The organism is Ruegeria sp. H3 (assembly GCF_056533095.1).
Map to the genome: position 1 here is coordinate 56,722 of NZ_JBQFOD010000011.1, position 53,796 is coordinate 110,517.

A 53,796-nucleotide genomic window follows, 5' to 3' on the forward strand; every position below is an offset into this window, starting at 1 on the left:
CGTCTCGACCCGTTTATAGCCGAAGGTCGACGAGTTCGCGATGTTGTCGGAAATCGTCGCCAGCCTGTTGGCATTTGCCTTCAGCGCGGCGACACCGGCATTTAGCGAAGAGGAAATTGTCATCGGCACGCCCTTCTGTTGCGTCAATCAGTGATGCAACAGCTAATGCACTGCCCCTTAACAGCGCGCTAACAGGTAAAATGCGTTCTATCCTTTAGGGGTCACGCAGAAAAATCACCTCGATCCTGTTGTTACGAGGGGCCATCGGGTCATCGCTGTGCAATTTGCGGTCGGCATGGCCCGTTACCCGATCCAGCCGGGGTGGCGAAACGCCCTTATCCTGCAGCATTTGGCGCATGGACTGGGCGCGCGATGTCGACACATCCCAGGCTGGGTCATGGGCCAGAACCACCGGAGAGGCGCTGACGTGGCCTTCTACGGCTATTGGGTTGGTGACCAGATCTGATGCCCGTGCGATCAGCAAGGCCAGCGCCCGCATCACCGGTGTAGGCTTGTTGGTACCCGATTCGAACAAGGGCTGATCTTCGGTATCGAACAGCTCGACGATCAGGCCCTCATCCGTCACTCGCGTGACGATGTGTTTCAACAGCTTATCCGACACCACGCTTTCGCCGGTGCGACCCAAGAGCTGCGCCTCTAGCGTCGAGAAATCCTGTTTAGCCCCCTTGCCATCGGCGTCTAAACCAGTGGTCCCGCGGGCTTTGCGCGCATCGGTCGGAAACCGCGCGGTGGCCCCTTTGCCATCCATCACCAGAGTTTCTTCTGAAAATACACTGTTGCCGCCAAACGCCCCGTCACCCCCGCCTGAATCGGGGCTGATCGGGATAGCAGGCGAAAAGTAATCCGCCAGCCCCTTGCGTTGTGTTTCGGTCGTTGCGTTCAGCAGCCACATCAACATGAAGAAGGCCATCATGGCCGTGACGAAGTCAGCATACGCGACCTTCCACGCGCCACCGTGATGGCCATCGCCACCCGACACACGCTTCTTCTTGATGATGATTGGCGCCGCATTGGTTTGCGCACCCATCTCCACCACCTTTTTTATCACCCGAATAAAGGCTTAGCAGCGCAGGTCTTAATGCCCGTTTAATACTTAAAACTGTTTGGATTTCGCCTTACATCGGCAAGCTGGTTGAGGCGCGGCGCAGAATCAGGGATAGGCGATTGAAGCTGTTTTCAATCCCTTCAGGATCGGCTTTCCCCAGGAAGTCATCCAACTCCTGATGCACTTTGACGGCTTGATCCAGAACCGGATCAGCACCTTCGGTATAAAGCCCTGCTTTGATCATCACTTCGGATTGTTCGTAGCTGCCGATCAGCTTGCGGGTTTCGGTGATCATCTGATTCTGGGCCTCGGTCGCCGCCGCTGGAAGGGATCGAGATACCGACCGGCTGAGATCAATCGCGGGAAAGCGACCACGTTCAGCGATGTCACGACTGAGCACGATGTGTCCGTCCAACACCCCGCGCAGAATGTCGGCGACGGGTTCGTCCATGTCTGATCCGGCGACTAGAACGCTGAAAACGGCGGTGATGTCGCCTTGCTCGGGCGTGCCGGGCCCGGCGCGTTCGCAGAGTTTTGAGATCAGGGGTGTAACCGAAGGAGGGAAACCGCGCAGCGAAGGAGCTTCACCCATCGCGACGGCAATCTCACGATGGGCCTCGGCAAAGCGAGTGACCGAATCGGCCAGCAACAATACGCTCAACCCTTGATCGCGCAAATATTCGGCCACCGACATGGCCGACCAGGCGCACCGCCGCCGCGCCAAGGCAGATTGATCTGACGTAGCTGCAATTACAACCGACCGTTTCATCGCCTCAGGGCCAAGGGCATGGGTGACAAACTCATTCACCTCGCGCCCGCGCTCACCCACCAAAGCAACCACGACCACATCGGCTTGCATCGACCGGGCCAAGGTGGCCAGCAGGGTCGATTTCCCGACGCCCGAACCCGCGAACAGACCAATGCGCTGCCCGCGTACGATGGGCAGCATGGTGTTGAGCGCGGCAAGACCGGTCGCCATCCGGTCCCCCAATGGCTTGCGGTCAACAGCGGGGGGTGGGGGGTGCATGATGTCGCGTTCCTGTGTACCACGCAACAGCGGTTTGCCGTCCAGCGGTTTACCGAACGGGTCGATCACACGACCCAGCCAATGCATCCCGGGCGCAAAACTCGGCGATGGGTTCAGAATCACCCTGTCCCCCAGGCTCACCCCATCGGCTGCGCCACCGGGCATCATATGAATGTGGTCTGCGCCCACGTGCAGTACCTCGCCACCCAAATCGGGCCCGGATCGGCGGTGCAAGGTCAGCAGATCGCCGATGCGCGCCTGATGGTTCAACCCACTGATTTCTATGGCACCTTTTGCCACACCAGATACCAGTCCGACATGACTTACCGTGGTCATCCGGTCGAATTCGCATTTCAGAAGCATCGGGTCAAGATCTGACATCGTGGGTTCTCCAACTGAGTTCTGAAAACTGTTTCTAAAGGAATCGGGGTTAAGCCTTGATTGAAATCGATCGAGGGAGAAGCCCCGATGTTCTATGACCTGAACGTCTTTAAGACAGCGCACGCTATGGCAACCCATGCCGGGCAACGGCAGGCTGTCATCGCGCGCAACATGGCCAATGCAGATACGCCGGGTTACCAGCCTCGCGATATCGAGGCCTTTAAATCAGCCTTCGAAAATACCGGTCTGCAAACTCAGATGATGGCCACACGGCAGGGGCATCTGAATGGCGGCGGACTGGCAGGGCACAGCTGGGCCGAGTTCGCAGCCGACCCAAGTGGTGATCCGAACGGTAACGGCGTGTCACTGGAAGAAGAGATGCTGAAAGCCGTCGACGTCAAGCGGCAGCACGATCGCGCGCTGGCAATCTATAAGTCCTCGATGAACATTCTGCGCACCAGTTTGGGCCGCGGATAAGAGGGGGGTGAGATGAGCGATTTTTCCCACTCCCTCTCCGCCTCGGCCAGCGCCTTACGAGCACAGGCGGCCCGACTGCGTCATGTGTCCGAGAATATCTCGAACGCGGATACGCCTGGGTACCGGCGCAAGACAGTGCCGTTTGAAACCGTACAGCAGGACGGCAAAGCCATGGTGCAGGCCGGACGCGTACAACTGGATCGCCGAGATCTGCAACGTGTGCACGACCCAAGCCATCCGATGGCGGATGAAAGCGGTCACTATCTGGGCTCGAATGTCGATCTGATGATTGAGATCGCTGACGCGCGCGAAGCGCAGCGCAGCTATGAGGCCAACCTCAAGATGTTCGATCAGACGCGCAAGATGTCGTCGTCGCTAATGGAATTACTCCGGAAATAAAGGAACGCCAGAATGGATATCCGATCCCTGACCGCCGCGCAGAACTATGCCGGTGCACGCCCCGCCACGCAGGCTGACCCCGATCACGGCGCGATGGCGCAGGGGATGCGCACGTCCTTTCAGGACTTTGCAGCCACGCTGAAACATAGTGAGCAGATGTCTCAGGCCGCAATGACAGGACAAGCGGACCCACATGCGCTGGTGCAGGCACTGGCGCAAACCGAACTGGCCGTCGAAACCGCCGTTATCGTGCGCAACAAGGTGGTTGAAGCTTATCAGGAAATCCTGCGGATGCCGGTCTGAGCGATGCTGAGCGAAGGTCTGTTCTATGACATCGTGCGTCAGGCGTTGTGGATCGCGGTGATCACCTCAATCCCCATTTTGGCCGTGGCGCTGGTGTCGGGTCTGGTCATTGGTCTGTTCCAAGCGCTTACCTCGGTTCAGGAAATGACCCTGACCTTTGTGCCCAAACTGATCGCCATTGTCGTCGTGTTCTGGATTTCCATGGGCTTCATGACCCAGACACTTGTCACCTTTTTTACGGGCACTCTGGTGCCGCTGATCGCCGGAGGTCGCTGATGGATACCGCCTATGTCACCTTATCCCGTCAATCCGGGCTGATGAATGAAATGCGGTTGGTGGCGAACAACATCGCCAATGCGAATACCACCGGCTACCGCCAGCAGGGGCTGGTGTTCTCGGAATTCATCCGCGATATGCCCAACGCGCCATCCCTGTCCATGAGCCGGGCCGAGGCGCGCAATACCTCCTTGCAGCAAGGGGTGTTGACCGAAACCGGAGGGCAGTTTGATTTCGCCATCGAGGGTGAGGGATTCTTCATGCTCGAAACGCCTGAAGGCAATCGCCTGACGCGGGCGGGCAGTTTCACACCAAATGCCCAAGGTGATCTGGTGGCCGCGGATGGTTCAGCCGTTTTGGACAGCAATGGATCACCAGTTTTCGTCCCGCCGGATGCGGCGACCATCGATGTCGGCGCGGATGGAACGCTCAGCGTGAATGGGCAGTTGCTGGGGCAGATCGGTATCTATCGGGTGGCCGATCCCACGACTTTGGTTCGTGAGGGCAACACGCGTTTTCGGCCTCAGGGCGATGTCGACCCCGTCGATGAGCCCGTTGTCCTGAATCGCTTTCTGGAAGGGTCCAACGTGAATGCGATCGAACAGGTCACGCGCATGATCGAGATTCAGCGCGCCTATGAGCTGGGCCAAAGCTTTCTGGAAACCGAGGATGCGCGCGTGCGCGGAGCCCTCGACGCGCTGATGCGCTGACCTGAACAAGGAGAAATTGATATGCGTGCTTTGAAAATCGCAGCCACAGGCATGACGGCGCAGCAGATGCGGGTCGAAACGATCTCGAACAACCTCGCCAACATGAACACCACCGGCTACAACGCCCGCCGCGCGGAATTTGCCGATCTGCACTATCAGCAGATGGCGCGCGCTGGCGCGGTCAATGCATCGGACGGAACGGTTCTGCCGACTGGCATTCAGTTGGGTTTGGGCGTCAGACCCGCTGCTGTCTCGGTGCAACTGGAGCAAGGCGCGATTTCGGCCACAGGCAGCGATCTGGACGTTGCTATCGAAGGGCGCGGCTATCTTGAAGTGACGCTGCCAAATGGGCAATCCGCCTTTACCCGCGACGGCAGCCTGAAGCGATCCGCCGAAGGGCTGATCGTCACGTCTGACGGGTTTGCCGTGGCGCCCGAGATCACGATCCCCGACGATGCGCGGTCGATCTCGATCAACGCATCCGGTGAAGTCTACGCCTATTTCGACGACACGCCCGAAGGGCAGCTGCTGGGCGAGTTTTCACTCGCCAGTTTCTCCAATGCCAAAGGGCTTGAGGCAATCGGAAGCAACCTGTTCAAGGAAACCGAAGCCTCGGGTGCACCAATCCAGGGTGTGCCTGGCGAGGATGGGCTTGGCACCTTGCGGCAGGGTTATCTGGAAGACAGCTCGGTCGATGCCGTGCGTGAGGTCACTGAACTGATCGAAGCGCAACGCGGGTATGAGATGAACGCCAAGGTCATCACCGCCGTCGATCAGATGATGAGCGCCACAACACAGGTGCGCTGATGAGGGGTCTTGGTCTGATCTTCCTGATCGCGGCGCCGATAACTGCACTTGCGGATATCGTGGTTCCGACCCGCACAATACGCGCGAAAGAGATCATCTCGGCCGCCGATCTGGAGTTGAAACACACTGACATGCCCGGCGCTGTAAGCGACCCTGCGGAGCTGATCGGGTTTGAAGCACGGGTCGCCCTGTATCCGGGCCGACCGGTGCGCGCAGCAGATGTCGGCCCACCGGCCATCGTGGATCGGAATGATCTGGTGGTCTTGGTCTTTAATCGGCAACCCCTGTCGATCAGCACTGAGGGGCGGGCCCTTGGGCGCGGCGCCGTGGGTGAGCGTATCCGGGTCATGAACCTGTCGTCCCGCACAACGGTCACTGGTCTGATCCGGCCCGATGGTCAAATCGAGGTGAAGTAATGTCTGGACTGTCTAAACCCCTTCTGCTGACGATTTTCGCGCTTTCGGCCTGTAGCCGTTTTGATCACTTGGGCAAACCGCCCAGCTTTACACCCAAAGACGACTCACCCGAGCAGGTGGCGATGCTGTGGCCTGGATTGCCTTTGCACACTCAAACCCAGCGCGCGGTGGATAGGTCGTCGCTCTGGAGTGGTGGTCAGCAATCCCTTCTGGGTGATCAAAGGGCGATCAAGAAAGGTGATATTCTGACGGTCGTCATTGAGCTGGACGAAGAGGCGGAATTCTCGAACAATACCAGCCGCTCGCGTTCGGGTTCGGAATCCCTTGAGGTTCCTAACCTGTTCGGCCTGCCTCAGCGCGCAGAAGACCACTTGCCCGAAGGGGTAACGTTGGAAGACGCGGTTGGGATTGAATCCGATTCCGCCAGTTCCGGCCGCGGATCGGTCCGGCGAAACGAGAAGCTGACCTTGCGGGTCGCCGCGACCGTGCTGGATGTGTTGCCAAACGGTGTTTTGTCGATATCGGGATCGCAGGAATTGCGCGTCAACTTTGAATTGCGAGAGCTTTTGGTGGCCGGCTATGTCCGCCCCCAAGATATCTCGCGCAAGAATGAGATCACCTATGACAAAATCGCGTCCGCGCGCGTGTCTTACGGTGGGCGTGGCCAGATCACCGATGTTCAACAACCGCGCCTGGGTCAGCAAGTGCTCGACTCGCTCTTGCCCTTCTGAGGATCGCAGATGATGAAGATCTTGCTTCCAGTCGTGTTTCTTGTCCTGGGTCTGGGCGCCGGAATTGGCGCCGGCGTGTTCTTGATGCCTGAAAAAGCACCCGAGGCGGTTTCCGAGGATAAAGAGGCTAAGGAAACGCCAGATAAAGGCCACAAGGCAGACAAAAACGATAAGAAAGAAGCGTCGAAAAAACCGTCGAAGGATGGTGACCCGGGTGGTTTTGAGTATCTAAAGCTGCCCAAACAGTTTGTTGTTCCTGTGGTCAAGGATGACCAGATCACGGCGATGGTAACGATGTCTCTCAGCATTGAGGCTGATCCGGCTATCACCGAAACATTTTATGCCATGGAGCCCAAGCTGAGGGACAGGTTTTTGCAGGTGCTTTTTGATCATGCCAATACCGGCGGCTTTGATGGGATATTCACCGAGTCAGACAATCTGACCGTTTTGCGCAAAGCGCTGCTCGAGGTCGCGCGCAAGGATTTGGGGTCGGATGTTTTTCAGGTGTTGATCATGAGCGTGAACCGGCAAGATAGTTGAACTCGCTACGGCCTGACCGGTTGCAGTCAGGCTATCAAGGACTCGAATGCGTCTTATCTTTTGCTTTTTGCTGCGCATTTCGCATGGTCTTGGATACAGACGCGATGGCCTGCTGGCGCCCAAAGGCAGTTCGAAGCTGTTCCATAGCGGCCTGTTTCTGAGCACGCACGCGTGCCAGCTCCATGTTTAACTGGCGTCGCGTCGCAGATTCCCAGGCGTTCCAAAGGATATCTGTTCCCGTAACACGGTAGCCTTCGGTCCCTGCGCTGTCCTGTCGTGTCTGTGCCACCTGATGGTCCAACCAAACCAACTGCTTCTGTACCTGTGCTTCTGCTTCGATCACCGGGCGCAGAGCCTGATGTTGCTTCTGGAACATCGCATCGGTTGCCATTTGCAGGGCCGAGAGTTTTTTCAGTTTCACCGGATCTGACCTTTCGCCCGTTTGCGCATTGCTTCGGCAAATCGGATCGCAGCCGCGACGGGGCGGTAGTGTTCCTCTGGAATTTCCTGGCCGATCTCCACCGTTGCATGCAGGGCACGGGCTGTCGGTGGATCTGAATGTATGGGAACGCCTGTCTCACTGGCGGCGGATCTGATTGCAGCTGCAACCTCATCCACGCCTTTGGCCACGCAAACGGGCGCGGAACCCGGTATGCGCGACCATTTGAGGGCCACGGCGAAATGTGTCGGGTTGACAATGATGACATCTGCTGAGGGCACGTCGGACATCATCTGGTTGGTTGCAATTTCCTGAGCACGCTGACGCCGCTGCTGTTTCACATGCGGATCACCTTCGGCGTCTTTGGTTTCGTCTTGAATCTCTTTGCGGGACATCCGGTTTTTGCGCATATGCTCGGCATATTGCCAAATGTAGTCGATGACGCCGATGGCCAGCGCGATGGCGATCACGATGAATAGAAACCGAAACAGTAGGTTCATCATCAACAGGATCGATGATTTCGCAGGCGCTGCGCTGGCGGAAACAATCTCGGTCAGGTTCGCCTTCAGGAACAAGGCCAGGCAGGTGCCGTAGATCAGCAGTTTTGAGAAGCTTTTGGCAAATTCGAACAACCCGCCGCGCCCGAACTTGTTCTTTGCATTCGAAACGATCGAAATGCGCGAAATCTTAGGTTTCAGCTTGGTCGGCGCAAAGATCAGTGCGCGCTGGGCGATCAGGCATAGCAGGACAGCTGCCGCAGGGATCGCAAAATGCAGGGATACAGGAACTAATGCGCCTCGCAATAGTCCGGCGACCGGTGCGGTGGCTGGCCCGGTCGTCAACAGCTGAGCCAGCGTGTCCGATTGATCAATCATCACCATAAACAACGTGCCCAGATGCTGGGCCGTGTACTGGCCGGCGGCCAACAGCGCGATGATCAGGCCTGTATAGCCTGCGACCACGGAGAGGTCGCTGGATTTTGCCACCTCTCCTTTTTCGCGTGCTTTTTGCAGCTTCTGCGGGGTGGGCTCAAATGACTTGTCGCTGTCATCATCTGATGCGCTCATGGTGCACCCCCCGCCGGGTTGATCAGAAAACCGTTCAAGGCGTTAGACCAGACGGACAGGATCAGCGGCGCACCGGCAAAGAGCAGAAACAGGCCCGCGAATGTGATCGCAGGCGCCCCGACAAAGGCGACCATAAGCTGCGGCATCGCGCGGTTGATAACGCCCAGAGCCAGGTTGTAGATCAACGAGGCGATCACGAATGGGGCCGCCAAGGCAAAGGCCAGACTGAAACTGGACGAGATCTGAGCGACCCCCCATCGCGACAGGTCCGAAGGGGCGGGAAGACTGCCCATCGGGAACATGGCGTAGCTTTGGATCAAGAACTGGGCAGCGCGGATATGCAGCCCCAGAATGACCGCCAGGGTCAGCCCGGCCAGCATCAGAAAGTACCCCATCGCTGGAAGAGGGTCAGCCGCGCCACCCAGCAATTGCGACAGCGATGTGGATTGCGCGGCGATGGCTCCTGCGGTTTGTAAGGCCAGAACAAACAGGCGCAGCCCGATACCGAGGACCATTCCGACCAGAACCTCCGTCCCCACAAGGCGCACCATGGGCAGAAAACCGGGTGCAAGGTCTGGTGGCCGAACGGCGGGTAAGATGATCAGTGTGAAGGCAATCGAAATGCCCAGCTTCACACGCACTGGAATGCTGCGTTCTCCGAAAGCGGGCAGCAGAGATACAAAGGCAGAAACCCGCAGAAAGACTGCAAACAAATGCCATAGATTTTGGCCGATCTGCCCTAACAGCTCTGGTGGTAAGGCGATCATGCAGGAATGGTTCCGACCAGGGACGGGCGTGCCTCCAGCCCGATCTCTTCAAACGACAGAACCGGGTTTGCGATGCCCCGCGCCTGCACGATCGTGCGCAGTAACCGGCGGCGCCGGGTCGAGGTTACGACAGCCGGAAACAGCCCGCTATCTGCGGATTTTGCTACGCTGCTGACCACGCCATCGGCCAGTTTGTTGAACAGATTGGGGGGTAGCGCCACGTCTAGCGCGGCATTGGGTGCGTCGATCTGATAGCTGGCGAACGTATCCTCCCACTCCGGCGCAAGCTGGATCAGGGGGATCGATCCGTCTTCGCGCTTCATTTCGGCGACCAGCTGGAAGCCAAGCCGCTGGCGGACAATCTCGCAAATCCCCTCGGGTTGGGTGGTGGTCAGCCGTGCCTCGGCCACGCTTTCCAGGATCAGGGCCATGTTGCGGATCGAGACGCGTTCGTCCAGCAACAGGCGCAGCACAGCGTGCAGCGTGTCGATCGGCACCTTGTCCGGGATCAGTTCGTCCAGCAGTTTCTTATTGGCCTCGGCCCGAACCGGATCGCTCAGCCGGGTCATTTCAGAGAGCAGACGCCGCAGCGATTTCAGCGTCAACAGGCGCGAGAAGTTCTGTTTGATGATCTCCAGCAGATGGGTCGCCAGAATCTCGGGCGGTGAGACGATGGTGGCGCCACTTAGCGCGGCGTCCTCCTGATCTTTGGGCAGAATCCAACGCGCAGGTGCGCCATAGACAGGTTCGGTCACGTCATTGCCGTCGGGCAGCAGGTCAAACCCGTCCTGTACCAGCGCCAGAACCAGATCGGGGTTCAACACGCCACGGGCCTGTTCTACGCCCTGCACCTTGATCACATAAGTACCCTTAGGCAACTCGGCGCGGTCGGTCAGGCGAATTTCGGGTAGGATCAAGCCAAAGGTCGAGGCAACATAGGTTCGCATATTGGCGATCCGTGCATCCAACCCAGTGCCTTGGTTCAGCACCATGCTGACAAGATCGGGCGCAAATTCCAGATGGACATCGTCGAGGTCCAGAATATCCCCGATGGCTTGCGATACCGGTGCGTCTGCCTCGTTTGATTGAGGTTCTGGCACAAGTGCCGCTGCCTTCTGGCTGCGATGCACGTGATACGCAGTATAGCCCAGCACGCCCGCGCCCAGGATAAACGGCAAAAACGGCAGGCCCGGCACCAGGGCAAACAGAACCATCAGCACTGCCACGGTAGCGAGTGCTGCGGGATGCTTGCCCAGTTGTGAGAAAATCGCGTTGTCGGTGGCCCCTTGGGTGCCCCCGCGTGCTAACAAAAGGGCAGAGGCGATTGAGATGATCACAGCCGGGATTTGCGATACCAGACCGTCGCCCACGGTCAAAATGGCGTAGGTCTCGAATGCCGAAGCGACCGGCATTCCATGCACGATCACGCCCATCACCAGCCCCATGACAAGGTTGAGAAGCGTGATCAGAAGCCCGGCAACCGCATCCCCTTTGACGAATTTTGAGGCTCCATCAAGCGAGCCGAAAAAGGTGGTTTCCTGCTGCTCGCGCTCACGCCTTTCTTTGGCTTGCTGGTGATCGATGGCCCCAGCGGACATATCGCTGTCGATGGCCAGCTGTTTGCCGGGCATCCCATCCAGCGCAAAGCGGGCCCCAACCTCGGCCATGCGGGCGGCGCCCTTGGTGATGACCATGAAATTCACGATCAGCAGGACGCCGAACACCACGAGGCCCAGAAAGATGCTACCGCCCATCACGAAATTGGCAAAGCCTTCTATCACGCCCCCGGCGGCGTTGGGCCCGGTATGGCCCTGACCGATGATCAGCTTAGTCGAGGACACGTTCAACGACAGTCGCAGCATCAATGAGGCTAGCAGGATCGTCGGGAAGGACGAAAAATCCAGCGGGCGTTCAATGAACAGGGTCAGCGTAAAGATCAGAATGGCCAGCGCGAAAGACGCAGCCAGCCCCACATCCAGCACCCAGGCGGGCATGGGCAGGATCATCATCACAATGATGGTCATCAGCGCCAGCGCCAGCAAAACGGTGGGCGAGAACAGGGATCGGGCGTCGATCTTGGGCAAGCTGAACTCCTAGTTGAAGGCGATGAAGGCTGTGGCGGATGTGCCGCTGGGAACCAGTGATCCCAGCATTCCTTGCCCGGATTGTGCGGGTTGAAGCGGGATCAGCGGGGCGGCAGCGCCCGTGAATGGATCACGTGACATCGCTGTAGTTCGTGATGCGGCTGCGGTATCCAGCTGAGCCAACACGGTCTGGAACCGGTCTTTATAGGCACGGGCCAGTTCGGGTGTGCGCGAATGATACGCCCCTGCAGCGGCAGGCCAGGAGCCCAGCTCGGCATACAGCTCCTTCAGAAATCGTGCGGCATAAAGGGCGTTTTCATCCGGGTCGAACATCGCGTCGATGGAGCGGAAAGCGGTGCCGTGCCAACGATAGTTGAGCTGGAAACACCCGACGTCAAAGCTGCGTTTGCCTGCTTTGAATACGCTAAACACATAAGATTTGGCTTCGATCTCGGTGTCGAACCAAACCCCTTGCCCCTCGACATTGATGGTCCAGGGCCAAGGGGTGTAGTGGCCGCCAAAGCTGCGACCGGTTTCAACTCGCGTGATCGCGCGCAGCACCTCCAGCGGCACATCTTCAGTCACTGACGCCCTACGTGCCGCCTGATCGCAGATATCGCCGGTGCGCGCATCGGGCAGGGCAAAACCCGCCTGTGCGGTCAGCACCTGCGAGAATAGAAGGGAAAACAAAAACAAGCGCGTTGGCATTCTGCCGGTCCGGGATTCTGATCTGTCCCGGCCAAGCTAGCCAATCATTGGTTTACAGGCGGTTATCGGCAATTCATTTCCGGTCAATGCGCCGACCGAACACCACGCTTGTATTGGTGCGCAACACGCCGGGGATTTTGGCCAGATCATCGACCAGAATATCCAGATCTTCGATTCGGGGGGCTTCGGCCGACAGCAGCAGGTCGAACTCGCCATTGATGGACAGGCAGCGCTTGACCTCGGGGTAGGTTTCCAACCGTTTGATGATACGAGTGGTTTCCTTTTGCTGCACCTCAAGCAGCACGACCACCTGCACCCGAGGCGCGTCATCGGCGGTGTTCAATACAACGGAATAGCCCGCAATCACGCCGCGTTCTTCCATGCGTTTAATCCGCTCGTGCACTGTGGTGCGGGCTAAGCCCAGCTTTGCTGCGATGGTCGTGGTTGTGTCACGGGCGTTGTGTTGAAGGGCCGCGATGATGCGGCGGTCAATCTGATCCATGAGATCTCCGGCATGGGGTCGCATTGGTGTAAAGCAAGTTGGCACCGTGGCTCAAGGCTTCTGCATCGTCTGGGGGCGTTCGGAGCGTGGCCAGATCCATAGGGCGGTGACCAGGCCAAGACTGGCAGCGCTGGCCATGCCAGCCAGAGCGATTGTTGCCCCAAACCGAGTCATCAGCCAACCAGCTAGCGGGTACAGAACCAGCCAACAGGCGTGCGATAGCGTGAATTGGGCGGCGAAGGCGGCGGGGCGATCCTCGGGACTGGCCGAACGGGTCAGCAAGCGGCCTGAGGGGGTCATGGACATGGAATACCCTAAGCCAGACAACACCCAAAGCCCGGTCAACATGGGCAGCGTCACGATTGTGGAGCTTGATACAAAAGCTGCGAGCAGCATCGTGGTCGTGCCAATTGTGGCGCCAGTCAACATGACCCGTCGATCCGGCACCCGATCCAACAAGGGTGGTAACAGAAACGCTGCGATCATCGATCCTCCGCCGAATCCTGCTAGCGCAATGGCCACGGCACTTTCCGACAGGCCCAGATCGGATCGCACCAGGACCACCGTATTCACGATGACCATCGAACTGATCGCCGCAGCGCACCAACTGAGCGCCAGCAGACCGCGCAGGCGGGGTGTCGCCAGATAGAGGCGGATACCGCGTGAGGTCCGATCATAAATGCCTTTGTGCCCCGATGGTTTGGGTGATGGCAGGATAACCGAGACCACCAGAAGGGCCGAGGCGATAAAGCCAAGGCTTGTGCCCAGAAACAGAGTGTTGAAGCTGACAAACAGCAGCAATAGCGCTGCCAAAATCGGGCTCAGCAGGCTTTCAAGGTCATAAGCCAAGCGCGACAGAGACAGAGCACGGGTATAGTCGTGCTCATCCGTCAGGACATCGGGGATTGTGGCCTGAAAAGCCGGGGTGAATCCTGCCGAGGCCGATTGCAGCACAAAGATCAGGACAAAGACCTGCCAGATATCCGTGACAAAGGGCAGGCAGAGGGCAACAGCTGCGCGAACAAGGTCGAGAACCACCAGCAGTTTGCGCCGATCAAGCTGTTCGGCAAAGGCTGCCGCAAGCGGGGCGATGGTCACATAAGCGATCATCTTGATGGTCAGCGCCGTGCCCAGCACAAGCCCCGCGGCCTCGCCCGCCAGATCATAGGCCAGAAGGCCAAGCGCTATTGTTGCCAACCCCGTTCCCGTCAGGGCAACGACCTGCGCCGCCAGCAGATGGCGATAGGTCCGGTTGTGCAGGACGCTGAGCATAGGTCAGACATGCTCCGTAAGGAATGCGAGCGTCAATGGCCACTATCGTGTTCGGACAGGATACGACCACCGGGGATATTGGCTATTATGTGCCACTATCCAACAATTTAGGCGGATAACAAGACGCTTTGACCTTACAAGCCGGACGGCGTTGAGTTTGACGACCAAACCGCCTATCTCGGGGTGCGAGACCGCACAAAGGACAAATCCGTGGCGAACCATCTGTACAACAACGACCTGCCAGACGGGCTGGACCTGGGGCCTGTCGTGGCCATCGACTGTGAAACCATGGGGCTGAACCCGCATCGGGACCGCCTATGCGTGATTCAGATGTCCGGAGGGGACGGCAACAGCCACATCATTCAAGTTGAAAAGGGGCAGACCGAGGCTCCGAACCTGTGCGCCATGCTGGAGAATCCTAATGTGTTGAAACTGTTCCACTTTGGCCGGTTCGATATCGCGGCGATGTATCATGCGTTTGGGGCGCTGGCGGCTCCGGTCTACTGCACCAAAATCGCCAGCCGTCTGGTGCGCACCTATACCGACCGTCATGGGCTCAAGAACCTCTGTCAGGAGCTGATCGGCGTAGACATCTCGAAACAACAGCAGATGAGCGATTGGGGCGCGGAAACCCTGACCGAGGCGCAGTTGGATTATGCCGCGTCCGACGTTCTGTATCTGCATCAACTGCGCGACGCTTTGGACGGGCGTCTGGCCCGCGAAGGTCGGACCGAGATGGCGCAGGCCTGTTTTGATTTCCTGCCCATGCGTGCGAAACTTGACCTCGCAGGCTGGCCCGAAACGGATATTTTTGCGCACTCATGACCGATACCGAAGCATTCCTGAAGACAGCCCGCCAGGTTGTCACCGACGAGGCCCGCGCACTGGATGTGCTGGCCGACAGTCTGGACGCGCATTTTGCCGAAGCGATCCAGATGATCCTAAAGGCCACGGGCCGTCTGATTGTCAGCGGGATCGGTAAATCCGGACATATCGGTCACAAGATCGCAGCAACTCTGGCCAGCACGGGCACGCCTGCCTATTTCGTGCATCCAGCTGAGGCGAGCCATGGCGATCTGGGCATGGTGTCGAAAGGCGATGTGGTTCTGGCGATCTCCAACTCTGGCGAAGCGCCGGAATTGGCCAACCTGTTGGCCTTTACCCGTCGGTTTGGCATTCCACTGATTGGTCTGTCCAGCAAGCCTGAGAGCTCATTGATGAAACAGGCGGATGTGCATTTGCTGATCCCGTCAATGGGTGAGGCCTGCGGGTTCGGTATGGTGCCTTCGATCTCGACGACATTGACCCTGGCCATGGGCGATGCGCTGGCGATTGCGTTGATGAAGTACCGGGATTTCAAGCCCGAGAACTTTCGCGACTTTCATCCCGGCGGCAAGCTGGGCGCGCAGCTGAGCAAGGTGCGGGACCTAATGCATACGGATATGCCGGTTGTGACCTCAGATACTCCGATGAGTGATGCCCTGCTTGTCATGAGCCAAAAAAGCTTTGGTGTTGTGGGGGTCACTGACGAGGCTGGCCGCCTGTTGGGCATCGTCACGGATGGTGACTTGCGTCGGAACATGGATGGTTTGCTGGAAAAATCCACCCAAGAGGTGATGACCCGCGACCCGATGACGATCGCGCCCAATGCCTTGGCTGAAGAAGCGGTGGCCATCATGAATGAACGCAAAATCACCTCACTTTTCGTGGTTGATCCTGACGCAGATGGGCAGGCGCAGGGGCTGCTGCATATTCACGACTGTCTGCGCGTCGGTCTGGGTTAAGGAGAGGCTGAGGTGGACCGCTATTCCCGCATGGTACAGTTCCTGAAGGTTCTGTTGCCGCTTGCGGCGATTTTGATGCTGTCCACCGTATTCCTTCTGTCGCGCAGCATCGAAACCAATGTCTCGGGTCCGTTTACGCAGCAGGACATCGATGCGCGTCTGGCCGAACAAGTGGTCACGCAACCAGATTATCGCGGTACTACCCGCAAGGGCGAAGACGTGCAGATCGGCGCTACAAAGGCAACGCAAGGCACCGAAGGGTCAGTGCCGACAGCCTCAGAGTTTCGTGGCCGGTTTGGGTTGTTAAGCGGCGGCGCAATCACGCTGGATTCGAATTCAGGAATGATCCGCCCCGACAAAGGCACAGCGACCTTTGTGGGGGATGTGGTGATCAGGACGGCAGATGGGATCGAAGTCACCACCGATTTGCTAAACACCGCATTGGATGAAATCCGGGGCGATACGCCCGGTCAGGTCAATGGAACTGGCCCCATAGGTGATTTTTCGGCGGGTCGTATGACCTTCGGTGCGGAAAAAAAGGACGGCCCGGTCCATATTCTTTTTACAGACGGCGTGAAGCTGGTGTATGAGCCTCAGAAAGCAGAAAGATAACCTGTGTTTGATTTTCGTTTCGTCCTTTTAAGTTTTGCGCTTGTAACAGGTGCTGTTTCTGCAACTGCGCAGCAGGCGCAGGTGGCTTTTGGGGCGACGCGCGCGGACCCGACCCTGCCGGTCGAGGTGACCTCGGAAACTCTGAATGTGAATCAACAGGACGGCTCGGCCGAGTTTGTCGGCAATGTGGTTGTCGTGCAGGGTGAAATGCGGCTGACGGCCGAGCGTGTTCTGGTGATCTACAACCAGGAACGATCCGCCATTGATCGTCTGGAAGCGACCGAGAACGTGGTTCTTGTCAGCCCACCCGACGCTGCCGAAGGCGATTGGGCCGAATACACCATCGACAGCGGTGTGATCGTAATGCGGGGCAATGTGCTGCTGACCCAGGGCCCCAGCGTGATCAGCGGCGATCAGATGAATGCAAACCTGACCACAGGCACCGCAACCATGACCGGCCGGGTCAAAACGATCCTGCAGCAGGGGAACAACTGATGGCGCGTCCCCAACTGTCGGTCGCCGAAGGCAATTCCGGGCTTCGGATTGAAAAGCTGCGTAAATCCTACCGGAAAAAAACCGTTATCCGCGATGTGTCGATGACGCTTGACCGGTCCGAAGTTGTCGCGTTGTTGGGCCCAAATGGGTCAGGCAAAACCACGACATTCTATTCTGTGGCCGGGCTGGTCTTTCCCGAAGCAGGCACAGTGACGATTGACGGTCAGAATGTGACCACATTGCCGATGTATCGTCGTGCCCGTATGGGGATCGGATATCTGCCGCAAGAGATGTCGATTTTCCGCGGCATGAGTGTCGAGGACAACATCGCCTCGGTTCTCGATATCACTGTCAACCATGCGCACCGCCGCAAAGAGCGGCTGGAAGAACTGCTTTCAGATTTTTCCATCGAACATCTGCGCCGTGCGCCAGCGCTGGCCTTGTCCGGCGGCGAGCGGCGCCGGGTTGAGATCGCGCGCTGTCTGGCGGCTGATCCGAAGTATCTGCTGTTGGACGAACCCTTTGCAGGTGTGGACCCGATCAGTGTGGGCGATATTCGCCATCTGGTCGCGGATTTGAAAAAGCGAGGGATTGGGGTTTTGATCACCGATCACAACGTCCGTGAAACACTGGAAATCGTTGATCGCGCCTATATCCTGCATGACGGTCAGGTTCTGATGTCCGGCACGCCGGGTGAAGTGGTGGAAAACGAAAACGTGCGCCGCGTCTATCTGGGCGAAAACTTCCGAATTTCATAGGCTTGCGCGGAAATGCGCCGGGCGCATGGCGGAAATCGCGTATATACGCTCTTGTTTTGATTGACTCTTCCGCCGCCTCTTGGCTCAATTGGGCCATGGCATTTATTCGGTTCCAGACTGGATCTCGATGTCCCTTCCCCGAAGGGTCGGGTCAACAGCAACCGATCAGAATGTCGATACCCCCCACCCGATAAAAACAAGTACGTTGCGCGACGCAACGTCAAAATGGGTGTGAATTGTGAAGGAGATCACATGCGTTACCAAATCAGCGGAAAACAGATCGACATCGGCGCGGCCCTGCAAAACCACGTGCAGACCGAGCTGGGCGAGGTCGTTGGCAAATATGCCCAGCGTCCAACTGACGCCAACGTCGTCTTTTCCCGTTCAGCGCATGAATATGTTTGCGAAACCACTGTCCACTTGTCGACGGGCCTGACGGCGCAGGCCAAAGCCCATGCGACCGAGATCTACGCAGCGTTCGAGGGGTGCTGCGACAAGATGGAAACACAATTGCGCCGTTATAAGCGCCGTCTGAAAGACCATCACAAAGATCGGTCCGAGCCGGTTGAACTCTTTGGAGCGTCCTCTTATATCCTCGCCTCTGACGAATCGGACACGGCAGATGAACCCGAATCGCTGCAGCCCATGATTGTGGCTGAGATGGAAACAAAGATCCCATCGCTCAGCGTCGGTGAGGCCGTTATGCAAATGGAACTTGCTGGCGCCCCGGTGCTGGTGTTCAGAAATGAAAACAAGGATGGATTGAATGTCGTGTATCGTCGGGACGACGGTAACATCGGCTGGATCGATCCTTAACAGGCAAGATTGAAAAGGCGGGGCCCCGCATTTGCCGGGCCCGCTACGGAGCATGATCATGGAGCTTTCGAGCATTCTGAAGCCCGAAGCAGTACGTGTTTTGTCAGCAGCTTCCAGCAAGAAGCGGCTGTTTCAGGAAATCGGTGAGGTCGCCTCGGCAACGCTGGGTCTTGAGGCCCAGTCAATCGTTGATTGCCTGCTGGAGCGTGAAAGCCTTGGCCCAACAGGTGTTGGCCATGGCGTGGCTTTGCCGCATGCGCGCCTGCCCGATATAGCTGGCGTATCCGGCGTATTTGTAATGCTGGAAAAACCAATCGATTTTGGATCGGTTGATCGTCAACCGGTGGACATCGCCTTTTCCTTGTTCGCCCCCGAAGAGGCGGGCGCAGATCATCTGAAGGCGTTGGCCCTTGTGTCGCGTACGCTGCGTGACAGTTCGGTCTGTGCAAAGCTGCGCGCCAACCCTGATCCGGTCAAGCTTTATGCTATTTTGACCGAAGCACAGTCGATGCAAGCTGCTTAAAGACCTGATGAAAATATGAAGCCCCCGAAATTCGGGGGCTTTTCTTGTTTATGGTATTCGCGGATCAGCCGCCGGTACCCATTTCCAGCGTCCACCAGATTTTCCCGCCATTTTCCTGATGCCAGGCAAAACCCATCTGGGTCGCCTTGGGGTCCATGATCACCGCGCGTGGGCCGGATTCCTGCATCCAGGCAGCAAGGGTTTCGGTTTCGGTTTCGTAGGTTTCCGAGATCGCTTCGCCCAGGAACGTCCCGAAATATCCAACCCGAGCGGCGCGGTCGATGGGTGATGAGCCATCCGACCCAAAGTGCCAAGGGCGATTCTGCCGAGCCATATCCTTAGAGTGGGTCGCCGCAGCCGCATTCAGCTGTGCGTTCAGCTGAACGGCCTGTAACCCTTGAGCCTGGCGCAGCGCGTTGACCGAATCCAGCATCCGGAATTGCAGCTTTTCGGGGTTGCCGCGAATTTTATACACCGTGGGCAAGGGGCGGCCATCGGCACCCAGAGTTGTGGACTGTGGGGTGGTACATGCCGCCAGCGCGACAAAGCAAAGCAAGAGTAGAGAAACGATACGCGTCATGATCGACCTGATGTTTGTGTCGTTAACGGGCATATCGTGCCAGACGGTGCGGGGCAAACGCCCAATGTCACAGGGCTGCATGATTCTGCCGGTTTGATTTGCGACTGAAGCATTCTGGCAATAGAATGCCCAAAATTTCAGAACTCGCCCTCGCAAAGGACCGCACTCATGGTCAAGAAACGCATTTCCCCTCAGACCCGCCGGGGTTTCCTGTCTGGCGCGGCTGCCATGGTGGCAAGCCCGGCGCTGGCGCAATACATCCCTGGCGATCCGTTGCGCCCTGCGCCCGAGCCCGAAGCCGCGGTGCGCCGCAATGTTTCGGGATTCCGTGCGCTGGACTGGCAGCCTTACTTCTCGAACACCAGAAACGGGGCCATTCTGGTCGATACTGTGTCGCGAGCGCTGCATTATTGGTCAGATGACCAAACTGTGTACAAACTCTACCCGTCATCGGTGCCTTTGACCGAAGAAATGACCCGCCGTGGCCGTACCAGCGTCATTCGCAAGGTCGAGGGTCCAAGCTGGGCACCGACCCCTTCGATGAAGAAGCGGAATCCTGAATGGCCTGACTATATCCCGCCCGGACCAGATAACCCATTGGGAACACATGCTTTATATCTGGGGTGGAAGTACTATCGCATCCACGGAACGCATGACACGCGCAAAATTGGCCGAAAATCGTCGAACGGCTGCATCGGTCTGTTCAACGAAGACATTGCCGAACTGTTTTCGATGGCCAAGGTCGGCACGCAAGTGTTGCTAATTTGACGACATTTTCACGCAGCTGGTGGCTTAGCGTTCAAGTTGCAATTGCATTCCAACCGCTTTGCTGATTAGAAAAAAACCACGAGGTAAGTCTTAGATGCGCGTTCCAAAGAATTGGAATCGCGCAAATTCTGGAGGTTAATATGAAAAAACTCGTTCTCGCCGCTGCTCTGACTGCTGCTGCTTCGACCGCATATGCGGGCAATCTGGAAGAGCCGGTTGTTGAAGCACCTGTTGTTGTTGAAGAAACTCAGGGTTCTTCGCAGGGCATCCTGCTGCCGCTGATCCTGCTGGTCGTTGTGGCCGCAGCTGTTGCAGCTGGCTAAGCTTACGAGCTTTATCCAGAGAAAAGGCGGTGGATCGCTCCACCGCCTTTTTTCATGCCTGAAAGGTGGGGCTGACTAGTCCAGCCAACCGCTCAGATTGTCTTCGATGATCTTGCCCAGAGCTGAAATGTGCGAAGCGTCATCATTGAGGCAGGGAATGTAGGTGAAGCTTTCGCCGCCTGCCTCTTCGAAGCTTTCCTTGATCTCTTCGTTGATCTCTTCCAGCGTTTCGATGCAATCGGCGGAAAAGGCCGGCGCGATCACGGCGATGTTCTTTTTGCCCTGACGCGCCAGATCAGCCACGTGATCCACTGTATAGGGCTTCAACCATTCCTCGGGCCCGAACCGGGACTGGAAAGTGGACACAATCTGGTCATCAGACCAACCTAGGCGTTCTTTCAGCAGCCTGGATGTCTTTACGCACTGGCAGTGATAAGGATCGCCCTGTTGCAGGTAGCGCTCGGGCATCCCGTGATAGGAACAGACAAGCACATCTGGCTTGGCGTCCATGGCGGCATAGGCTTGCTCGACCGATTGCGCCAGCGCCTCGATATAGGCTGGTTCGTCGTAATAGGCGGGAACGGTTCGGCTGGCCGGTTGCCAGGCCTCCTCCATCAGCGCGCGAAAGAACTGATCATTGGCCGTGGCTGTCGTTGCCCCGGCATAATGCGGATAAAGCGGGAAAAACAGGATGCGATCGCAGCCCTCTGCCACCATCTGGCGTACCTTGGATTTGGTCGACGGGTTGCCATAACGCATGCAGAAATCGACCATCACCTGATCCCCATAGCGCGCCTGCATCGCGTCTCGCAGCTTGGTGGTCTGATCCTTGGTGATCGTCATCAACGGGCTTTCGCCTTTGTCGTGGTTCCAGATCGACTTATACGCCTCGCCCGAACTGAAGGGGCGTTTGGTCAGGATGATGCCCTGTAAGATCGGCTGCCACTTCCATTTGGGGTAGTCGATTACGCGTTGATCCGACAGAAACTCGTTCAGATAGCGTCGCATTGGCCAGTAGCTATAGTCATCCGGCGTACCCAGATTGGCGAGCAAGATACCCACGCGCCCCATTTTGACTTTGGGGTGATCGGCTGGAGCATGCGCTGGGCGGGTTGCATCGAACATTTGGGTCTTCCTGAGTTTTCGCGTTCTGGCCTGAGATAAAGGGAAAAACCCAATCGTCAATCGGGCAGTTTGCCCTCATCCGTATTCAGCGCGTCAGCAAGGCGCATATGGGCAGATCCCGGGCGCAGCGGTTTGGGCTGGCTGTCGTCAGGTGACCAACCGGTCAGGCAAATCATTTCGAAGGTTGCAGGCAAGCGGCCTGTGGCGGTGCTGAAATGCCTGGCATAAATCTCTTGCGCGCGCGCGAATACCTGCCTGCGCGTAGGTGATTTAAGCCGGTCCGCCAGCACGTTTGTTTCCCCCATCGCGCGCAGATCATGCATCAGATGGGTGAGATCGCGATACTCGGCCGTCAGAGGCACCGCGTCTGCAACAGGCAACGCTAGTCCAGCTCGCTGAAGCAATGCTCCTAGGTCTCTAAGCTCTGCCATGGGGGCGATTCGGGGGCTAAGCCCACCTGTCACTTCAATCTCGGCTTGCCCAAGTGCCGCACGCAGTTGATGCAGGGTTTCCCCGCCCAGACACACACTCAGCAACAAGCCATCGGGGCGCAAGGCGCGTTGGCATTGGATCAGCTGCCCAACCGGATCATTGGCCCAATGCAGAGCCATCGCGTGCACGATCAGATCATGCGCGCCTTGGCTCAGAACAAGCGTGTCGTCATCCGTGACGATCTGGGCACCCGGCAATGCATCCTGCCAGATATGTGCAAACGGCGTCACAATCGCAGGCGCCGTAAAGGTTCTGTTAACCATGCTTAGCCGATCCTGCACTTCGTCAACGGCGGCGCGATGCAGGAACAGGGCACTATCCTGAACCCGCGCGCGACGGCGCAACTGGGTTGGACGGTCAAAAAGCGAGGGCGCATTGGACGCAGGCAGTTTCATACCCCGCAGGTATCGTATTTGGCAGCGCGTGCAAACCGCGTTGCAACTGATCTACCCGCCCAGATGCTTGAGCTGCGGCACCTTGACCGACTCGGATTTTGGTCTTTGCGGAGCGTGCTGGCGCGATACACCATTTATTGGTGGGACGGTTTGCGACAGCTGCGGTGTGCCTGTTCCAGGTGAGGGTGATGGTCATCGGATCGAATGCGATGATTGCCTGAAAACACCGCGCCCCTGGCAAGATGGCCGGGCCGCCCTGATGTATGAGGGGCGGGCTAAGTCGCTTATCCTGGCGCTCAAGCACGGGGACAGGCCTGAACTCGCGCGACCCGCCGCGCGCTGGATGGCGCTGGCTGGACGCGAACTGATCCGGCCCGGCATGCTGATCGCTCCGGTTCCGCTGCATTGGTCCCGCCTGATGAAAAGGCGCTACAACCAATCCGCGCTTCTGGCCCAGCATTTGGCCGCTGAAACCGGGTCCGAGGTTTGTCCCGACCTGTTGGTGCGGCGCCAGCGTACTCCGGTGCTGGACGGCAAAACCGCTGCGCAACGGGCTGAGATTCTGGCAGATGTGATCGCTCCGCATCCCAAGCGACGGCAACAGACCTTGGGGCGCGACATTCTACTGGTCGATGATGTGATGACATCCGGAGCGACGCTGGCGGCGTGTACGCAAGCGTGCCGCGACGCCGGGGCAAATCATATTTCCGTGTTGGTGCTGGCACGCGTTGCCAAGGATGCCTATTTCGCCCAAGATTGAGCGAAACCCGAAGGGACGGAAACATGAAACCGGTTGAAATCTATACATCGCCGCTTTGTGGCTTTTGCCATGCTGCAAAGCGTCTGCTGAAGCAAAAAGGCGTTGAATTCAAGGAAATCGACGTGCTGCTGCACCCCAAGCGCAAGCCTGAGATGATCAAACGCGCGGGTGGTAAGCGCACTGTGCCCCAGATTTTCATCGGCCCTGACCACGTGGGCGGCTGCGATGACCTGTATGAGCTGGACCGCCAGGGCAAGCTGGATCGTCTTTTGGCGGCCTGATGAAAACCGCTCTGCTGCAAATCACCTCATCGGACGACCCGTTCGCGAATCTGGAGATGGTTCGCGCCTTGATTGCCGAGGCCGCCGCTGAGGGGGCGCAGTTCATTCTGACCCCGGAGGTCACGAATTGCGTGTCCAACAGCACCACGCGGCAGCGCGAGGTGCTGCAGCATGAGGAAAACGATCTCACTCTGGCCGGTCTACGGGCGCAAGCGGCCGAGTTGGGCGTTTGGCTGCTGATCGGGTCGCTTGGGATCAAGACCCACGACCCGGATGGTCGTTTTGCGAACCGCAGCTTCATGATCAACCCTCAGGGTCAGATCGTGGCACGGTATGACAAGATCCACATGTTCGACGTGCAGGTCACCGAAACCGAGACGTTCCGCGAATCGAAAAACTACCGTCCGGGCGAACAAGCAGTGGTTGCCGAGACTGATTTCGGCAAGATCGGCCTGACCATCTGCTACGACATTCGATTTCCCCATCTGCATGCCGCCCTTGCGCAGGCTGGAGCTCGTATTCTGACGGTTCCAGCGGCGTTTTCTCCTGTCACCGGGGCTGCACATTGGGAACCGCTGTTGCGGGCGCGGGCGATTGAAACCGGCTGCTGGGTGCTTGCCCCGGCGCAAACGGGTGCTCATCCCAACACGCGGGGAAAGACGCGTCATACCCATGGCCACAGCATGGTCGTTGCCCCGTGGGGAGAGGTCGTCATCGACGCAGGCACCAATCCGGGCATTCACTTTTTCGATTTGGATGATAGTTCTGTGACAGAGGCGCGCCAGCGTGTACCTTCGCTGACGCATCGCCGCCCTTTCGACGGACCCTGATCCAGACCGGACCATGACAGACGAGACAAATGCCCTAGCGGTCACGCTGTTCAGCGAGATCCTGACCGCCGATCAGCTATTGCGCAACCGGCTCAGCCGTGTGCTGCCCAAGGGCATGGAAATCTCGCATTTCTCGGTGTTGAACCATCTGGTGTTTGTCGGGGATGAGCGTAGCCCGGCACAGCTGGCCAATACCTTCCACGTGACCCGAGGGGCAATGACCAACACTTTGGCCAAGTTGGAATGGGCCGGATACATCCACATCCGCCCTGACTGGGACGATGCACGGCGCAAGATGGTGGCCATCAGCCCCGCCGGCCGCCGCGCGCGCGATCAGGCGATCGCGTCGATCGCCCCGTTGATCAACCGTGTGGTCGGAGAGCTGGGGCTGGAGCGGGTCCGCAGTACGCTGCCGGTGCTACGAGATTTGCGGTTGCAGTTGGAGGGGGAGTAGGGGGCAACGAACCGTTGCCCTTCGCTAGATCAAAAATCGTTGCGACCGTATTCGTACACCTGTAGCGCCTATAAAGCCAAGTAAACTCAGGCTTCCAAAATAAACGGGGTTGCCCCGCTCCCAAAACCCTTGAGCTTCAAAAAATCCCGACGTTCGTAGAATGACCTGTTTCAACGTTCCTCTTTGGATATTCATCTTACTCCTAAGATCAACGCATCTAGAAGCTGCCGCAAACCATTGGCCTCCATTTTTGGGTTGCCTTGCAGGCCAACTCCAGCCGCCGCCGCTGCGAATAGAAGACAGGATTCTATTCCATCCACGCCCTCGAACTCACCACCATGGATAAGCCAAACCAAATACTCACCTTTTACATCTTCATTAGTGGCACTTACTTTTCCTACGTTGCATCCATCGTTAGAGAGTTCGTGTGAAGCAAATAGTGCTGTCGCTTTCTGCGGCAGGTCTAAACCGACTGGTTTCACAAATTTGCCTTCCGAAACTATCTCGGGGTCAATGAAGACAAAAAAATAGATTGCCCTTACCAGATCATATTTGTTCGAACTCGCGCTCAAGTACCGATCTACAATTTCCTGAGTTGCTTCAGAAACTTTAGGATCGCTTATATAGCCAGAAAGCGGAACGCCTTCATGTTCGTACACAAACACGCCCGAATTCTCATGTGCTGTGGCTAGCGTGCTATTGAACATTGTAGCAGCGAAAATTGCCGCACCAGACAATACCGCGGGCCGCAGCGCATAACTTAAAGATCGACTCAAAGAATCTACCTCACTCCGGCTTCAAACTCGCGGTCACATAATTCACGCTCAGATCCCGGTCCGATATCGACCAACTCCACAGGATCGGGTTGAATACGAACCCTTTGCGATCCACGGGTTCCAATCCGGCTTGGCGCAGCAGGTCGAACAGCTCGTCAGGGGTAATGAACTTGCTCCATTCATGTGTGCCGCGTGGCAGCCAGCGCATGACGACCTCGGCCCCGAAAATGGCCATCGCATAGGATTTCGGGTTGCGGTTGATGGTGGAGCACACCTGAAGCCCGCCGGGTTTCAGCAGTTGCTGCGTGGCGGTTAGGTAGGATTGTGGGTCGGCCACGTGTTCGACGACTTCCATGTTCAGCACAACGTCGAACTGTTCGCCTGCGGCGGCCATGTCCTCGGCGGTGGTGTGGCGATAGTCGATCTCCAACCCCGATTGCTCGGCGTGTATGCGGGCGACGGGCAGGTTGCGCTCGGCGGCATCTGCGCCCACGACCGTCGCACCAAGGCGAGCCATCGGTTCGCTTAGCAAACCTCCGCCGCAGCCGATATCCAGCAGGCGCAGGCCTTCGAACGGTTTCGCAGCCTTCAGATCACGGTCAAATTCCCCGGCGATCTGCTGTGTGATATAGTCCAGACGACAGGGGTTCAGCATATGCAATGGCTTAAATTTTCCGTTCGGATCCCACCATTCCGCCGCCATCGCTTCGAATTTTGCGATCTCGGATGGGTCTACCGTGTTCGGATGCGCTTGCATTCCTGTCTCCGTATGCTCTTTTACGTCTTGAGGACTATATAGGGCCATAATGGACAAGTACCCGGACCAAAAGCGCGCAGTGCAATATTTGTACCCGCCGATCGACCCGTTCGATCAGCGGTTGGTCAGCGTGGGCGATGGGCACCAGATTTATATGGAACAATGCGGTAATCCCGACGGCTTACCCGTGGTGGTTCTGCATGGTGGTCCGGGTGGCGGCTGCAGCCCGGCGATGCGGCGCTATTTCGATCCGTGCGTGTTCCGGGTGATTCTGTTTGATCAGCGCGGATGCGGGAAGTCGCGGCCTCATGCGTCGGTCGAGAACAATACGACCTGGCATCTGGTCGAAGATATTGAACGCCTGCGGTCGCTGCTGGATATCGAGGAATGGACAGTGTTCGGCGGTAGCTGGGGCGCGACTTTGGCCCTGGTTTATGCGCAGGCCCATCCGGATCGGGTGAGCCGTCTGGTGTTGCGTGGGGTGTTTCTTGCGACCCAATCCGAGCTGGACTGGTTCTATGGCGGCGGTGCAGGCAAGTTCTGGCCCGAACCTTGGGCCAAGTTCACCTCTCTGCTGGCCGAAGATGAGCTGTCGGATACGATCAAAGCCTATAACAAGCGCCTGTTCTCGGGCGATCGGGCAACCGAAATCCTGTATGCCAAGGCATGGTCGGCCTGGGAAAATGCCTTGGCCTCGATCCATTCCAACGGTGTGGTTGGCGAAAGCCCCGGCGAATATGCGCGGGCTTTTGCACGGCTTGAAAATCACTATTTCACCAACAACGCTTTTTTGGAAAAGGACGGGCAGATTCTGGATCAGATGGACCGGATCGCGCACATCCCCGGCCATATCGTTCAGGGGCGATACGATATGATCTGTCCGCCGCAAGCGGCGTGGGACCTGTCGGAACGCTGGCCGAATGCTGAGTTGAAGATGGTACGACAGGCCGGACATGCCTTGTCCGAGCCGGGCATCAGCGCCGAGCTTGTGCGCATCATGGACCGTGTGGCGGAGGGCTGGGCATGACCCGGATGGACCGTCGTGCTTTGTTCGCTTCGGGTGCTGCGGCTGCATTGCTCGCGGCTACGGGTGCGTCTTTGGCGGATACACCCAAGGCTGGCGGGACTTTGCGTTTGGCGGTACCACGCGATGACAGCCTGGAACAGGTCGCCCGTGGTGCTGTGTTCGATACTCTGACCGAGATCGCGCCCGACGGGACGCTACGGCCAGAGCTGGCGACCGCTTGGAAAACCGATGCGGATGCCTGTGTCTGGACGTTCAGCCTGCGCGAGGAGGTTCAATTCCACGATGGGTCTGACCTGAATATAGCGGATGTTCTGCCGGTGTTGGCCGAGTTTGGGCGGGCAGAGGCTTTGTCTGCATCTGCAATGCGCGTTGAGCTTGCTACGCCAAATACGGGGTTGCCGTTCCAGTTGGCAGACACAAGGTTTGTGATCGCGCGGAACGGTTCGGGTGTGACGCCCTTGAAACTGGCTAATGGCACTGGCTGCTACCGGGTTGAAAGAGCCGAGGATGATCGGAATTTTCTGGGGCGGAAAGTGACAGATCACTACAAGGGCAATACCGCCGGGTGGGCCGATAAGATCGAGGTTATTGTGATCCCTGACGCGCAGGTCCGGGCCGAGGCGTTGCGCGATGGATATGTTGATATAGCAGCCCTGCCAGCGGGCGATCAGCTGCGCGACAAACGCGGCCTGCGATTTTTCCCGAATGACAAGGATTTGTCGTTGGCTATTGCGTCGCATGTCGGGATGCCCAGGCAGATCTGCAAAGCTTCGCTGGATGATGGGCGCATCGCCGAACGGTGGTGGCTGGTGTAAATTCGATCACGATTTTCGCCGGGGGTTGCAGACTCGGAAACTCCTGCGTATATGCAGTTGCAACAGCGGCGCGTTGGACTTCTGGTTCAAGGCTCCACCGGAAAATTCGACGGGCCGCGCGCCCGTTTTTTTGTGCCCGTTCGAAGGGTAGAGAACCTGATGACAAACGACCTGATAGCCAAAGCAGCCATCGATAGGCGACTGGCCGAGATCATCACCCCGGTGATCGAGGATCTGGGGTATGAGCTGGTACGCATCCGCCTGATGAGCGGCAAGACCACTACGATGCAGATCATGGCGGACAAGCCCAATGGCGGTATCGAGGTAGATGATTGCGCCGAGATTTCCAATGCGGTCAGCGCCACACTGGATGTCGAGGACCCGATTTTGGACGCCTATACGCTGGAAGTGTCCAGCCCGGGCATCGACCGCCCTCTGACCCGTCTCAAGGATTTCGAGACGTTCGAGGGGTACGAGGCCAAGATCGAGACCACCGAACTGATCGACGGCCGCCGCCGGTTCAAGGGCGAATTGGCCGGGATCGAAGGGGATGAGGTTCTGATCAACATCCCCGAGGGCGATGAAACCATCACCATCGGTCTGCAATTCGACTGGCTGAGCGATGCCAAGCTGGTCCTGACCGATGATCTGATCAAGGAAATGCTGCGCCAGCGCAAGGACGCCGGTGCCCTGAACGAAAACGCTTTCGACGAGATTGAGACCGAAGGGTCCGAAGAGGAGACGAACTGATGGCAATCACCTCAGCCAACCAGCTGGAGCTGCTGCAGACCGCCGAGGCCGTGGCCCGCGAAAAGATGATCGACCCCGGTCTGGTTGTCGAAGCGATGGAGGAATCGCTCGCCCGTGCCGCCAAGAGCCGTTACGGCGCGGAAATGGACATTCGTGTCTCCATCGACCGCAAGACCGGCAAGGCCACTTTTACCCGCGTGCGCACCGTGGTCGAGGATGAAGAGCTTGAGAACTATCAGGCCGAGTTCACCGTCGAACAGGCCAAGCAGTATATGGAAAACCCTGAGGTCGGTGATGTCTTCGTTGAAGAAGTTCCGCCGGTTGAGATGGGTCGGATTGCTGCTCAGTCCGCCAAGCAGGTGATCTTGCAGAAGGTCCGCGAAGCTGAGCGTGACCGTCAGTATGAAGAATTCAAGGATCGCGCAGGCACCATCATCAACGGTGCAGTCAAACGCGAAGAATTCGGCAATGTCATCGTCGATCTGGGCGGTGCCGAGGCTGTTCTGCGCCGGAATGACAAGATCGGACGCGAAAGCTATCGCCCGAATGACCGTGTGCGCGCGTATATCAAGGAAGTGCGTCGCGAAGTGCGCGGCCACCAGATCTTCCTGTCGCGCACCGCGCCGGAATTCATGGCCGAGCTATTCAAAATGGAAGTGCCGGAAATCTATGACGGCATCATCGAGGTTAAGGCTGTGGCCCGTGACCCCGGCTCGCGCGCCAAGATTGCCGTGATTTCCTATGACGGTTCCATCGACCCCGTCGGTGCCTGTGTGGGTATGCGCGGCAGCCGCGTGCAGGCCGTTGTAAACGAACTGCAGGGCGAAAAGATCGACATTATCCCGTGGAACGAAGACCAGCCGACTTTCCTGGTGAACGCTCTGCAGCCTGCCGAGGTCTCTAAGGTGGTTCTGGACGAAGAGGCCGGCAAGATCGAAGTTGTTGTCCCCGAGGAACAACTGTCCCTCGCTATCGGTCGCCGTGGTCAGAACGTGCGTCTGGCCAGCCAGCTGACCAATCTGGACATCGACATCATGACCGAGGCCGAAGAATCGGCGCGTCGTCAGAAGGAATTCGAAGCTCGCACCCAGCTGTTCATGGAAACACTGGATCTGGACGAATTCTTCGCACAGCTGCTGGTGTCGGAAGGGTTTACCAACCTTGAAGAGGTTGCATATGTCGAGATCGAAGAACTGCTGGTCATCGACGGTGTTGACGAAGGCACCGCGCAGGAATTGCAGACCCGTGCGCGGGAATTCCTGGAGGCTCAGGCCAAGGCGGCGCTGGATGCGGCCCGAGCGCTGGGCGTTGAGGACAGCCTTATTGAATTCGAAGGCCTGACACCCCAGATGGTAGAGGCGCTGGCCAAGGACGATGTGAAGACGCTGGAAGACTTCGCAACCTGCGCTGACTGGGAACTGGCCGGTGGCTGGACCACGGTCGATGGCGAACGCATCAAGGATGACGGTGTTCTGGAGCCCTTCGGCGTCACGCTGGAAGAGGCGCAGGATCTGGTGATGACGGCGCGCATTATGCTGGGCTGGGTTGACCCGGCTGAGCTGGAGCAAGCCGAAGAAGACGGCGACGTTGTAGAAGAGGAGGCCGAGGCCTGATCTCAGGGCCTCGGGTGGCGCACATGGGTCGCGGTGGCGTCCATAAAGACCGGTCCGATGGGCCAGAGCGGAAGTGCATCGCCACGGGCGAGGTACAGCCCAAATACGGGCTGATCCGCTTTGTCGCCGGACCGGATGGGCAGGTCTATCCGGATGTCGCGGCAAAATTGCCGGGGCGCGGGGTCTATGTGGCGGCGGATCGTTCGGCCTTGGATAAGGCTGTCGGCAAGAAATTGTTTGCGCGTGGGTTCAAGGCACAGGTCACTGTGCCGGCCGATCTGACCGCTGAGGTGGAAAAGCAGGTTGTACGTCGGGTGATAGAGCTGTTGAGCCTAGCGCGCAAGTCTGGTGATGCGGTTGCGGGCTACGAAAAGGTCAAGACCTGGCTGGACCGGGAAGAAGCACAGGTGCTGATTCAGGCCGCAGATGGATCGGGGCGTGGCAAGTCGAAACTCAGTACGCCACACTTTGGAAAGTACATCGGTTGGTTGACGGCAGATGAATTAGGACAGGCATTTGGGCGCCAAACGGTGATTCATGCGGCCTTGGCCTCTGGCGGTCTTGCCAAACGTGTTGTAGAGGAAGCGCAGCGCCTGCGTGGCTTGCGCGAAACGGATGACGGCGGCAGGGGCCGCGCGGAAGGGTAAGAAGCTTTATGAGCGATAATGACGGCAAAAAGACATTGGGTCTTCGTGGCGGGGCGCGCCCCGGAAATGTGAAACAGAGTTTCAGCCACGGACGTACCAAGAATGTCGTGGTGGAAACCAAGCGCAAACGCGTGGTGGTCCCCAAGCCGGGTGCCAGCAAGCCGAGCGGTGGAGCAACGCCCTCGGGTGATCCGTCGCGTCGTCCTGCTGGAATTTCCGATGCGGAAATGGCGCGCCGTATGAAGGCATTGCAGGCTGCCAAGGCCCGCGAAACCGAAGAAGCGGCACAGCGCGAAGCGCAGGAAAAAGCACGTGAAGAGGAACGTGCCCGTCGCCGTGCCGAGCAAGAGGCCAAGGAACGCGAGCAGCGCGAAGCTGAAGAACGCGCTCGCGCCAAGGCCGAAGAGGAAGAACGTCAGCGCAAAGAGGCTGAAGAAGCCGCCAAGCGCGCAGCTGCGGCTCCGGCTCCTGAAGCGTCAAAAGCCGCACGTAGCTCGGCCAGCAAACCTGCGCCAGCGGCGACGCCACGCAAGCAGGATCGCGAGCGTGAGCAGCGCGGCAACCGCGGCAAGGGGCGTGATGACAACCGCCGTTCGGGCAAGCTGACTCTTGGTCAAGCGACCGGTGGCGAAGGCAACCGCCAGCGTTCGATGGCAGCCATGAAGCGCAAGCAAGAGCGCGCGCGTCAGAAAGCAATGGGCGGTACGGTCGAGCGGGAAAAGGTCATTCGTGACGTTCAGCTACCTGAGGCCATCATGGTTTCGGAATTGGCCAACCGCATGGCTGAGCGCGTGGCCGATGTGGTTAAGTCACTGATGCAGATGGGCATGATGGTCACGCAGAACCAGACCATCGACGCTGATACTGCAGAACTGATCATCGAAGAGTTTGGCCACAAGGTGACTCGCGTCTCTGATTCGGATGTCGAAGACGTCATCAAAGAGGCCGAAGACAGCGAAGACGATCTGCAGCCACGTCCGCCAGTCATCACCATCATGGGTCACGTCGACCACGGTAAAACCTCTCTACTGGATGCAATCCGCGACGCGCGCGTTGTGGCGGGCGAAGCCGGTGGCATCACCCAGCATATCGGCGCCTATCAGGTGAAAACCGAAGGTGGCACCACACTGTCATTCCTGGATACGCCGGGCCACGCGGCCTTTACTTCGATGAGGTCCCGCGGCGCTCAGGTCACGGATATCGTGGTTTTGGTTGTTGCTGCGGATGACGCGGTGATGCCGCAGACGATCGAGGCGATCAACCACGCAAAAGCGGCGGGTGTCCCGATGATCGTTGCGATCAACAAGGTCGACAAGCCAGATGCGAATCCGGACAAGGTGCGCACCGATCTGCTGCAGCACGAAGTGATCGTCGAAAAGATGTCGGGTGAGGTTCAGGATGTCGAAGTCTCGGCCATCACCGGTCAGGGTCTGGACGAACTGCTGGAAGCCATCGCGCTGCAATCCGAGATTTTGGAGCTGAAAGCCAATCCCGACCGCGCAGCCCAAGGTGCCGTGATCGAAGCGCAGTTGGATGTGGGCCGTGGACCCGTCGCTACCGTTCTGGTTCAGAACGGCACTCTGCGTCAGGGTGATATCTTCGTCGTGGGTGAGCAATACGGTAAAGTCCGTGCGCTGATCAACGACAAGGGCGAACGCGTCAAAGAGGCTGGCCCCTCGGTTCCGGTCGAGGTTCTGGGTCTGAACGGCACGCCCGAAGCGGGTGACGTTCTGAACGTTACCGAGACCGAAGCGCAGGCGCGCGAAATCGCTGCCTACCGTGAACAGGCCGCAAAGGACAAGCGCGCCGCTGCCGGTGCCGCAACCACCCTTGAGCAGCTGATGCAGAAAGCCAAGGAAGACGAAAACGTCACAGAGTTGCCAATTCTGATGAAAGCGGACGTGCAGGGTTCTGCCGAAGCCATCGTTCAGGCGATGGAGAAAATCGGCAACGACGAAGTCCGCGTGCGCGTGCTGCATTCGGGCGTTGGTGCGATCACCGAAACGGATGTCGGCCTGGCCGAAGCGTCCGGTGCGCCGATCCTGGGCTTTAACGTGCGTGCAAACGCCTCGGCGCGGAACACCGCGAACCAGAAGGGCGTGGAAATCCGCTACTACTCGGTGATCTATGACCTTGTGGATGACGTGAAAGCGGCTGCATCTGGCTTGCTGAGCGCCGAGATCCGCGAAAAGTTTATCGGCTATGCGGAAATCCGCGAAGTCTTCAAGGTCACCGGTGTTGGCAAGGTTGCCGGCTGTCTGGTTACCGAAGGCGTTGCCCGCCGTTCGGCTGGCGTGCGCCTGCTGCGCGACAACGTGGTAATCCACGAAGGCACGCTGAAGACGCTGAAACGCTTCAAGGACGAAGTGGCCGAAGTACAGTCTGGTCAGGAATGCGGCATGGCGTTCGAAAACTACGACGATATCCGCGCAGGCGACGTAATCGAAATCTTCGAGCGCGAAGAGGTTACGCGGACGCTGGATTGATTTGGTTCAGGATAGAGATTGAAAGCAGCGGTCCAATCGGGCCGCTGTTTTTTTTGCGCAGCGAACTTTCGGTGCACTGTATTAGATATTCTGTTTCCGGTTGGTATCACTCACCATACAACCTTGGTCCTGCCGCCAAGTCGATTTGATCCAATGGCGGATGTGCGAGACTCTGCTTCCATTCGCCCGAATGATCTGAATGGCCGCTTATGTTTCAAGTTAGTCAGGCATCTTTGACGGAGCGCGCCGTAAGCCACATCATGACATTGACGACCGTCTCATTGTTCTTGGCTGTTCGCGGCATGAGGACATAGAAATCACTTCCGCCCGCGTCCCAAGCTTTACCGACCTCGACCAAACGTCCGGCCTCAAGGTCATGAGCCACCAGAAACCGGCTTACCAAGGCTATACCTTGCCCGGCGATAGCAGCATCGACCGCAAGGGACGTTTGGCTTAGACGAAGGTGACGAGGAGACTGGTCCTGCACACCCAAATACGAGAGATAGCTGGGCCATTGGTCATGAGTGTCATGGATCTTCGGCTTTTCTGCTAGGGTTTCTGGATCCAGAGGAATGTCACCTTCGTTCGCAAACTTTGGCGCAGCGACCGCGATCAGCGATTGCTTGAACAAAAGGGTTACGTCCAGTGATGCGCCAAACGGCGGCGATCCTTGGCGCACTGCAAGGTCTATCCCGTCGCTGTAGAAGCTGGAAACTCTTTCGGTCGCCATGATCCGCAAATCAATATCCGGGTGTGCTGCGGTGAAGTCCGGTAGATTGGGGATCAGCCATTTCGCAGCAAAGGTCGGTGTGACACTGATGAGAACTTTGTTCGGCTCTGGTTTCAGTTCGGCAGTTGCGGATCGAAGGTCTGCGAACACCTTAGCTATCCTGTTGTGAAAGCTGCGTCCGACCGATGTGAACTTCAGGCCCTTTGGCACCCGTTCGAACAGTGTCACACCCAGATGAGCTTCGAGCTGGCGCACTTGTTGCGCAACGGCCCCCTGCGTAACACCCAATTCATCGGCGGCTGAGCGGAAACTGAGGCGGCGGCCTGCTGCGTCAAACGCACGCAAACTGTTGAGCGGGGGGAGTTCAATCATTCTGCAATAGTAATTCTACTGTCATGTAACATCAATTCTGAATCGAAATTTGTCATGGAAACCAGCATGTATGGCTCAACCAAGAAAGGAAACTCGATATGACAGTAGAAAAAGTAGCACTGATCACGGCAGGCGGCAGCGGCATGGGTGCGGATGCAGCGCGCAAACTGGCTGATGATGGGTTCAAGGTCGGCGTCCTGTCTTCGTCCGGCAAGGGTGAAGCGCTTGGCGGCGAACTTGGTGGCTTTGGCGTAACCGGCTCTAACCTTGATCAAGACGCGCTTACCGCTTTGGTCGAGGGTGCGAAGGAGCGCTGGGGCCGCATCGATGTCTTGGTGAACTCTGCTGGCCACGGGCCAAAAGGACCGGTCCTCGAAATCAGCGACGACGATTGGCACGAAGGGATGGAAGTTTATCTGATGAACGTCATCCGCCCAACACGGCTTGTCACTCCCTTGATGCAGGAGCATGGGGGCGGAGCAATCATCAACATCTCAACCTTTGCGGCATTCGAGCCTGACCCTCTTTTTCCAACGTCGGGGGTCTTCCGGGCCGGGCTTGCGGCATTCACGAAGCTCTATTCGGACAAATATGCTTTAGAGAATATCCGGATGAACAATGTCCTTCCGGGATTCATCGACAGCTTGCCCGAAACCGAAGACCGCAAGGCGCGTATTCCTTTGGGGCGCTACGGTTTCGCTTCGGAAGTGTCCTCTCTCATTTCGTGGCTCGCCTCGGAAGATGGCAGCTACATGACGGGACAAAACCTGCGTATCGACGGAGGTTTGACCCGTGCAATCTGATACCTTGGCCCTTGTATCACCGCGCGAGCGCCTTGTCTTCGCGGTCAAGTGGGGCGCATCCGCAATTCAGATCATGGGATACACTGCGACGGGGTTTGGCTGGACACCTTGGAACCTTTACCTGTTTCTTGTCGGTGTCGTGGGATGGTTCGCCGTCGGCGCACTATGGAATGACAAGGCGCTCATGCTTGTCCACCTTGTCGCCCTGGGTGCAATGACTGCCGGAATGGCAAGCGTCTGATGAACGCGAGCAGTCTTTCGGCCGCCGCGCGGCAATTGGGATGTGTGGGATCCAAGCTGACATTCGAAGCTCTGCCCAAAAGTATGGTTGGTGACGGTTGTATCGGTCTACGATGCGGAGAAAAATCTGACCGAAGTCCAATACTCTGCCTACCGTGACACCGCCAAAAACGTCCCCGAATGCATGATGATGTCGAAATGCTGCATCCCCTTTTTCAGGTCGAAACTGACGGCATGCCCGGCTTTGCGTAGCAGTTCCGCGTATTCCCGGCTTTGGCGGATGAACTCGGGCGTGTCCCTTTCGGCCACGGTCACGTGGTAGCGCGGGCCGGGGCGGGGGAGGTGGCGGATGGGCGACAGGTCGTTCACCTCGACCGGGGTCAGTTGCAGCGGGTCGTTCACCGGGGTCAGGCTGATCGGTTCCAGATCGTAGACTCCGCTTATCAGGATCACATCACGCACCCGCAGCCCGGCGCGAGCCAGATCGTTGGCTGAACGCGCCATGACCATACTGGCCAGATGCGCGCCTGCGCTGTGCCCCGACAAGGTGATCCGCGAGGGATCAAACCCAAGCGTTTCGGCCTGCGAGGCCAGCCACAACAGCGCATTGCTGCATTCTTCGACCATATCCCCGATCCGGGCGTCGGGGGCGAGCGTGTAGTTCAGCGTTGCAAAAGACTGCTCCGCTTCGATCAAGGCGGGAGCCATCATTGCCGACTCGCGCTGGCTGAGCGCTTGCCAGTATCCGCCATGAATGAACACATGCAGCGGCGCGCCAGCGCCTTTCGCCGGAAAGAAATCCAGAACCTGAGTTGGGCTTCCGCCATAGGCGAGGTTCTCTTGCACCGTCATTTGGGCACGGTGTTGTGCACTCAGGGCGGCATAGCTGTTCAGATAGGGCGTGAGGTCGCCTCCGACCATGGAGCTGGGGGAATATTCCTGCTCCAGCTCGGACTGTGAAAACCCGCGATACAGCATCACCTACTCCTGATCTGTGTACATCAACTCGGTGCGTACATCGTAGAGATCATGGAAGAACCTCAAATCCAAGGCCTTGCGCAAGAAAGAGACGCCGCTGGACCCGCCTGTGCCGGGTTGATTGCCGATCACGCGCTCGACTGCTGTGACATGATCGAAGCGCCAGCGCTGGAAGAGGGATTCCACATCCATCAGCTTTTCTGCCAGCGCATACAGCTGCCAATACCGATCGGTATCGCTGTACACTTGCGCCCAGATTTTCACGATGCGCGGGTCTCCTGAATAGGGTTGTGCATAATCGCGGTCCAACAGGTCTTGCGGAACGTCGAAGCCCTGGCGCGCAAGCATATGCAACACCTCATCGTACAGCGAAGGTTTCGTCAGCGCCGCGTTCAACTGCTCCATGACCTCGGGATCATGTTCATGAACCTTCAGGGTCGAGGCATCCTTGTTACCCAGAATGAATTCGATCTGGCGATACCCGTAGCTTTGAAAGCCGGACGAACTGCCAAGGGCCTGACGGAATGTCATGTAATCGGCAGGTGTCATGGTCAGCAGGGTTTCCCATGCTGTGATCAACTGCCGTTGAATGGCTTTGATCCGATCAATGTTCTTCATCGCTGGGCCGAACTCATCCTGCTGCAAGAAGCGTCGTACTTCGACCAGTTGGTGATGCATCAGCTTCAGCCACAACTCGCTGACCTGATGGATGATGATGAACAGCATTTCATCGGGCTGGGCCGGGTCCTGAAACGTACGTTGCAGGTTCAGCAGGGTCTTGAGTTGCAGAAAGTCGCCATAGCTTTTGCGATGGGTTTCGGCGAAATCGGTGACCAGAGAGTCCTCAATCCCGCGCTCAAGATACCGGTCTTCATTGGCTTTGTCGCTCATGCTGCCTTCCGCACCTGTGCTGTTTGCTACGTGTGTAGAGGCTGCGTTTGCAACTTTCCAGTGGTTCAAGTCCAGTCCAGAACAACCTTTCCGGATTGGCCCGATTTCATGGCTGCAAAGCCTTTGTCAAAGTCGTCCACGCCATAGCGATGGGTGATCACACGGCTGACATCCAAACCGTTCTGCAACATGGCAATCATTTTGTACCAGGTCTCAAACATCTCGCGCCCATAGACACCCTTGATGGTAATGGCTTTGAATACGATCCGGGACCAATCGACCGGGGATTTGCCCGGGGGGATACCCAGCAGGGCAATCTTTCCGCCCATCACTAAGGCCTCGACCATCTGGTCCAGTGCAATTTGCGAGCCCGACATCTCAAGCCCGACGTCAAAGCCCTGCTGCATGCCCAGTTCGGTGATGACATCCTGCAGGTCTTCTTTGGTGACATCGACAGTACGCAGGGTCGGCACCACGTGTTGGGCCAGGGTCAGGCGGTCGGGGTTGATATCAGTGATCACCACATGCCGGGCACCGGCGTGGCGGGCGACGGCGGCGGCCATGATACCGATTGGACCTGCGCCGGTGATAAGGACATCTTCACCCAGCAGATCGAAGCTAAGTGCGGTGTGAACGGCGTTGCCCAGCGGATCGAGGATCGCGCCGATTTCGTCCGGTACGTCCTCTGGCAAGGGTACAACGTTGAAGGCGGGCAATTTCAGATACTGCGCAAAGGCACCCTGTTCGTTTACGCCAATCCCGCGCGTTCCAGGGTCTAGGTGAAACTTGCCCGCGCGACTCTGGCGACTGTCAGTTCCGATCAGATGACCCTCACCCGAGCAACGTTGGCCGATCTCCAGTCCGGTTACGTTGCGCCCGATCTCGACGATCTCACCGGCGAATTCGTGGCCAGTGATCATGGGAACCGGTACGGTCGCGGCGGCCCAGTCGTCCCAATTCCAGATGTGAATATCTGTGCCGCAGATGCCGGTTTTGTTGATGCGGATCAGTACCTCGTCCGGTCCAATCTCGGGCACTGGGGCCTGAACCATCCAAAGACCTTCCTCGGGTTTGGATTTTTCCAGTGCTTTCATCGTGTTGGGTCGCATCAGATCACCCCCAGTTCCTTGCCGACCTTGCCAAAGGCCGCGAGCGCGCGATCCAATTCATCCTTTGTTAGAGCCGCATTCATCTGCGTTCTGATCCGCGCTTGCCCGCGTGGGACAACCGGGAAGAAGAAGCCCGAGACATAGACGCCTTCATCAAACAGCTTTGCTGCCATGTCCTGTGCCAGCTGAGCCTCACCCAGCATGACGGGGATGATCGGATGTTCCCCGGGCAGCAGATCAAACCCCAGATTCTCTAGCCCGGCGCGCCAGTACTTGGCGTTGCCGAACAGCTGGGCGCGCAGCATGTCACCTTCTTCGACCAGCCGGATCGCCTCTAGCCCGGCGGCGACGATGGAGGGCGGCAGCGAGTTTGAGAACAGATAGGGCCGCGCCCGCTGCCGCAGCAGGTCGATCACTGGTTGCGGCCCAGCGATATAGCCGCCGATTGCCCCCCCAAGTGCCTTACCCAAAGTTCCCGTCAGAATATCCACATCGACGCCGAAGTAATCTGGCGTACCAGCCCCGTTAGGCCCCATGAAACCGGTGGCGTGGCAGTCATCGACCATGACAATCGCATCGTATTTGTCGGCCAGTTCGCGGATTTTTAGTAGGTTGGCCAGATACCCATCCATCGAGAAAACGCCATCGGTGGCGATCATGATATGCCGCGCGCCGTCGTCACGGGCCTGTTTCAACCAGGCCTCCAGATCGTTCATGTCATTGTTTATGTAGCGATAGCGCTTGGCCTTGCACAACCGCACCCCGTCGATGATCGAGGCGTGGTTAAGACTGTCGGAGATGATAGCATCCTCGGGGCCCAGCAGTGGTTCGAACAGCCCTCCGTTTGCGTCAAAACAGGCAGCGAACAGGATCGCGTCGTCCTTGTTCAGGAACCCGGCCAGCTTCTGTTCCAACTCCCGGTGAATGTCCTGGGTGCCGCAGATGAACCGAACCGAGGCCATGCCAAAGCCTTTGGGCTCCATCGCATTGGTTGCTGCTTTGATCAGTGCGGGATGATCCGCCAGACCAAGGTAGTTATTGGCGCACAGGTTGATGACTTGACGGTCGCCCACCGTGATCTCACCGCCCTGAGGCGAGGTGATCATGCGTTCACGTTTATACAAGCCCTCGGATTCGATCTGCGCGAGTGTGTCCGCGATGTGGGACAAGAATGCATCTGCCATGGCGACCTCCGATCAACTGAGTCGCATATCTAGCATAACGGATACGTTTCCCAAATAGGGGAAATACAATATTCGGGAAAAATATCCGTGAAGACGGATTTTGCAGGTTAGGCGTTCTTGACGATCAAGAAGACGCGCGCTGCATCAATCGCAGAAATGCAATGCGCAATATCGGCGGCATACCGCGCGGTATCGCCTTGGCGCAGTTCGGAAACCGCGGCGCCAGAGGTGATACGGACAGCACCTTCAAGCACGGTCAGCTGTTCCCGTGCTCCCCGCGCATGCGGCTGGCTGTTCAGCGTTCCACCGGCTTCGAACTGGATGTCATAGACCTCATGCCCTCCGGCTTCCTCCGGAGGAGAGAGGATGCGGATGCGGCATTTCTCGCCCATATTGTCGATGCTGGGCACTTCGGCCTGACGCAAAACTTCGATCTGGTCGGTGTTGTTGGCATCGTCCAGAAGGCCCGCGAAATCGACCTGCAAGGCGCGGGTCAGATTCCACAGGGTCGAGATGGTGGGGCTGCTTTCGCCGCGTTCAATCTGGCTGACCATGGACCGCGAGACACCGCTGAGATTGGCCACGGCCTCAAGCGACAGACCTTTGGCGCGGCGCGCCTCTTTCAGGCGGGCGGGCAGGCGGGTCAGGATATCGTCAGTGTTTTCCGTCATGACGGAATCCATGCGTGTTGTGCGAGCGGATGTCAATTCTGACCGTGACGGGACGTCTTGCGCGACAGGGTCATTCAGCGGGTGCATAGTAAGTGCAAATTAAGGAGGATTGTCCCATGACCGATATCGTAATTCTCGACGGTGCGCGCACCGCAATTGGCACCTTTGGTGGTGCATTGGCCTCGACCGCGCCGATTGATCTGGCCACGGTGGCGACCGAAGCAGCGCTTGAGCGTTCGGGTGTTGAAGGTGCCCAGATCGGGACAGTTGTCTTTGGTCATGTAATCAATACCGAGCCGCGCGATATGTACCTGTCGCGGGTTGCAGCAATGCAGGCCGGGATCCCGAACGGGACACCTGCAATGAATGTGAACCGTCTGTGTGGTTCTGGTGCGCAGGCCATTGTGTCAGCGGTGCAGGCGCTGATGCTGGGAGATGCGGATTTTGCGGTAGCAGGCGGTGCCGAAAGCATGTCGCGCAGCCCCTATATCGTGCCTCAAGCGCGGTGGGGAGCGAAGATGGGTGACGTTTCTTCGCTGGACATGATGCTGGGCGCGCTGAACTGCCCATTCGGAACCGGCCATATGGGAGTTACCGCTGAAAACGTTGCGGATGAGCATCAGATCAGCCGTGAACAGATGGATGCGTTCGCCCTGAGCAGCCAGACCCGAGCGGCGGCTGCGATTGAGGCGGGATATTTCGAAAGCCAGATCGCGCCGGTTCAGGTCAAGGTTAAGCGGGACATGGTTGACTTTGTGGTGGACGAACACCCCAAAGCTACCACCGCCGAAGCGCTGGCTGGTCTGCGCCCGGTATTCAAGAAAGAGGGGCGCGTGACGGCAGGCAATGCCTCGGGCATCAATGACGGCGCGGCGGCGATGGTTCTGGCCACGGCAGATGCGGCGGAGAAGGCCGGGTTGAAGCCCAAGGCTCGGGTGTTGGGATATGCTCATGCGGGCGTCCGGCCCGAGGTCATGGGGATTGGCCCGGTTCCAGCGGTTCAGAACCTGTTGAAGAAGACCGGATTGTCAGCGGAAGACTTTGATGTGATCGAAAGCAACGAGGCCTTCGCTTCGCAGGCTTTGGCGGTCAATCAGGAACTTGGGCTCGACGCTGCGAAGGTGAACCCAAACGGTGGCGCGATCGCGCTGGGGCATCCGGTAGGTGCGACGGGTGCAATTATCACTTTGAAGACGCTGTACGAGCTGGAGCGCACGGGGGGGTCGAAAGGATTGATTACCATGTGCATCGGGGGCGGCCAGGGCATCGCCCTTGCCATTGAGCGGCTTTGATCTGAGATCGGGTTGGGGGGCTGTCTGCCCCCCCATCGCGCCATGGCGCGATTCCCCCCCGAGGATATTTTTGGCCAGATGAAGCAAGTGGGCTGAACCTAGCCAAGCGCCATGATCAGAAGAACACTGACGGCCCCGAGGACGGCGCCGAACAGGGTAGTGAGGATGCCGCGCAGAAGGCCTGAATCTTTGGGCTCTTCTTTTTGGGTTTGTGCGATGAGTGCGTTTTCCACCAGTGCAGGCAGGCGTGGGCCGAATCTGGCCAGAACCAGAGCGGTTTTCCCAAAATCCCGCAGCGCGGCGCGTGGGCCGATTGAGCGTTTGATATAGTCCTCGACCACGGGGCGGGCGACTTCCCAGATATTCATATGTGGATCGAGTGAACGGGCGACGCCTTCGACGACAACCATAGTGCGCTGCAGCAGGATCAGCTCGGTCCGGGTTTCCATGCCGAAGCGTTCGGTGACTTCAAATAAGTAGCTTAGCAGCCGACCCATCGAAATATGCGTAGCGTCCATGCCGAAAATTGGTTCGCCGACTGCGCGCAAGGCGCGGGCGAATTCGTCGACATCCCGGTCGGCGGGGACATATCCGGCTTCAAAATGAACCTCGGCGACCCGCTTGTAATCGCGGCGGATGAAGCCAAACAGGATCTCGGCATAAACCCGGCGGGTGTATTCGTCGATATGGCCCATGATACCGTAGTCATAGGCGATGATATCGCTGTTGGCAGCGACCTTCAGGTTGCCTTGATGCATATCGGCGTGGAAGTAGCCGTCGCGCAGCGCGTGCAATAAGAACAGTCGCAGCACCCGTTCCGCCAGATCACGGCGGTTGTGGCCTGCGGCGTCCAGCGCGTTATTGTCGCCAAGTGGTATGCCATCCGCCCAGCTGAGCGTCATCACACGGCGGGCGGATAGGGACCACACCACCGGCGGTAGCCAGAACCCGGCATCATCTTTTGTGTTGGCGGCGTATTCTGAAGCGGCGGCGCTTTCGAGGCGCAGGTCTAGCTCACCGCGCACGACGCCGTCGAAATGTTCGATCACCTCCATCGGGCGCAGACGACGTGCGCCCGGGGCAAAGAGTTGAACGATACGGGCAGCGAAATAGAACGCATCCACATCCTTGCGGAAGGCGCGTTCGATGCCGGGGCGCAGGACTTTGACCGCCACATCTTCACCTGAGGTGACCAGCTTGGCCTTGTGAACCTGCGCAATGGATGCAGCGGCAATGGGGTCGCTGAATTCGCTGAAGATGTCACTGACGGGTTGCCCGAGTTCCTTTTCTACCTCAGCTATGGCCTCAGATTTGGAGAAGGGGGGGAGCTTGTCCTGCAAGACGCGCAATTGTTCGGCCAGTTCATCGCCGACCACGTCGGGTCGGGTAGAGAGCACCTGCCCGAACTTGATATAGGCCGGACCGAGAGCAGTGAGGGCGCGCGTCGCGGGGGGCATATCGGGATCGCCCTTGTAGCCAAGCCATTGAAATGGCTTGCCCAGCGCGTGGGCCACGAAGCGCAACGATCTGGGGGCTTCAAACGCATCCAGCACCACGTTCATGGCACCGGTGCGTTCCAGTGTGGCGCCTGTTCGGATCAGGCGAATGATATTGTGCGGGCCGCGCATTTAGATTTTCCAACCGGAATGCAAGGCGGCGATCCCCATGCTCAGGTTGCGATATTTGGCGTTTTCGAACCCAGCACTGCGGACCATGCCCAGGAATGTCTCCTGATCGGGGAAGTTGCGGATCGATTCCACGAGGTACTGATAGCTGTCGTAGTCATTGGCGATCAGCTTGCCCATGCGGGGGATCACGTTGAAGCTGTAGAGGTCATATAGCTTCTGCAGGCCATCGTTGGGCAACTGGCTGAATTCCAGCACCATCAGGCGGCCACCGGGTTTCAACACGCGGTAGGCTTCGTTCAAGGCCTCTTGCGGGCGGGTGACGTTTCGGATGCCGAAGGAGATAGTGTAAACATCGAAAGTGTTGTCTTCGAACGGAAGCGACATCGCATCGCCCACCACCCAGTCCAGACTTTCAGACATCTGATCCGCCTCAGCCCGTTGGCGGCCTTCGATCAGCATCGATTCGGTCAGGTCCAGCACGGTGGCGTGGCCGTGCCCTGCGCGTTTAAGGAAGCGGAAGGAAATATCGCCGGTGCCGCCCGCCACATCCAGCAAGCGCTGACCGGGACGGGGCGCGAGCCAATCCATCATCGCATCTTTCCAGATCCGGTGAATGCCCATCGACATGACATCATTCATCACATCGTATTTCGAGGCGACGGAACTGAATACGCCTTGCACGCGCTCTGCCTTGTCTGTCTCGCGCACAGTTTCGAACCCGAAATGAGTGGTGTTGTCGTTGATGTCAGACATTTGCCTTGCCGTTTGTCGAATTTCGCTTCTGTTATAGGGCCATGAGAAGCGGGCACAATGCGGCCCTTTGGTATAGGAGCCATGTAATGCCCGAGTTGCCCGAGGTCGAGACTGTAAGGCGCGGCCTTACTCCGGCGATGGAAGGCGTTGTGATCGCGCGGGCGGATGTGAACCGCCCTGACCTGCGCTGGCCTTTTCCGGACCGCATGGCCGAACGCTTGACCGGGCAAAGGGTTGAGCGGTTGCGGCGGCGGTCAAAGTATATAATGGCCGATCTCAGCAGTGGTGAGACCCTTCTGGTGCATTTGGGCATGTCGGGTCGGATGACCGTGTCAGGCGATCCGTTGGGCCAGTTCGTGCACGAGCACCCCTCGGCGCAGAAACACGATCATGTGGTGTTCCATATGGCCAATGGTGCGCGCATCACGTTCAATGATCCGCGCCGGTTCGGGGCGATGGATTTGTTGCAGACGGCGACCGCCGAAGAACACAAGCTTTTGACGGTTCTGGGGCCGGAGCCCTTGGGCAATGATTTTCACGAACAGCACTTGATTGATGCGTTCAAGGGGAAGAACACGCCGGTGAAATCGGCGCTTCTGGATCAGGGAATCGTTGCCGGGCTTGGCAATATTTATGTCTGCGAGGCGCTTTATCGGGGTCGAGTCTCGCCACGTCGCAAAGCTGGGCAGATTTCTAAGCCACGAATTGCAGCTTTGGTGCCGATCATCCGGGAGGTGCTTCAGGATGCAATTGATGCTGGCGGGTCGTCGTTGCGGGATTTCCGCCAAGCTGATGGAGAGCTTGGATATTTTCAGCATAGCTTTGATGTTTACGGGCGTGAAGATGAACCCTGCCGCACGGAAGGGTGCGGCGCATTGATCAAGAGAATCACCCAGTCCGGTCGCTCATCCTTCTATTGTGCGCAATGCCAAAGATAACTTGATCCAAGTTTTTCGCGTGATAAGGAATCGTACTTGAACGGAACAACCGGAAGCTAAACCTTATGGCTTTTGAGACGATCATCGTCGAAATCGAAGACCACGTCGGGCTGATCAAGCTGGATAGACCAGACGCGATGAATGCGCTGAACACCCAATTGGTGAGCGAACTCTGCGACGCATTGGAAGAGGCGGACCAGAACGACAAGGTGCGCTGCATTGTGATCACCGGCTCGGACAAAGCATTTGCTGCAGGTGCGGACATCAAGGAGATGTCCGAGATGAGCTTTGTTGATGTGCTTAGCACGGATCTTTTTGCCTCGGTCAACGAACGCGTTTCGGCCATTCGCAAGCCAATCATCGCAGCCGTGGCAGGTTATGCGCTGGGCGGTGGGTGTGAACTGGCCATGATGTGCGATTTCGTCATCGCAGCCGATACAGCCAAGTTCGGCCAGCCTGAGATCAATCTGGGTGTGATTGCTGGCATTGGTGGTACACAGCGCCTGACGCGGTTTGTCGGCAAGTCCAAGGCCATGGACATGAACCTGACGGGTCGTTTCATGGACGCGGAAGAGGCAGAACGCTCGGGTCTTGTAAGCCGGGTTGTCCCAGCCAAAAGGCTGATGGAAGAAGCCATGGGTGCAGCGCAGAAGATCGCTGAGAAATCGCTGCTGACGACCGCTGCGGCCAAAGAGGCGGTGAACCGCAGCTATGAACTGCCGCTGAGCGAAGGTCTGTTGTTCGAGCGTCGCGTGTTCCATTCGATGTTCGCCACTGAAGATCAGAAAGAAGGCATGGCAGCGTTTCTGGAAAAACGTGCTGCGCAGTTCCGCGATAAGTAAGGTCGCAACAAAGACCCCGCGAAAGGCAGGCTTCGGCCTGCTTTTTTTGTTGGGCGCGCTGTGTAAGAATCGGCTTGGCAAACCTGTAAAACTTGGGTAGAGACCGCCGTCATACATGCGCGTGCGGCCCGCCTGGCCCGATTCACACTCGTGATTTCTGATCCGGTGCGGATATATCCGTGGCGCGCAACCCAAGATAACCGTACCGAACAAAGGTCAAGAAACACATGGCTAACTCGCCCCAGGCAAAGAAGCGCGCGCGTCAGAACGAAAAGCGTTTCGCTGTAAACAAAGCGCGTCGTTCGCGCATCCGCACCTATCTGCGCAAAGTCGAAGAAGCAATCGAATCCGGTGACAAGGACGCAGCCACCGCAGCCCTGCGCGCGGCGCAGCCCGAGCTGATGCGCGGCGTCACCAAGGGTGTCTTCCACAAGAATACTGCATCCCGTAAAATGTCGCGCCTGTCAGCGCGCGTCAAAGCACTGGGTTAAACCTGCTGCATGACCTTAGGTCATGTCAGAAAGGCTGAACCAAATTCAAAGGCGTCGCTAAGTGCGGCGCCTTTTTTCCTGTTGCCGGAATGCCGCGTCCTCACGAAACCGAGAGATTCTTTCGCTGAAAGAGCCGAGTCAATATCAGAGTTTCGTTGCCGTGCCCTATGCCGTCTTGCTACCACTGATTCAGCGATTCACTCGCTTGGGGGGACAGGCTGTTTCCGCGATCATACTGACGGGCATCAGGACGATTGCGGGGTTGGCGTCGATGACCGGCTTTGTCCGGGCTGCCGATTTGCCACGGACCTTGGGCTAACCAATGGTTCTGGCTCTGTCTAGAAAATGTGTGTGCTACCTGCGACCCGGTTCACCGGACGGTTAATTATTGCCAGCCGACTGAACCAGAGCGTCGTTGCACTCCGGTGACGACCTCGTCGAACCATACGGTTTGACGCACCTGACCCTTTTGCTTGGTGAATCCCTAAGCCGGGAAACCGGTTCCGTATGAATAAGGCCGACAGGCCAATAAAGAATGGGATGCGTGAGGCGCTGAATGACACAAGAGAAATGGGGACTACTGCGTAACAAGTTGATTAAGGTAATTGGCCGGAACAACTATACGACCTGGATTGAACCTCTGACGTTTGAAGAGTTGCAAGATGGTGTCGCGGTGTTTTCTGCACCGACCAACTTCATGGGCAACTATGTCAGTCAGAATTTTGCCGACCTGATATTGTACGAACTGAACACCTCGGGAGAGTCTGTTCAGCGTTTGGATTTCCGCGTTGCTGCAAATACCCCCGCGCGTCCGAATCCGGTCGCGAAACCAGTGGTCGAAGAGGCAGCGCCTGAGACTGCCGCCACCCCTGCAGCGCCGCGCTCGGAGGCCGCGCAAGAGGCGTTGGATTCGATGCAAGCCGCGCCTCTTGATCCGCGTTTCACCTTTGACAGTTTCGTGGTGGGCAAGCCCAACGAACTGGCTCATGCCGCTGCTCGCCGCGTGTCAGAAGGCGGTCCCGTCACATTCAATCCGCTGGTTCTGTATGGGGGCGTTGGTCTGGGTAAGACACACCTGATGCATGCCATCGCATGGGAGCTGAAAACCAAGCATCCTGAGTTGAATGTTCTGTACCTGTCAGCGGAACAGTTCATGTATCGTTTCGTGCAGGCCCTGCGCGAACGCCGGATGATGGATTTCAAACATCTGTTCCGCTCGGTCGATGTGCTTATGGTGGACGATGTGCAATTCATCGCGGGCAAGGATTCCACTCAGGAAGAGTTTTTTCATACCTTCAATGCGCTGGTAGACCAGAACAAACAGATCATCATCTCGGCTGACCGCGCACCGGGTGAGATCAAGGATCTGGAAGACCGGGTAAAGTCGCGCCTGCAATGTGGCTTGGTTGTCGATCTGCACCCGACCGACTACGAGCTGCGTCTGGGCATTCTGCAGAACAAGGTCCAGCAGCATATCGCCACCTATCCCGATCTGGTCATTGCCGATGGCGTGCTGGAGTTTCTGGCGCATCGCATTTCGACCAATGTGCGCGTGCTAGAAGGCGCACTGACCCGTCTGTTCGCTTTCGCCTCGCTGGTCGGGCGTGAGATCGACATGGAACTGACACAGGATTGTCTGGCTGACGTGCTGCGCGCCTCGGAACGCAAAATCACGGTCGAAGAGATTCAACGCAAAGTGTCCGACTATTACAACATCCGTTTGTCGGACATCATTGGCCCTAAACGGCTGCGCTCGTACGCGCGCCCGCGTCAGGTGGCGATGTATCTATGCAAGCAATTGACCAGTCGGTCTTTGCCCGAAATCGGGCGCCGGTTTGGAGGGCGCGACCACACCACGGTCATGCATGGTGTGAAGCGGATCGAAGAATTGAAAGTCACCGATGGCCAGATCGCGGAAGACGTTGAAATGCTGCGCCGCGCGCTGGAAGCCTGAGGTCTAAGGCATAACCTGTCAACGATGCCTCGGATGTGATGTCCGGGGCGTTTTCTTGTGCGGTATTGCCCACGGTCGCGCGTGAACTGTACTTGGCGGCGCACGCGCCCCTTGACCGAATGGGTTTTCCGACCCAGAAATCCGTAAAAAATCCTTGTGCCTCAGGGTGGAACCGCTAACGTGCCAGTCCCGCCCATTTCGGCACGCAAGTCAGAGGAATTGAGGGTATGAAGATCAGCATCGAACGCGGCACCCTTCTCAAGGCCGTTTCACAGGCCCAATCTGTTGTCGAACGCCGGAATACGATCCCGATACTGGCCAATGTGCTGATCGAGGCCGAAGGGGATCAGGTTCAGTTCCGCGCCACCGATCTGGATATCGAGGTTGTCGACAAAGCCCCCGCACAGGTCGAGAAGGCCGGCGCGACGACGGTGGCTGCGACAACGCTGCATGAAATTGTACGCAAACTGCCTGATGGTGCTCTGGTTACCTTGACAGCCGACAGTGCCGCAGGTCGTTTGACGGTTGAGGCCGGGCGGTCGAATTTCTCGCTGGCGACCTTGCCGAAAGAGGATTTTCCGGTGATGGCCTCGTCGGAATACGCGTCAAACTTTACCGCGTCGGCGGCTCTGCTGCGCCGGCTGTTTGATAAATCGAAGTTTGCCATTTCGACAGAAGAAACCCGGTATTACCTGAACGGTGTTTATATGCATGTGGCGGATGGGGCTGAGGGTGGCAAAGTGCTGCGCTGTGTGGCCACCGATGGCCACCGTCTGGCGCGTATTGATGCGGATCTGCCCAATGGCGCTGCGGATTTGCCGGGCGTGATTGTGCCCCGCAAAACAGTGGGCGAGCTGCGAAAGCTGCTGGAAGATGACGAGATGGATATCGCAGTTTCAGTCAGCGAAACCAAAGTCCGTTTTGCAACACCCGATATCACTCTGACCTCAAAAGTGATTGATGGCACCTTCCCCGACTACACACGCGTTATCCCGCAAGGGAACACCCGCAAGCTTGAGGTGGACGCAGCCGAATTTGCACAGGCCGTAGATCGCGTGGCGACAGTCTCGTCCGAGCGGTCACGCGCGGTGAAGCTGCAGCTGGACGGGGACAAACTGGTACTGTCGGTCAATGCTCCTGATAGTGGTGCGGCTGAGGAAGAATTGGCCGTCGCTTATGGCGATGAGCGGTTGGAGATCGGGTTCAACGCGAAGTACCTGCTTGAGATTGCGTCGCAGGTGGATCGCGAAAACGCGGTGTTCATGTTCAATTCGGCGGGCGACCCGACCCTAATGCGCGAAGGCAATGATCAGAGTGCGGTTTATGTTGTCATGCCGATGCGCGTCTGATCGCGCTGGCGCGCGATGCCTCCGGCGGAGGTATTTTTGAACAGAAGAAGGGAGGGGTCATGGGATTGGCCCTGACCGAGCTTACGGTCTCGCATTTTCGGTCTCACAAACTGGCGCGTTTGTCTTTGGATGGGCGCCCGGTTGCCATACATGGGCCGAACGGGGCCGGGAAGACCAATATCCTTGAAGCAGTGTCTCTGTTTTCGCCCGGTCGAGGGATGCGGCGGGCCAGTGCGGCGGAGATGACCAGGCGACCCGAGGCCTTGGGCTGGAAACTGTCCGGCCTGCTGAGTGCGCAGGGCGGGGGGTATGAGATCGAGACATGGTCCGAAGGCGGCGCGGCGCGCCAGGTTCGCAGTGACGATAAGGCTTCCAGTCAGATTGATCTGGGCAAACTCGCGCGCTTGGTGTGGTTGATCCCGTCTATGGATCGGCTGTGGATCGAAGGGGCCGAGGGGCGACGGCGGTTTCTGGACCGTATCGCGTTGAGCTTTGATCCTGCGCATGCCGAGGCGTCGCTGACCTACGAAAAGGCCATGCGTGAGCGGAACCGGCTGCTTAAAGATCAGGTCCGGGATGCCCATTGGTACACGGCCTTGGAAGGTCAGATGGCTGAGACAGGATATCGGATTCATGCGGCGCGTCTTGCCGCATTGGATCATTTGCGTGCCGCGCAGGATCAGGCCGAAACGGCGTTTCCTTCAGCCGAGTTGGAGTTGATTCAAACGGAAGGCGCGATGCCCGAGACAGCGGATGATCTGCGCGAGGCGCTGAGCGAAAGCCGTTTCCGCGATCTTGCAGCAGGGCGGACTCTGGTCGGGCCGCATCGCTCGGACCTGTATGGGGTGTTCGCTGCCAAAGGGGTTCCGGCCAAGGATTGTTCCACGGGTGAGCAGAAGGCGTTGCTGGTGTCCCTGATCCTGTCAAACGCACGGGCGCTGGCGGGGATGGTTGGCGCGCCGCCGATTGTGTTGCTGGATGAGGTGGCTGCGCATTTGGATGCCGAGCGACGCGCGGCGCTCTATGATGAGATCTGTGCGCTGGGCGCTCAGGCCTGGATGACGGGCACCGGGCCTGAGCTGTTTGCGGAATTGGGCGACCGGGCCCAAACGCTGGTTGTTACCGAAGGCGATGAGGGCTCGGTCGTGTCGGCTTAGGCCGGTTCGCCCACTTTACGTTCCCACAGGAAGCCGCGCATGACCTGATCGACCGGAGTTTTGGCCATGTGGTTGACGTAGTTCGACATGGTTTTCTGCGCCAGACCCAGAACAACATCCAGAACGGCGCGGTGCGAATAGCCTGCGTCAAAGAACGCCTGCAGTTGTTCTTCGGTCGGGTTGCCGCGGGTTTCCATCACCTGCAGCGTGAAGGTGCGCAGCGCTTCTAACTCTGCTTTCGGCAGCGGGGTTTCGTTGCGCAAAGCCTCGGTGATTTCGTCCGAAACCTTCATCATTTTGGCGATGCCGGTGTGGGCGGGGACACAGTAGTGGCATTCGTTTTCAACGTTGATGGTCTGCCAAACCACGGTTTTCTCATCATTGTCGAAATCGGTTTGCAGGAAGAGGCCGTGCAGAACCTGATAGCCTTCCAGATGCTGCGGGCTTTCTGCCATCACCTTGTGCAGACCGGGCAGCCGGCCAAAGGCGGCTTGCGATTTCTTCAACAGCGGTTTGGATCCCTCTGGGGCGGATTCGAGGTCGTGAGACGGGAAGTTGGCCATGTCAAAACTCCTGATTTCTGGCGCGATGAGTCGTATTTAGGGTTTCTTGAGCGATCACTCAAGTATATATTTGAGCAAGCACTCAAGAATTGGTGATCCAATGCCCCGCAAACCCGCATATGACCGAGACGCGCTGATCGCGCAGGCGCGTGATATCTTCTGGCGTCACGGCTGGGCGGGGACGTCGCTGAAGGACCTTGAGCGCGAGTTGAAGCTGAAGCCGGGTAGTTTCTATGCGGCGTTTGGCTCGAAAGATGCCCTCTATGCGCTGGCGCTAGAGCGCTACGCGCAGGACGGGGTTGCCAGCATGCTGACCTTGGCTGAAGAGCTGGGGCCGCTCGGGGCGCTCAAGGCGCAGACCTTTCGCGTGATTGCGGCCTCCGACCTGCCGACCAAAGCTTGTATGCTGGCCAAGACCTACGCCGAGTTGCAGGCCAAGGATCACGATCTGGCCGGCCAGGCAGGCGCGCACATGATCGCTATGAAATCCTGTTTCGCAGACCTGTTTCGCCGCGCCCAAAAGGCCGGAGAGATCAGTCCCGATCACGATCCAGAACGCCTTGCTGCGCGCTATCAGTCGGATCTTCTGGGCCTGCGATTGACGGCCGAACGGGATGACGTCAACGCCGCCGAAATTGCAGCTGATATCGCGGCAGACCTCGATCGGCTTTGATCCGCAGATAAATCGGATCTCAACCACAAAATCTTGGGGGAGCGCGTGACATTCCCCACCAGAAAACGTATAAGTTACCAAAATAATATAGGTACTAACGGCATGTCCGAAGACGCACAGGCACCCCAAGAATACGGCGCAGATTCCATCAAAGTTCTCAAAGGCTTAGAGGCAGTTCGCAAACGTCCCGGTATGTATATCGGGGATACGGACGATGGCTCGGGTTTGCACCATATGGTGTACGAGGTCGTTGATAACGGAATTGACGAGGCTCTGGCCGGTCATGCCGACCATGTGACCGTGAAAATTCACGCCGATTCCAGCGTCTCGGTCAGTGACAACGGCCGTGGCATCCCGGTGGATATTCACCCCGAAGAGGGCGTCTCGGCGGCCGAGGTCATCATGACCCAGCTGCACGCGGGCGGTAAGTTCGACAGCAACTCGTACAAGGTGTCGGGCGGCCTGCACGGCGTGGGCGTTTCGGTTGTGAATGCTCTTTCCGAATGGCTGGAGCTGCGCATCTGGCGCGCGGGCAAAGAGCACGTAGCGCGTTTTGAGCGTGGCGAGACCGCTGAGCACCTGAAAGTCGTCGGTGAATGCGGCGACCGCACCGGGACCGAGGTGCGCTTTCTGGCCTCGACCGATACGTTCTCGAACCTCGAATACTCGTTTGAGACGCTGGAGAAGCGCCTGCGTGAGCTGGCCTTCCTGAACTCGGGCGTGCGCATCATCCTGATCGACGAACGCCCTGCCGAACGGCTGGAGACCGAACTGTTCTATGAGGGTGGCGTCAAGGAATTCGTCAAATACCTCGACCGGTCCAAGACCCCGGCAATGCCCGAACCGATCTATATCAAGGGCGAGCGGGACGATATTGGCGTCGAAATCGCGATGTGGTGGAATGACAGCTACCACGAGACGGTTCTGCCCTTTACCAACAATATCCCGCAGCGGGATGGCGGGACCCATGTGGCGGGTTTCCGGGGCGCTCTGACCCGGACGATCAACAACTATGCCCAGTCAAGCGGGATCGCGAAGAAGGAAAAGGTTAGCTTCACCGGCGACGATGCGCGCGAAGGTCTGACCTGTGTGTTGTCGGTCAAAGTGCCTGACCCGAAATTCTCGTCCCAGACCAAAGACAAGCTGGTTTCGTCCGAAGTACGACCTGCGGTTGAGGGCTTGATGAACGAAAAGCTGGCCGAGTGGTTCGAGGAAAACCCGAACGAGGCCAAAGGGATCGTCGGTAAGATCATCGAGGCCGCATTGGCCCGTGAAGCGGCCCGAAAGGCGCGTGAACTGACCCGACGCAAGACGGCGATGGATGTGAACTATCTGGCCG

At 57.9% G+C, this 53,796-nt stretch carries 63 protein-coding genes (2 of these 63 cut by a window edge); 39 read left to right on the forward strand and 24 right to left on the reverse strand.

What is annotated here, in order from left to right; translation table 11 throughout:
• The 3 genes from ACR0JE_RS13800 to ACR0JE_RS13810 all read right to left on the reverse strand — a co-directional run.
• On the reverse strand, positions 1 to 123 hold the beginning of the coding sequence (locus ACR0JE_RS13800; RefSeq protein ID WP_480864566.1) for a flagellar hook protein FlgE. It extends 1,173 nt beyond the left edge of the window; 123 of the gene's 1,296 nt are visible here — the first part of the coding sequence; the start codon lies at positions 121 to 123; its stop codon lies off the left edge, out of view.
• Positions 124 to 214: 91 nt separating this feature from the next.
• Positions 215 to 1,048 carry a flagellar motor protein MotB gene (locus tag ACR0JE_RS13805; protein ID WP_480864567.1) on the reverse strand — a complete coding sequence of 278 codons (834 nt, stop codon included), beginning with the start codon at positions 1,046 to 1,048 and terminating at the stop codon, positions 215 to 217.
• 88 nt (positions 1,049 to 1,136) lie between these two features.
• Positions 1,137 to 2,474: a FliI/YscN family ATPase gene (locus tag ACR0JE_RS13810; protein ID WP_480864568.1), complete on the reverse strand. Its 1,338-nt coding sequence runs from the start codon at positions 2,472 to 2,474 to the stop codon at positions 1,137 to 1,139.
• A gap of 87 nt (positions 2,475 to 2,561) precedes the next feature.
• On the opposite strand from ACR0JE_RS13810, the gene ACR0JE_RS13815 reads away from it, so the two are divergent.
• The 9 genes from ACR0JE_RS13815 to ACR0JE_RS13855 are packed head-to-tail and all read left to right on the forward strand — an operon-like array spanning position 2,562 to position 7,133.
• Positions 2,562 to 2,951 carry a FlgB family protein gene (locus ACR0JE_RS13815; protein WP_480864569.1) on the forward strand — a complete coding sequence of 130 codons (390 nt, stop codon included), beginning with the start codon at positions 2,562 to 2,564 and terminating at the stop codon, positions 2,949 to 2,951.
• A 12-nt stretch (positions 2,952 to 2,963) separates the two neighbouring features.
• On the forward strand, positions 2,964 to 3,350 hold the full coding sequence (gene flgC / locus ACR0JE_RS13820; RefSeq protein WP_480864570.1) for a flagellar basal body rod protein FlgC: 387 nt from the start codon (positions 2,964 to 2,966) through the stop codon (positions 3,348 to 3,350).
• Between the two features lie 12 nt (positions 3,351 to 3,362).
• A complete protein-coding gene (fliE, locus tag ACR0JE_RS13825) occupies positions 3,363 to 3,653 on the forward strand; it encodes a flagellar hook-basal body complex protein FliE (protein WP_480864571.1) in 291 nt (96 codons plus the stop codon).
• A 3-nt stretch (positions 3,654 to 3,656) separates the two neighbouring features.
• Positions 3,657 to 3,929 carry a flagellar biosynthetic protein FliQ gene (locus ACR0JE_RS13830; protein WP_480545203.1) on the forward strand — a complete coding sequence of 91 codons (273 nt, stop codon included), beginning with the start codon at positions 3,657 to 3,659 and terminating at the stop codon, positions 3,927 to 3,929.
• Positions 3,929 to 4,639, forward strand: coding sequence for a flagellar hook-basal body complex protein (locus tag ACR0JE_RS13835; protein WP_480545202.1), 711 nt, complete (start codon positions 3,929 to 3,931; stop codon positions 4,637 to 4,639). The genes ACR0JE_RS13830 and ACR0JE_RS13835 overlap by 1 nt, the downstream gene beginning before the upstream one ends.
• Before the next feature lie 21 nt (positions 4,640 to 4,660).
• A complete protein-coding gene (gene flgG, locus ACR0JE_RS13840) occupies positions 4,661 to 5,446 on the forward strand; it encodes a flagellar basal-body rod protein FlgG (protein ID WP_480864572.1) in 786 nt (261 codons plus the stop codon).
• Positions 5,446 to 5,862, forward strand: a complete 417-nt coding sequence (gene flgA, locus ACR0JE_RS13845) for a flagellar basal body P-ring formation chaperone FlgA (protein ID WP_480545200.1) — start codon at positions 5,446 to 5,448, stop codon at positions 5,860 to 5,862. Before flgG ends, flgA begins: the two co-directional genes overlap by 1 nt.
• A complete protein-coding gene (flgH, locus tag ACR0JE_RS13850; protein WP_480545199.1) occupies positions 5,862 to 6,593 on the forward strand; it encodes a flagellar basal body L-ring protein FlgH in 732 nt (243 codons plus the stop codon). The genes flgA and flgH overlap by 1 nt, the downstream gene beginning before the upstream one ends.
• Positions 6,594 to 6,605: 12 nt before the next feature.
• A complete protein-coding gene (locus ACR0JE_RS13855; RefSeq protein WP_480864573.1) occupies positions 6,606 to 7,133 on the forward strand; it encodes a flagellar basal body-associated protein FliL in 528 nt (175 codons plus the stop codon).
• A gap of 34 nt (positions 7,134 to 7,167) precedes the next feature.
• Here ACR0JE_RS13855 and ACR0JE_RS13860 read toward each other — a convergent pair whose 3' ends face one another.
• The 7 genes from ACR0JE_RS13860 to ACR0JE_RS13890 all read right to left on the reverse strand — a co-directional run bounded on the left by ACR0JE_RS13860 (position 7,168) and on the right by ACR0JE_RS13890 (position 13,972).
• Positions 7,168 to 7,554, reverse strand: coding sequence for a hypothetical protein (locus tag ACR0JE_RS13860; RefSeq protein ID WP_480864574.1), 387 nt, complete (start codon positions 7,552 to 7,554; stop codon positions 7,168 to 7,170).
• Positions 7,551 to 8,639 (reverse strand): flagellar type III secretion system protein FlhB, encoded by a 1,089-nt coding sequence (flhB, locus tag ACR0JE_RS13865; RefSeq protein WP_480864575.1) that lies wholly within the window; start codon positions 8,637 to 8,639, stop codon positions 7,551 to 7,553. The genes ACR0JE_RS13860 and flhB overlap by 4 nt, the downstream gene beginning before the upstream one ends.
• Positions 8,636 to 9,406, reverse strand: a complete 771-nt coding sequence (locus ACR0JE_RS13870) for a flagellar biosynthetic protein FliR (RefSeq protein WP_480864576.1) — start codon at positions 9,404 to 9,406, stop codon at positions 8,636 to 8,638. The genes flhB and ACR0JE_RS13870 overlap by 4 nt, the downstream gene beginning before the upstream one ends.
• Complete coding sequence (gene flhA / locus ACR0JE_RS13875) at positions 9,403 to 11,430, reverse strand: flagellar biosynthesis protein FlhA (RefSeq protein WP_480864645.1); 2,028 nt, start codon at positions 11,428 to 11,430, stop codon at positions 9,403 to 9,405. The genes ACR0JE_RS13870 and flhA overlap by 4 nt, the downstream gene beginning before the upstream one ends.
• 69 nt (positions 11,431 to 11,499) lie before the next feature.
• A complete protein-coding gene (locus ACR0JE_RS13880; RefSeq protein ID WP_480864577.1) occupies positions 11,500 to 12,198 on the reverse strand; it encodes a transglycosylase SLT domain-containing protein in 699 nt (232 codons plus the stop codon).
• A gap of 73 nt (positions 12,199 to 12,271) precedes the next feature.
• A complete protein-coding gene (locus ACR0JE_RS13885) occupies positions 12,272 to 12,700 on the reverse strand; it encodes an Lrp/AsnC family transcriptional regulator (protein ID WP_170537162.1) in 429 nt (142 codons plus the stop codon).
• Between the two features lie 51 nt (positions 12,701 to 12,751).
• Positions 12,752 to 13,972: an MFS transporter gene (locus ACR0JE_RS13890; RefSeq protein ID WP_480864578.1), complete on the reverse strand. Its 1,221-nt coding sequence runs from the start codon at positions 13,970 to 13,972 to the stop codon at positions 12,752 to 12,754.
• A gap of 210 nt (positions 13,973 to 14,182) precedes the next feature.
• On the opposite strand from ACR0JE_RS13890, the gene ACR0JE_RS13895 reads away from it, so the two are divergent.
• From ACR0JE_RS13895 to ACR0JE_RS13925, 7 genes are all read left to right on the forward strand, one after another.
• On the forward strand, positions 14,183 to 14,797 hold the full coding sequence (locus ACR0JE_RS13895; protein ID WP_480545191.1) for a ribonuclease D: 615 nt from the start codon (positions 14,183 to 14,185) through the stop codon (positions 14,795 to 14,797).
• Positions 14,794 to 15,756: a KpsF/GutQ family sugar-phosphate isomerase gene (locus ACR0JE_RS13900; protein ID WP_480864579.1), complete on the forward strand. Its 963-nt coding sequence runs from the start codon at positions 14,794 to 14,796 to the stop codon at positions 15,754 to 15,756. Before ACR0JE_RS13895 ends, ACR0JE_RS13900 begins: the two co-directional genes overlap by 4 nt.
• Positions 15,757 to 15,768: 12 nt before the next feature.
• On the forward strand, positions 15,769 to 16,368 hold the full coding sequence (locus ACR0JE_RS13905; protein ID WP_480864580.1) for an LPS export ABC transporter periplasmic protein LptC: 600 nt from the start codon (positions 15,769 to 15,771) through the stop codon (positions 16,366 to 16,368).
• A gap of 3 nt (positions 16,369 to 16,371) precedes the next feature.
• On the forward strand, positions 16,372 to 16,863 hold the full coding sequence (locus ACR0JE_RS13910) for an LptA/OstA family protein (protein WP_480500585.1): 492 nt from the start codon (positions 16,372 to 16,374) through the stop codon (positions 16,861 to 16,863).
• Entirely contained in the window at positions 16,863 to 17,621 is a 759-nt protein-coding gene (gene lptB, locus ACR0JE_RS13915) for an LPS export ABC transporter ATP-binding protein (protein ID WP_170537150.1), read from the forward strand. The genes ACR0JE_RS13910 and lptB overlap by 1 nt, the downstream gene beginning before the upstream one ends.
• A 252-nt stretch (positions 17,622 to 17,873) precedes the next feature.
• Positions 17,874 to 18,437: a ribosome hibernation-promoting factor, HPF/YfiA family gene (gene hpf, locus ACR0JE_RS13920; protein ID WP_170537148.1), complete on the forward strand. Its 564-nt coding sequence runs from the start codon at positions 17,874 to 17,876 to the stop codon at positions 18,435 to 18,437.
• Positions 18,438 to 18,495: 58 nt separating this feature from the next.
• Complete coding sequence (locus ACR0JE_RS13925; RefSeq protein WP_480545187.1) at positions 18,496 to 18,960, forward strand: PTS sugar transporter subunit IIA; 465 nt, start codon at positions 18,496 to 18,498, stop codon at positions 18,958 to 18,960.
• A gap of 64 nt (positions 18,961 to 19,024) precedes the next feature.
• On the opposite strand, the gene dalA is transcribed toward ACR0JE_RS13925, so the two are convergent.
• Positions 19,025 to 19,540: a divisome-associated lipoprotein DalA gene (dalA, locus tag ACR0JE_RS13930; RefSeq protein ID WP_353012623.1), complete on the reverse strand. Its 516-nt coding sequence runs from the start codon at positions 19,538 to 19,540 to the stop codon at positions 19,025 to 19,027.
• Positions 19,541 to 19,708: 168 nt separating this feature from the next.
• Between dalA and ACR0JE_RS13935 the strand changes: the two genes are divergently transcribed.
• Both ACR0JE_RS13935 and ACR0JE_RS13940 read left to right on the forward strand, forming a co-directional pair.
• The gene (locus ACR0JE_RS13935) at positions 19,709 to 20,308 is read left to right on the forward strand and encodes a L,D-transpeptidase (protein WP_480864581.1); all 600 of its coding nucleotides are present in this window, start codon (positions 19,709 to 19,711) and stop codon (positions 20,306 to 20,308) included.
• A 140-nt stretch (positions 20,309 to 20,448) separates the two neighbouring features.
• Positions 20,449 to 20,631 (forward strand): hypothetical protein, encoded by a 183-nt coding sequence (locus tag ACR0JE_RS13940; protein ID WP_170455786.1) that lies wholly within the window; start codon positions 20,449 to 20,451, stop codon positions 20,629 to 20,631.
• Positions 20,632 to 20,706: 75 nt separating this feature from the next.
• Here ACR0JE_RS13940 and hemH read toward each other — a convergent pair whose 3' ends face one another.
• Positions 20,707 to 21,756, reverse strand: a complete 1,050-nt coding sequence (hemH, locus tag ACR0JE_RS13945) for a ferrochelatase (RefSeq protein ID WP_480864582.1) — start codon at positions 21,754 to 21,756, stop codon at positions 20,707 to 20,709.
• A gap of 56 nt (positions 21,757 to 21,812) precedes the next feature.
• Positions 21,813 to 22,643, reverse strand: a complete 831-nt coding sequence (locus ACR0JE_RS13950) for a methyltransferase domain-containing protein (RefSeq protein WP_480864583.1) — start codon at positions 22,641 to 22,643, stop codon at positions 21,813 to 21,815.
• Here ACR0JE_RS13950 and ACR0JE_RS13955 point away from each other — a divergent pair.
• Genes ACR0JE_RS13955 through ACR0JE_RS13970 form a run of 4 tightly spaced genes read left to right on the forward strand, consistent with a single transcriptional unit; the run spans position 22,624 to position 24,968 of the window.
• A complete protein-coding gene (locus tag ACR0JE_RS13955; protein ID WP_480864584.1) occupies positions 22,624 to 23,403 on the forward strand; it encodes a double zinc ribbon domain-containing protein in 780 nt (259 codons plus the stop codon). The two genes, ACR0JE_RS13950 and ACR0JE_RS13955, sit on opposite strands and share 20 nt — an antisense overlap.
• Positions 23,404 to 23,426: 23 nt before the next feature.
• Positions 23,427 to 23,684, forward strand: a complete 258-nt coding sequence (gene grxC, locus ACR0JE_RS13960; protein ID WP_170455778.1) for a glutaredoxin 3 — start codon at positions 23,427 to 23,429, stop codon at positions 23,682 to 23,684.
• Complete coding sequence (locus tag ACR0JE_RS13965) at positions 23,684 to 24,514, forward strand: carbon-nitrogen hydrolase family protein (protein ID WP_480864585.1); 831 nt, start codon at positions 23,684 to 23,686, stop codon at positions 24,512 to 24,514. The genes grxC and ACR0JE_RS13965 overlap by 1 nt, the downstream gene beginning before the upstream one ends.
• Before the next feature lie 13 nt (positions 24,515 to 24,527).
• On the forward strand, positions 24,528 to 24,968 hold the full coding sequence (locus ACR0JE_RS13970) for a MarR family winged helix-turn-helix transcriptional regulator (protein ID WP_170537132.1): 441 nt from the start codon (positions 24,528 to 24,530) through the stop codon (positions 24,966 to 24,968).
• 191 nt (positions 24,969 to 25,159) lie between these two features.
• On the opposite strand, the gene ACR0JE_RS13975 is transcribed toward ACR0JE_RS13970, so the two are convergent.
• On the reverse strand, positions 25,160 to 25,633 hold the full coding sequence (locus ACR0JE_RS13975; RefSeq protein ID WP_480864586.1) for a hypothetical protein: 474 nt from the start codon (positions 25,631 to 25,633) through the stop codon (positions 25,160 to 25,162).
• A gap of 121 nt (positions 25,634 to 25,754) precedes the next feature.
• Positions 25,755 to 26,501, reverse strand: coding sequence for a bifunctional 2-polyprenyl-6-hydroxyphenol methylase/3-demethylubiquinol 3-O-methyltransferase UbiG (gene ubiG, locus ACR0JE_RS13980; RefSeq protein ID WP_480864587.1), 747 nt, complete (start codon positions 26,499 to 26,501; stop codon positions 25,755 to 25,757).
• A 49-nt stretch (positions 26,502 to 26,550) separates the two neighbouring features.
• On the opposite strand from ubiG, the gene pip reads away from it, so the two are divergent.
• The 6 genes from pip to infB all read left to right on the forward strand — a co-directional run bounded on the left by pip (position 26,551) and on the right by infB (position 33,839).
• Positions 26,551 to 27,528, forward strand: a complete 978-nt coding sequence (gene pip / locus ACR0JE_RS13985; RefSeq protein WP_480864588.1) for a prolyl aminopeptidase — start codon at positions 26,551 to 26,553, stop codon at positions 27,526 to 27,528.
• Positions 27,525 to 28,343, forward strand: a complete 819-nt coding sequence (locus tag ACR0JE_RS13990; protein WP_480864589.1) for an ABC transporter substrate-binding protein — start codon at positions 27,525 to 27,527, stop codon at positions 28,341 to 28,343. The genes pip and ACR0JE_RS13990 overlap by 4 nt, the downstream gene beginning before the upstream one ends.
• 159 nt (positions 28,344 to 28,502) lie before the next feature.
• Positions 28,503 to 29,093 carry a ribosome maturation factor RimP gene (gene rimP, locus ACR0JE_RS13995; protein ID WP_480828112.1) on the forward strand — a complete coding sequence of 197 codons (591 nt, stop codon included), beginning with the start codon at positions 28,503 to 28,505 and terminating at the stop codon, positions 29,091 to 29,093.
• Positions 29,093 to 30,706 carry a transcription termination factor NusA gene (gene nusA, locus ACR0JE_RS14000; protein WP_170537121.1) on the forward strand — a complete coding sequence of 538 codons (1,614 nt, stop codon included), beginning with the start codon at positions 29,093 to 29,095 and terminating at the stop codon, positions 30,704 to 30,706. Before rimP ends, nusA begins: the two co-directional genes overlap by 1 nt.
• Positions 30,707 to 30,729: 23 nt before the next feature.
• Positions 30,730 to 31,353, forward strand: a complete 624-nt coding sequence (locus ACR0JE_RS14005) for an RNA-binding protein (protein WP_480864590.1) — start codon at positions 30,730 to 30,732, stop codon at positions 31,351 to 31,353.
• Positions 31,354 to 31,361: 8 nt separating this feature from the next.
• Positions 31,362 to 33,839, forward strand: coding sequence for a translation initiation factor IF-2 (gene infB / locus ACR0JE_RS14010; RefSeq protein WP_480545174.1), 2,478 nt, complete (start codon positions 31,362 to 31,364; stop codon positions 33,837 to 33,839).
• A gap of 223 nt (positions 33,840 to 34,062) precedes the next feature.
• Here the strand turns inward: infB and ACR0JE_RS14015 are convergent, their stop codons facing one another.
• Positions 34,063 to 34,941, reverse strand: a complete 879-nt coding sequence (locus ACR0JE_RS14015) for a LysR substrate-binding domain-containing protein (protein WP_480864591.1) — start codon at positions 34,939 to 34,941, stop codon at positions 34,063 to 34,065.
• Positions 34,942 to 35,039: 98 nt separating this feature from the next.
• Between ACR0JE_RS14015 and ACR0JE_RS14020 the strand changes: the two genes are divergently transcribed.
• The gene (locus ACR0JE_RS14020; protein WP_480864592.1) at positions 35,040 to 35,744 is read left to right on the forward strand and encodes an SDR family oxidoreductase; all 705 of its coding nucleotides are present in this window, start codon (positions 35,040 to 35,042) and stop codon (positions 35,742 to 35,744) included.
• A complete protein-coding gene (locus ACR0JE_RS14025; RefSeq protein ID WP_480826221.1) occupies positions 35,734 to 35,985 on the forward strand; it encodes a DUF6552 family protein in 252 nt (83 codons plus the stop codon). The genes ACR0JE_RS14020 and ACR0JE_RS14025 overlap by 11 nt, the downstream gene beginning before the upstream one ends.
• Before the next feature lie 149 nt (positions 35,986 to 36,134).
• Here ACR0JE_RS14025 and ACR0JE_RS14030 read toward each other — a convergent pair whose 3' ends face one another.
• From ACR0JE_RS14030 to ACR0JE_RS14050, 5 genes are all read right to left on the reverse strand, one after another.
• A complete protein-coding gene (locus ACR0JE_RS14030) occupies positions 36,135 to 36,962 on the reverse strand; it encodes an alpha/beta hydrolase (RefSeq protein WP_480864593.1) in 828 nt (275 codons plus the stop codon).
• 3 nt (positions 36,963 to 36,965) lie between these two features.
• Positions 36,966 to 37,853, reverse strand: coding sequence for a tryptophan 2,3-dioxygenase (locus tag ACR0JE_RS14035; RefSeq protein ID WP_480864594.1), 888 nt, complete (start codon positions 37,851 to 37,853; stop codon positions 36,966 to 36,968).
• Between the two features lie 65 nt (positions 37,854 to 37,918).
• On the reverse strand, positions 37,919 to 38,947 hold the full coding sequence (gene tdh, locus ACR0JE_RS14040; RefSeq protein WP_480864646.1) for an L-threonine 3-dehydrogenase: 1,029 nt from the start codon (positions 38,945 to 38,947) through the stop codon (positions 37,919 to 37,921).
• 14 nt (positions 38,948 to 38,961) lie between these two features.
• Positions 38,962 to 40,146, reverse strand: coding sequence for a glycine C-acetyltransferase (locus ACR0JE_RS14045; RefSeq protein ID WP_480864595.1), 1,185 nt, complete (start codon positions 40,144 to 40,146; stop codon positions 38,962 to 38,964).
• Between the two features lie 107 nt (positions 40,147 to 40,253).
• A complete protein-coding gene (locus ACR0JE_RS14050) occupies positions 40,254 to 40,817 on the reverse strand; it encodes an XRE family transcriptional regulator (protein ID WP_170537106.1) in 564 nt (187 codons plus the stop codon).
• Positions 40,818 to 40,933: 116 nt separating this feature from the next.
• Here ACR0JE_RS14050 and ACR0JE_RS14055 point away from each other — a divergent pair, with 116 nt between their 5' ends.
• Positions 40,934 to 42,109 (forward strand): acetyl-CoA C-acyltransferase family protein, encoded by a 1,176-nt coding sequence (locus ACR0JE_RS14055; protein ID WP_480551519.1) that lies wholly within the window; start codon positions 40,934 to 40,936, stop codon positions 42,107 to 42,109.
• Between the two features lie 98 nt (positions 42,110 to 42,207).
• Here ACR0JE_RS14055 and ubiB read toward each other — a convergent pair whose 3' ends face one another.
• Both ubiB and ubiE read right to left on the reverse strand, forming a co-directional pair.
• Positions 42,208 to 43,737: a 2-polyprenylphenol 6-hydroxylase gene (gene ubiB / locus ACR0JE_RS14060; RefSeq protein WP_480545166.1), complete on the reverse strand. Its 1,530-nt coding sequence runs from the start codon at positions 43,735 to 43,737 to the stop codon at positions 42,208 to 42,210.
• Positions 43,738 to 44,490 (reverse strand): bifunctional demethylmenaquinone methyltransferase/2-methoxy-6-polyprenyl-1,4-benzoquinol methylase UbiE, encoded by a 753-nt coding sequence (ubiE, locus tag ACR0JE_RS14065; protein WP_480545165.1) that lies wholly within the window; start codon positions 44,488 to 44,490, stop codon positions 43,738 to 43,740. It lies immediately after the preceding gene.
• A gap of 86 nt (positions 44,491 to 44,576) precedes the next feature.
• Between ubiE and mutM the strand changes: the two genes are divergently transcribed.
• The 6 genes from mutM (at position 44,577) to recF (ending at position 51,221) form a co-directional block, all read left to right on the forward strand.
• Positions 44,577 to 45,428 carry a bifunctional DNA-formamidopyrimidine glycosylase/DNA-(apurinic or apyrimidinic site) lyase gene (gene mutM, locus ACR0JE_RS14070; RefSeq protein WP_480864596.1) on the forward strand — a complete coding sequence of 284 codons (852 nt, stop codon included), beginning with the start codon at positions 44,577 to 44,579 and terminating at the stop codon, positions 45,426 to 45,428.
• A 65-nt stretch (positions 45,429 to 45,493) separates the two neighbouring features.
• The gene (locus ACR0JE_RS14075; RefSeq protein ID WP_480864597.1) at positions 45,494 to 46,270 is read left to right on the forward strand and encodes an enoyl-CoA hydratase; all 777 of its coding nucleotides are present in this window, start codon (positions 45,494 to 45,496) and stop codon (positions 46,268 to 46,270) included.
• 227 nt (positions 46,271 to 46,497) lie between these two features.
• A complete protein-coding gene (rpsT, locus tag ACR0JE_RS14080; protein ID WP_170463044.1) occupies positions 46,498 to 46,761 on the forward strand; it encodes a 30S ribosomal protein S20 in 264 nt (87 codons plus the stop codon).
• A gap of 556 nt (positions 46,762 to 47,317) precedes the next feature.
• Positions 47,318 to 48,715 (forward strand): chromosomal replication initiator protein DnaA, encoded by a 1,398-nt coding sequence (gene dnaA, locus ACR0JE_RS14085; RefSeq protein ID WP_480864598.1) that lies wholly within the window; start codon positions 47,318 to 47,320, stop codon positions 48,713 to 48,715.
• Positions 48,716 to 48,942: 227 nt separating this feature from the next.
• Entirely contained in the window at positions 48,943 to 50,064 is a 1,122-nt protein-coding gene (gene dnaN / locus ACR0JE_RS14090; protein WP_480864599.1) for a DNA polymerase III subunit beta, read from the forward strand.
• A gap of 59 nt (positions 50,065 to 50,123) precedes the next feature.
• Positions 50,124 to 51,221 carry a DNA replication/repair protein RecF gene (gene recF, locus ACR0JE_RS14095; RefSeq protein ID WP_480864600.1) on the forward strand — a complete coding sequence of 366 codons (1,098 nt, stop codon included), beginning with the start codon at positions 50,124 to 50,126 and terminating at the stop codon, positions 51,219 to 51,221.
• Here the strand turns inward: recF and ACR0JE_RS14100 are convergent.
• Positions 51,218 to 51,784 carry a carboxymuconolactone decarboxylase family protein gene (locus tag ACR0JE_RS14100; RefSeq protein ID WP_480864601.1) on the reverse strand — a complete coding sequence of 189 codons (567 nt, stop codon included), beginning with the start codon at positions 51,782 to 51,784 and terminating at the stop codon, positions 51,218 to 51,220. The genes recF and ACR0JE_RS14100 overlap by 4 nt on opposite strands.
• A 100-nt stretch (positions 51,785 to 51,884) precedes the next feature.
• Between ACR0JE_RS14100 and ACR0JE_RS14105 the strand changes: the two genes are divergently transcribed.
• Complete coding sequence (locus ACR0JE_RS14105; RefSeq protein WP_480864602.1) at positions 51,885 to 52,457, forward strand: TetR/AcrR family transcriptional regulator; 573 nt, start codon at positions 51,885 to 51,887, stop codon at positions 52,455 to 52,457.
• A gap of 102 nt (positions 52,458 to 52,559) precedes the next feature.
• Positions 52,560 to 53,796, forward strand: partial view of a DNA topoisomerase (ATP-hydrolyzing) subunit B gene (gene gyrB / locus ACR0JE_RS14110; RefSeq protein ID WP_480864603.1) — the 5' portion only. 1,181 nt of this gene lie beyond the right edge of the window; only the first 1,237 of its 2,418 coding nucleotides appear in the window; it begins with the start codon at positions 52,560 to 52,562; its stop codon lies off the right edge, out of view.

Excerpts from the sequence above, each read along its gene's own strand:
- rimP (WP_480828112.1), top strand. The coding sequence starts at position 28,503 with ATGACAAACGACCTGATAGCCAAAGCAGCCATCGATAGGCGACTGGCC.
- hemH (WP_480864582.1), bottom strand. The coding sequence starts at position 21,756 with ATGTTCGATGCAACCCGCCCAGCGCATGCTCCAGCCGATCACCCCAAA.
- infB (WP_480545174.1), top strand. The coding sequence starts at position 31,362 with ATGAGCGATAATGACGGCAAAAAGACATTGGGTCTTCGTGGCGGGGCG.
- recF (WP_480864600.1), top strand. The coding sequence starts at position 50,124 with ATGGGATTGGCCCTGACCGAGCTTACGGTCTCGCATTTTCGGTCTCAC.
- ACR0JE_RS14035 (WP_480864594.1), bottom strand. The coding sequence starts at position 37,853 with ATGAGCGACAAAGCCAATGAAGACCGGTATCTTGAGCGCGGGATTGAG.
- flhB (WP_480864575.1), bottom strand. The coding sequence starts at position 8,639 with ATGAGCGCATCAGATGATGACAGCGACAAGTCATTTGAGCCCACCCCG.
- dalA (WP_353012623.1), bottom strand. The coding sequence starts at position 19,540 with ATGACGCGTATCGTTTCTCTACTCTTGCTTTGCTTTGTCGCGCTGGCG.
- dnaA (WP_480864598.1), top strand. The coding sequence starts at position 47,318 with ATGACACAAGAGAAATGGGGACTACTGCGTAACAAGTTGATTAAGGTA.
- ubiG (WP_480864587.1), bottom strand. The coding sequence starts at position 26,501 with ATGCAAGCGCATCCGAACACGGTAGACCCATCCGAGATCGCAAAATTC.
- ACR0JE_RS13890 (WP_480864578.1), bottom strand. The coding sequence starts at position 13,972 with ATGCTCAGCGTCCTGCACAACCGGACCTATCGCCATCTGCTGGCGGCG.
- ACR0JE_RS14005 (WP_480864590.1), top strand. The coding sequence starts at position 30,730 with ATGGGTCGCGGTGGCGTCCATAAAGACCGGTCCGATGGGCCAGAGCGG.
- flgH (WP_480545199.1), top strand. The coding sequence starts at position 5,862 with ATGTCTGGACTGTCTAAACCCCTTCTGCTGACGATTTTCGCGCTTTCG.
- ubiB (WP_480545166.1), bottom strand. The coding sequence starts at position 43,737 with ATGCGCGGCCCGCACAATATCATTCGCCTGATCCGAACAGGCGCCACA.
- mutM (WP_480864596.1), top strand. The coding sequence starts at position 44,577 with ATGCCCGAGTTGCCCGAGGTCGAGACTGTAAGGCGCGGCCTTACTCCG.
- lptB (WP_170537150.1), top strand. The coding sequence starts at position 16,863 with ATGGCGCGTCCCCAACTGTCGGTCGCCGAAGGCAATTCCGGGCTTCGG.
- ACR0JE_RS13805 (WP_480864567.1), bottom strand. The coding sequence starts at position 1,048 with ATGGGTGCGCAAACCAATGCGGCGCCAATCATCATCAAGAAGAAGCGT.
- ACR0JE_RS13940 (WP_170455786.1), top strand. The coding sequence starts at position 20,449 with ATGAAAAAACTCGTTCTCGCCGCTGCTCTGACTGCTGCTGCTTCGACC.
- rpsT (WP_170463044.1), top strand. The coding sequence starts at position 46,498 with ATGGCTAACTCGCCCCAGGCAAAGAAGCGCGCGCGTCAGAACGAAAAG.
- ACR0JE_RS14045 (WP_480864595.1), bottom strand. The coding sequence starts at position 40,146 with ATGGCAGATGCATTCTTGTCCCACATCGCGGACACACTCGCGCAGATC.
- ACR0JE_RS13810 (WP_480864568.1), bottom strand. The coding sequence starts at position 2,474 with ATGTCAGATCTTGACCCGATGCTTCTGAAATGCGAATTCGACCGGATG.
- ACR0JE_RS13835 (WP_480545202.1), top strand. The coding sequence starts at position 3,929 with ATGGATACCGCCTATGTCACCTTATCCCGTCAATCCGGGCTGATGAAT.
- ACR0JE_RS14100 (WP_480864601.1), bottom strand. The coding sequence starts at position 51,784 with ATGGCCAACTTCCCGTCTCACGACCTCGAATCCGCCCCAGAGGGATCC.
- ACR0JE_RS13970 (WP_170537132.1), top strand. The coding sequence starts at position 24,528 with ATGACAGACGAGACAAATGCCCTAGCGGTCACGCTGTTCAGCGAGATC.
- ACR0JE_RS13885 (WP_170537162.1), bottom strand. The coding sequence starts at position 12,700 with ATGGATCAGATTGACCGCCGCATCATCGCGGCCCTTCAACACAACGCC.
- dnaN (WP_480864599.1), top strand. The coding sequence starts at position 48,943 with ATGAAGATCAGCATCGAACGCGGCACCCTTCTCAAGGCCGTTTCACAG.
- ACR0JE_RS14020 (WP_480864592.1), top strand. The coding sequence starts at position 35,040 with ATGACAGTAGAAAAAGTAGCACTGATCACGGCAGGCGGCAGCGGCATG.
- ACR0JE_RS14105 (WP_480864602.1), top strand. The coding sequence starts at position 51,885 with ATGCCCCGCAAACCCGCATATGACCGAGACGCGCTGATCGCGCAGGCG.
- flgG (WP_480864572.1), top strand. The coding sequence starts at position 4,661 with ATGCGTGCTTTGAAAATCGCAGCCACAGGCATGACGGCGCAGCAGATG.
- ACR0JE_RS14030 (WP_480864593.1), bottom strand. The coding sequence starts at position 36,962 with ATGCTGTATCGCGGGTTTTCACAGTCCGAGCTGGAGCAGGAATATTCC.
- ACR0JE_RS13990 (WP_480864589.1), top strand. The coding sequence starts at position 27,525 with ATGACCCGGATGGACCGTCGTGCTTTGTTCGCTTCGGGTGCTGCGGCT.
- ACR0JE_RS13950 (WP_480864583.1), bottom strand. The coding sequence starts at position 22,643 with ATGAAACTGCCTGCGTCCAATGCGCCCTCGCTTTTTGACCGTCCAACC.
- ACR0JE_RS13900 (WP_480864579.1), top strand. The coding sequence starts at position 14,794 with ATGACCGATACCGAAGCATTCCTGAAGACAGCCCGCCAGGTTGTCACC.
- ACR0JE_RS13815 (WP_480864569.1), top strand. The coding sequence starts at position 2,562 with ATGTTCTATGACCTGAACGTCTTTAAGACAGCGCACGCTATGGCAACC.
- ACR0JE_RS14050 (WP_170537106.1), bottom strand. The coding sequence starts at position 40,817 with ATGACGGAAAACACTGACGATATCCTGACCCGCCTGCCCGCCCGCCTG.
- hpf (WP_170537148.1), top strand. The coding sequence starts at position 17,874 with ATGCGTTACCAAATCAGCGGAAAACAGATCGACATCGGCGCGGCCCTG.
- fliE (WP_480864571.1), top strand. The coding sequence starts at position 3,363 with ATGGATATCCGATCCCTGACCGCCGCGCAGAACTATGCCGGTGCACGC.
- nusA (WP_170537121.1), top strand. The coding sequence starts at position 29,093 with ATGGCAATCACCTCAGCCAACCAGCTGGAGCTGCTGCAGACCGCCGAG.
- ACR0JE_RS13830 (WP_480545203.1), top strand. The coding sequence starts at position 3,657 with ATGCTGAGCGAAGGTCTGTTCTATGACATCGTGCGTCAGGCGTTGTGG.
- ACR0JE_RS13965 (WP_480864585.1), top strand. The coding sequence starts at position 23,684 with ATGAAAACCGCTCTGCTGCAAATCACCTCATCGGACGACCCGTTCGCG.
- tdh (WP_480864646.1), bottom strand. The coding sequence starts at position 38,947 with ATGAAAGCACTGGAAAAATCCAAACCCGAGGAAGGTCTTTGGATGGTT.
- ACR0JE_RS13925 (WP_480545187.1), top strand. The coding sequence starts at position 18,496 with ATGGAGCTTTCGAGCATTCTGAAGCCCGAAGCAGTACGTGTTTTGTCA.
- ACR0JE_RS13935 (WP_480864581.1), top strand. The coding sequence starts at position 19,709 with ATGGTCAAGAAACGCATTTCCCCTCAGACCCGCCGGGGTTTCCTGTCT.
- flhA (WP_480864645.1), bottom strand. The coding sequence starts at position 11,430 with ATGACCATCATTGTGATGATGATCCTGCCCATGCCCGCCTGGGTGCTG.
- flgC (WP_480864570.1), top strand. The coding sequence starts at position 2,964 with ATGAGCGATTTTTCCCACTCCCTCTCCGCCTCGGCCAGCGCCTTACGA.
- ACR0JE_RS13880 (WP_480864577.1), bottom strand. The coding sequence starts at position 12,198 with ATGCCAACGCGCTTGTTTTTGTTTTCCCTTCTATTCTCGCAGGTGCTG.
- ubiE (WP_480545165.1), bottom strand. The coding sequence starts at position 44,490 with ATGTCTGACATCAACGACAACACCACTCATTTCGGGTTCGAAACTGTG.
- ACR0JE_RS13855 (WP_480864573.1), top strand. The coding sequence starts at position 6,606 with ATGAAGATCTTGCTTCCAGTCGTGTTTCTTGTCCTGGGTCTGGGCGCC.
- flgA (WP_480545200.1), top strand. The coding sequence starts at position 5,446 with ATGAGGGGTCTTGGTCTGATCTTCCTGATCGCGGCGCCGATAACTGCA.
- ACR0JE_RS14075 (WP_480864597.1), top strand. The coding sequence starts at position 45,494 with ATGGCTTTTGAGACGATCATCGTCGAAATCGAAGACCACGTCGGGCTG.
- ACR0JE_RS13870 (WP_480864576.1), bottom strand. The coding sequence starts at position 9,406 with ATGATCGCCTTACCACCAGAGCTGTTAGGGCAGATCGGCCAAAATCTA.
- grxC (WP_170455778.1), top strand. The coding sequence starts at position 23,427 with ATGAAACCGGTTGAAATCTATACATCGCCGCTTTGTGGCTTTTGCCAT.
- ACR0JE_RS14015 (WP_480864591.1), bottom strand. The coding sequence starts at position 34,941 with ATGATTGAACTCCCCCCGCTCAACAGTTTGCGTGCGTTTGACGCAGCA.
- ACR0JE_RS14055 (WP_480551519.1), top strand. The coding sequence starts at position 40,934 with ATGACCGATATCGTAATTCTCGACGGTGCGCGCACCGCAATTGGCACC.
- pip (WP_480864588.1), top strand. The coding sequence starts at position 26,551 with ATGGACAAGTACCCGGACCAAAAGCGCGCAGTGCAATATTTGTACCCG.